Source organism: Streptomyces sp. SID12488 (assembly GCF_010548275.1).
In the GTDB taxonomy this organism is placed as follows: Bacteria; Actinomycetota; Actinomycetes; order Streptomycetales; family Streptomycetaceae; genus Streptomyces.
Genome location: NZ_JAAGLT010000018.1, coordinates 1 through 56,314, shown reverse-complemented (window position 1 = coordinate 56,314; position 56,314 = coordinate 1). Strand labels below are relative to the sequence as shown.

The following is a 56,314-nucleotide window of genomic DNA, read 5'->3' as shown; positions in this document are numbered from 1 at the left end:
ACTTCAGTGAGCGGATCGCGTCCAGCTCGGGCGACTCCCCGGAGACGGGCGCGCTCCAGGTGCGGACGAACGACGCCAACAACTACATCGTCGGGCAGATCTCCCGGACGGTGTTCGGCGAGGTGCGTACGGCCGCCTCCACCAAGGCGTCGCGGTCGTTCCTGGACCGGATCTTCGTCTCGTTCTCCGACATCCACGGGCAGACCGTGAAGGCCGCCAAGGGCGCCGACACCCTCACGGGCGGTATCGGGAAGGCCGAGCAGGGCTCCAAGGACCTCGCCGACGGGCTGAAGGACGCCAAGGCGGGCAGCGGCAAGCTGGTCAGGGGGCTGAAGAAGCTCGACACGGGCGCGGGCGATCTGGCGGACGGCTCACGGCAGGTCGCGGCGGGCACGCAGACGCTCGCCGACCGGGTCAACGGCGTCTCGGACCGGCTGGGGCCCTTCCTCAAGGACAACGAGAAGACCATCGGGGACGCCGCCCAGCTCGTCGCCGACTCGGCCGGTACGGTCCGGCGCAACCTCGGCACCCTGGTGAAGGCCGCCCCGGTCGCCGCCAAGGGTGCCCACACGGCCTCCGACACCCTGAACGGGGTCTACCGGGCGCGCTGCGAGACCGCGGTACTGCCGGACGCCGCGTGCGCCGACCTGAAGAAAGCCAGGAAGGCGGCGGCGGACGTGGCGACGGTCGCCGACGACGTCAACACGCTGATCGCCGACCAGAACGGCGACCTGGACCGGCTCGACCAGCACCTCGCCACGCTCCAGAAGCAGGCCCAGGCCCTCGCCGACCGCGCCCCGCGCCTCTCCGAGGACCTCGACGACGCCGTCCGGAAGGTCGACAAGCTCAACGCGGGGGCCGCACAGGTCGCCGCGGGAGCGCGGAAGCTGCACACCGGGCTCTCCACCGCCAGGACCGGCGCGACCACCCTGCACACGGGCGTGGGCGACCTCAAGACGGGCGCGGACGACCTCTCCGGAGGCATGTTCAAGCTCGCCGACGGCTCCGGGAAACTCGCCGGCGGGCTGCACGACGGCGCCGGGCAGATTCCCGACTACGACCGGCAGGACCGCGACGCGCGTACCGAGGTGATGTCCGACCCGGTCCAACTCGCCTCCAGGGACCTGCACAAGGCACCCAACTACGGCACCGGATTCGCCCCGTACTTCATCCCGCTGTCCCTGTGGGTGGGCGCGATGGTCGCCTACATGCTGATCCCGCCGCTCAACCGGCGGGCGCTCGCTGCGGGCGCCCCGGCGTGGCGCATCGCACTGGCCGGCTGGCTCCCGGTGGCCGCCCTGGGCGTGCTGCAGACCGTGGCCCTGATGTCCGTACTGCACTGGGCGATCGGCCTGGAGATGGTACGGGCGGCCGGAACGGTGAGCTTCCTTTTCCTGGTCACGGCGTGCTTCGCGGCGATCGTCCAGTGGCTGAACGCGCGCTTCGGAGCGGCGGGCCGGATTCTCGTACTCGCCTTCCTGATGCTCCAGTTGACGTCTGCGGGCGGCACCTATCCCGTGCAGACCAGTCCCGGCTTCTTCAACGCGATCCACCCCTTCATGCCGATGAGTTACGTCGTCGAGGCCCTGCGCAGGCTCATCACGGGCGGTGGGCTCGGCCCGGTGTGGCAGGCGTGTGCCGTGCTGGCGGCGTTCACAGCCGGCGCCCTGGCGCTGACCGCCGTGTCGGCCCGCCGCGGGCAGGTCTGGACCCTGGACCGACTGCACCCGGAGCTGAGCCTGTGACGTCCCGTCAGCGTGGGCCTCGTGTTCCTGTGAGAATCAGGGCCATGGAACGCAGCAGCACCCCGCCGGGCGGCAGTCCGCGCCGCGAGGCAACCCGGCAGAAGCTCTACGAGGCCGCCGTCACGCTCATCGCCGAACAGGGATTCTCCGCCACCACGGTGGACGAGATCGCCGAGCGGGCCGGCGTCGCCAAGGGCACGGTCTACTACAACTTCGCGAGCAAGTCGGTTCTCTTCGAGGAGTTGCTGCGACACGGCGTGGAACTCCTCACCGCCTCCCTCAGGGAGGCGGCCGAGCGGACCGACCGGGACGGCGGCACCAAGGTCGACGCCCTGGACGCGATGATCCGGGCCGGGCTCGTCTTCATCAGCCGCTATCCGGCCTTCACCCAGCTCTACGTGGCCGAACTGTGGCGCACCAACCGGACCTGGCAGTCCACCCTGATGGTGGTCAGACAGCAGGCGGTCGCGGTCATCGAGGACGTCTTGCGCGAGGCGGTGGCGGGCGGCGAGCTCAGCGACGAGATCGACATCCCGCTGACCGCGGCGGCCCTGGTCGGCATGGTCCTGGTCGCCGCCCTGGACTGGCAGTCCTTCCAGCCGGAACGCTCCCTGGACGACGTCCACTCGGCGCTGTCCCGGCTCCTCCAGGGACGGGTGAGCGGCAACCGCTGAGCGGGCGGGGCCGGGCGCACAGGAAAGCGCCGGTTCGATGTGGCCGCGTCCCCCGCGGGCCACCTCGAACCGGCGCTTCCTTCCTGCTCCCCCGTTCCCTCCCCCGTTTTTCCCGTCCCCCGTTTCCCCCGTGCGGTCGTTCCCCCGGGTCCCCCAGTGCCTCGCTCCCGCCGACGGATCGGCGGAAGGAGCGGTCCAGGGCACCGGCACCGTTCCGCCGCCCCGTGTCGGCGGTACCGGAGCCGTGCCCCTTTCCGTGGCACCACTCTCTCGTTCCCGCAGGTCGCAGCCCATCCGTGCGGCTACTCATCTCTCGCCCTAGGTACGCGTACTCAGCCCTGCGCACTCAACCCCAGGACGCGCCGTTGCCGACTGGTTACCATCGCGTCCGTGTCGGTACTCCCTTTGGTCTTCACCAGCGGCTGGGCCAGCGGCATCAACGCCTACGCGGTGGTGCTGCTCCTCGGCGTCTTCGGCGCGACCGGACTGAGCGACGAGGTGCCCGAGTCGTTGCAGCGCCCCGAGGTGCTCATCGTGGCGGGCGTGCTCTTCCTGTGCGAGGCGGTCGCCGACAAGATCCCGTACGTGGACTCGGCGTGGGACGCGGTGCACACCGTGATCCGGCCGGTCTCCGGGGCCGTCGTCGGGGCGCTGCTGGCCGGTCAGAGCGGTTCGCTCCCCGACCTGGCGGCGGGCGCGATCGGCGGTTCGACGGCGCTGGCCAGCCATGCGGTCAAGGCCGGGACGCGGATGGCGGTCAACACCTCGCCGGAGCCGTTCAGCAACGTGATCCTGAGCTTCGCCGAGGATCTCGGGGTCGGCGGCATCGTGACGTTCGCGATGTTCCACCCCGAGGCAGCGGCGATCATCGCGGGCGCACTGCTGCTCACCGGCCTGGTCGTGCTGTACTTCCTGGTCTCCCGGATCAGACGGTTCCTGCGGCGCCGGGCCCAACGGCGCGAGGAGAAACGGCTCGTGGCCTGGGCAGGTAAGCCGCCAGGGTGACCGCCAGCTTGTCCCGGCCCTAAGGGCCGGGACCGTCCTGCTGATGCCGGGGACCGATAAAGTCCCTCGCGTGACTCCGCTCCCCCACCTGAGGTGGGGGGCTTCCAGCCCGAAGGCTGCGGTCCAGCCCGAACCGGCCCCTTTCGGGACACAGCGAAAATACCATCCCGTAGGAGACTGATGGCACGGATTGCGGTGATCGGCGCAGGCATGGGCGCGATGGCGGCCGCTGCCCGGCTGGCCGTCGCGGGCCACCGGGTGGCGGTGTACGAGCGTGGGGAGACGTACGGCGGAGCGGTGCGCCGCTTCGAGCGCGACGGCTTCTCGTTCGACACGGGCCCCGGGCTGCTCACCCTGCCCGCGGTCTACCGCGACCTGTTCGTCAAGACGGGCAAGCAGCCCCTTGAGGAGTGCGTCGAGCTGGTCCAGGTCGACCCGTCCTCACGGCACGTCTTCCCGGACGGTACGGAGGTCGCCCTGCCGAACGCGTCCCGCGCGGGCGTCGTCCAGGCCCTGGAGGCGGCTCTGGGAGCCGGGGCGGGTGACCGCTGGGGCGACTTCCTGGTCAGGGCTCGGGAGGCCTGGGACCGGACCCGCAGACCGCTCCTGGAGGAGCCCCTGTGGACCGACTGGCGGGTGCTGGCCGAGCGGGAGCCCTATCCGGCGGTCCCCCACAGGCGGCTGCTGCGCACCCGCCGGGCCGGCACACTCGCCGAGGTCGCCGCCTGGGAGCTGCGCGACCCGCGCCTGACCGCCCTCCTGGACAGCCACGCCCTGGCGTACGGCCACGACCCACGGGAACTTCCGGCGAGCGCGGCCGTACTGCCGTACATGGAGCACGCCTTCGGCACCTGGTACGTCCGGGGCGGCATCCGGGAGTTGGCGCGTGCGGTGTACGAGCGGTGTCTGGAGCGGCGGGTCGAGTTCGTCTTCGGCGCCGAGGTCACGGCGATCGTCGAGAAGGACGGCCGGGCGGCGGGGATCGAGCTGGCCGACGGGACCGTCACGGAGGCCGACCATGTCGTCGCGGGCGTGGATCCCAAACGGCTGAAGCAGCTGACCGGGCACGTTCTCGACGCGGACGGTGACGTGTTCGGCGATGCGTCGGCGCCGTCGCCGGGCCCGTTCACCGTGCTGCTGGCCCTGCGCGGGGCCCGGGAGGCGGGCGCCGCGCATCGCACGGTCGTGCACGCGCCGGACCGCGTGGCCGAGCTGGACTGGCTGACCAATGAGGGGCCCGGCCCGGCGCGGCCCACGGTGACCGTGCTGCGGCCCGACGACCCCGCGCTGTGGCCCGACGAGGAGCACGAGTCCGTCGTCCTGACGGCGGTGGCACCGCCCCATGGCAACTGGGCAGCGACGAACTCGGTGCAACCGTTCGTGAGTCTGATGGTCGGCGCGGCCGAGACAGCCGTCCCCGGGCTGCGTGAGCGGGTCCTGTGGCAGGAGATCCGGACCCCCAGTCACAGCGAGGAGGAGACGGGTGCCTTCTGCGGAGGCGTGTCGGCTCCCTCACTCGCGGGCGCCGAAGGGTACTTCCTGCATCCCGCCAACACCACCCGCCTGCCGGGGCTGTATCGCGTGGGCGGCTGGTCGCACCCCGGGGGCGGGCTTCCGCACGCGGGGATGTCGGGCGCGCTGGTGGCGGGGCTGATCGTGGAGGGACCGGACTTCCGGGGCTCGCAGTGAACCCCGAGCCCGGGTGCCCGGGGGGCGGTCCTCGGAAACAGCGCCGCTAGAAGCGGTACTGCTGCTCGTCGTACCCGTGCCCGTTCGTCTGACCGTTGCCGTTGCCGTTGCTGTGCCCGTTGTCCTGGCTGTGACCGTTGCCCTGGCCGTTGCCGTTGTCCTGGTAGGGATACTGCTGCTCCGGCGGGAGTTCGCCGCCGAAGAACGGGTCCTCGGTGTTGCGCTGCTGCGGCACCCAGACACCGCTCGCCGGGGTCTCGTTGTAGTTGCCGGTGCCGTACTGGTCCTGGGCATAACCCTGCTGACCGTACTGCTGCTGGTCGTAACCGGCGTCGTACGAGTTGCCGCCGTAGCCCTGGCCGATGTACGGGTCGGAGTAGGCGGCGTACTGCTGCTGGCCCGAGTCGTCGTAGCCGTACTGCTGCTGGTCGTAGCCGGTGTAGCCGTCGTACCCGTAGGTCTGGTCGCCGCTCTGGGCCGCCGCCGCGTACGACTGGTCCTGGCCCGCGCCGGCGTACGACTGGTCCTGGCCGGTCGCCGCCGCGTACGCGGCATCGCTGTACACGCCGTACGAGCCGGTGTCGTCGGGGAGGGGCTGTGGTTCGTAGACGGCCGCGGGCCGGGCGGGGGTGAAGACGTCGTCCCGGTCGTAGTCGCGGTCGAAGTCGTCGCCCTGCTGGTACGTTCCGGCACCGGTGTCGTAGGCGTCGTTCCCGGCTCCGTCGGCGGCATCGTTTCCGAAGCCGTTGCCCGGTGCGTACGCGCCCTCGGGCGCCTCCAGGCCGGAGACCTCCAGCGTGGGGTCCTTGTGCTCCCCCTCGCCACGGCCTTTGCCGAACCGCCCGAGGAAGCCCGTACGGCCCGCGACGGCCCAACCGGCCGAGAAGCCGCTGCGGAACGACAGGGTGACGTACGTCTGCCCGACCGCGAAGGCCGCGGCGCCCAGGCCGATGACCAGCACATTCGGGATGAGCACGCCGAGGACCACGCCGAGGAAGCCGACGAATGCCAGCAGCCGCCAGCGCAGCCGCGCCTTGTACTGCAGCAGAACCTCTCCGAGTAGCCACAACGCGACGATGCCAAACGCGATGTAGAGGACCGTCCAGCCCATGTACGCCCCTCTCCCAGTGGCCGCTACGCAGTGTGTCGTACGCCGGTGCGGCCGGTCTAGGCCCGCTGTGGGTGGTGCAGACCCAGGTTTTCGTAGATTTCCAGCGATGCCGTGGAGTTGTTCAGCGTAATGAAGTGCAGTCCGGGGATTCCCTCGGCCAGCAGTCGCGCGCAGAACTCCGTGGCGAACTCGATGCCAATGGAGCGTACAGCCGCCGCGTCGTCTTTGGCTGTGAGGATCCGCTCTTTCAGGGTAGACGGGATGGCCGCGTTGCTGAGCTGCGGCAGCCGCTCCAGCATCCGCACGCTGGTCACGGGCATGACCTCGGGGATGACCGGGGTCGGGCAGCCCGCCGCCGCGACGGCGTCCCGCAGCCGCAGATACGACTCCGGGTGGAAGAACATCTGGGTGATCGCGTAGTCCGCGCCGGCCCGGCACTTGTCGACGAAGTGCGTGACGTCCGTGTCCCGGTCGGGAGAGCGCGGGTGCGTCTCGGGGAAGGCGGCGACGCCTACGCAGAAGTCGCCCGACTCCTTGATGAGACGCACGAGTTCGGCCGCGTACGTCAGACCGCTCGGGTGCGGTACCCACTCGGCCATCGGATCGCCGGGCGGGTCTCCGCGCACGGCCAGGATGTTACGGATGCCCGCGTCGGCGTACTGGCCGATGATGTTGCGCAGTTCGGCGACGGAGTGGTTGACCGCGGTGAGGTGGGCGACCGGGGTGAGCGTCGTGTCGGAGACGATCTGCTGGGTCTCCTTGACGGTGCCCGCGCGCGTCGATCCGCCGGCGCCGTACGTCACGGACACGAAGTCCGGCGCGACCGCCTCGACCCTCCTGAGCGCGTTCCAGAGGTTCCGCTCGCCCTTGGGAGTCTTCGGCGCCGAGAACTCGAAGGAATACGTGGTCTTGCCGGACGCGAGCATGTCACGCACCGTGCGCGCGTGGTCAGTCCTGGTGGACGCGGTTCCTAGGGCCATACCCGCAGGTTAGTCAGGGGACGGCGGTACCCCAACCTGATGGCGGGAATTTGCCCGGATTGTCGATTTGTTGCCCACGCCTCGGACGCCCTGACTCCGACACCTGGACCTCAGGGACCTCCGACGGCCCAGCTACAGGGCTCTCAGCCTCTTGGTGAACTCCGCAGCCGCCGCGCCCGGGTCGTCGGCCTCCGTTATCGCCCGCACGACGACGACCCGGCGGGCGCCCGCCGCCAGCACCTCGTCCAGGTTGCCCAGGTCGACGCCGCCGATGGCGAACCAGGGGCGCCCGGTGGCGAGCCCGGCCGTGTACCGGACCAGGTCGAGGCCGGGCGCGTGGCGGCCCGGCTTGGTGGGGGTCGGCCAGCAGGGGCCGGTGCAGAAGTAGTCGACGCCCTCCTGGACGGCGGCTGCCGCGGCCTCGGACTCGGCATGCGTGGAACGGCCGACGAGCACGTCCGGGCCGAGGATCGCGCGGGCCGCCGGGACGGGCAGGTCGCCCTGGCCGAGGTGGAGTACGTCGGCACGGGCCGCGTGCGCGACGTCCGCGCGGTCGTTGACCGCGAGGAGCCTGCCGTGCCGGGCGCAGGCGTCCGCGAAGACCTGGAGGTGATCCAGCTCCTCTGCCGCTTCCATGCCCTTGTCGCGCAGCTGCACGATGTCGACCCCGCCGGCCAGGACGGCGTCCAGGAACTCGGCGAGGTCGCCCTGCCGCCTGCGGGCGTCGGTGCAGAGGTAGACCCGGGCGTCGGCGAGCCGCGCGCGGGTCGTGCGGGCGTCGGCGGTCGTCCCGGGCACGGTGTCGGTCGTCTCGGGCATACGGGTGTCCCCCCATGGGCGCGCCCATGGGGGTTCTCCCCCGGACGCGCCCCTGTGTGGTGTGGAGGTGTGCGGACCGCGGCCCGCACACCGGAACGGCCGGGCGGATCAGACGGCGAGCGCCTGGGCGCGACGCTTCACCTCCGTGCCGCGATTCTCACTGAGGGCCTGCGCGGGGGTGCCGGGCAGGCTCGGGTCTGGAGTGAAGAGCCACTCCAGCATCTCGTCGTCGGAGTAGCCGTCGTCCCGCAGGAGCGTCAAGGTGCCGGTGAGGCCCTTGACGACCTTCTTCTCGACCCCGTCGATGAAGGCGGCGGGGACGTGCAGCGCGCGGTTCTCGCCACGGCGTACGGCGATCACTTGGCCCTCCCTGACCAGCTGCCGAACGCGTGTCACCTCGATATCGAGGATTTCCGCGATGTCGGGCAGCGTGAGCCAGGCGGGGACGAGAGCATCGATCTTTGCGTCAATCTCGGTCACGGGACAAGCGTGCCATCCCGCACTGACACTCGGAAGCCAGGCCCCTCCGAGCTGGGCCGATCCGGTGGCGTCGGGCGGCCTCGGGCTACACCGTGGCCGCCTTCAGGGGCCGGGACGGGTCAGTCAGCGCCTCGGCGTCCATCAGGGCGCCCGCCTCGACCAGACGGCGCCCCTGGGCCAGGTCCCGGGGGCGGCCCACGGCCAGCAGGGCGACCAGGCGGCCGTCCCGCAGCCAGCAGACCGTCCAGGCGGGGCCGGACGGGTCGCCGCGCCACAGGGTGGTGTCGGCGGTCTGGTGGTGGCCGACGTACTGGACGAAGCGGCCGAACTGCTCCGACCAGAAGTACGGGACCGGGTCGTAGACCGCCGGGGACTCCCCGATGATGTTCGCGGCGACCACGCGGGGTCCCTGGAGGGCGTTGTCCCAGTGGTGCACCAGAAGGCGCCGGCCATACCTTCGCGAAGGGAAGGAGGCGCAGTCGCCGACCGCGTAGACGTCCGCCGCCGAGGTGCGCAGGTGGTCGTCGGCGACGACCTCACGATGGTCGCCCAGGGCGATACCCGAGTCCGCGAGCCAGGCTGTCGCCGGGCGGGCGCCGATGCCGACGACGACGGCGCCCGCGGGCAGCCTCGAGCCGTCGTCGAGCACCACCACGCCGGGCTCGACGCGGGCCACGCGCGCGTGGGTGCGCAACGAGGCGCCACTGTCGGCGTACCAGGCGGCCATCGGCGCGGCCACCTCGGCGGGCAGGGCGCCCGCGAGCGGCCGGTCGGCGGCCTCGACGACGGTCACGGCGCAGCCTGCCTCACGCGCGGCCGTGGCGAACTCGGCACCGATCCAGCCTGCCCCGACGACCACGATGTCGTGCTGGCGCGCGAGTACGGGCCGCAGCCGCTCGGCGTCGTCGAGGGTACGCAGCAGATGCACACCGGGTACGCCCTCTGTGCCCGGCAGCCGGATCGGTTCGGCGCCGGTCGCGAGGACCAGGACGTCGTAGGGCACGGGTCCCTCGGGGGTGTCCAGCTCGTGTTCGCCGGTGCGGACACCCAATACCTCGCGCCCGAGCAGCAGTTCGATGCCGAGGGCCTCGAAGTCGACATCGAAGGCGGAGCCCTCCGCCTTGCCGAGCAGGACGGCCTTGGACAGCGGCGGCCGGTCGTACGGCTGATGGGGTTCGGCACCGAACAGCGTGACGGTGCCGGTGAACCCCTGCTCGCGCAGGGCGACCGCGGTCTGCACACCGGCCATGCCCGCGCCCACGACGACCACGCGTCGCGGCGGCGACCCGCCCGGTGTGCCCTGTGCCTGCGTCTGCTCACTCACCCGATCACCATAGACAACTGACAAATTGTCAGTCAGTGGGCGCGGGAAGTGACCTACTGCACACCCGCGCGCTCGACGTCCTGGACCTGCGCGACCTGCTCGACCAGGCTCGTCCCGCTGCCCGGCTGCGACTCCCACTCCCAGGTCTCCGTCAACCGCAGCCGCCCGTCCGGCAGTTCGGACACCTCGGACGCACAGTGGCCCGAGGACGTCGTCCCGTCGTGCTTCAGCTGCACGTACCGGAAGTCGAGGCGGTCACCTTCCCGTGTACCCACGAGACGGCCGCGTACGACATCGCCGCCCGCGTACTCGGCCCAGATCTCGCCGTCCTGCTCGTGATAGGTGAACCGGGTGCGCGTTCCCACCTGGCCCGGCGCCTGGTCCACGACCGGGGCGAGGACGAGACCGTCGAGCGAGCGGGGCATGGGCGAAGGCTCCCTTACGTGGGTGTCGGACCGCGGGCTAGGGTGGCCAGCGTAAGCACGCGGGAGCCCGGACGCACCGGGCTGAGAGGGAGGCTGGACGGCCTCCGACCGTACGAACCTGATCCGGGTCATGCCGGCGAAGGGAGGGGCTGGACGCCCATGTCGCGTACACACACCTCGGACGTCGTTGTCGTCGGAGGAGGGATCATCGGGCTGGTGACGGCCTGGCGGGCCGCGCAGCGCGGGTTCGCCACGACCGTCGTGGACCCCGTGCCGGGCGGTGGGGCCGCTCAGGTGGCGGCCGGGATGCTGGCCGCCGTCACGGAGCTGCACCACGGCGAGCAGACCCTGCTGGGGCTGAACCTGGAGTCGGCCCGCCGCTACCCGGACTTCGTGGCCGAGCTCACCGAACTGACCGGCCACGACCTCGGCTACCGCCGCTGCGGCACGCTCGCCGTCGCACTCGACTCCGACGACCGCGCCGAGCTGCGCGAACTGCACGCCCTGCAACAGCGGTCCGGCCTGGACTCGGAGTGGCTCTCGGGGCGCGAATGCCGGCGCCTGGAGCCGATGCTCGCGCCGGGCGTGCGCGGGGGGCTGCGAGTGGACGGCGACCACCAGATCGATCCGCGGCGGCTGGCCGGGGCCCTGGTGGACGCGTGCGAGCGGGCCGGGGTGGTACTGCGCCGGACGTGGGCCGAGCGGCTCGACGTACGGCGGGGTCGGGCCGTGTCGGTCACGGATTCGGACGGCGACGAACTGGCCGCCGGTTCGATCGTGCTGGCCGGGGGCAGCCTCAGCGGGCGGCTCGCGGGCGTCCCCGAGGCCGTCCTGCCGCCCGTACGGCCCGTGAAGGGGCAGGTGTTGCGGGTGACCGTGCCGAAGCGGTACGCGCCGTTCCTGAGCCGGACCGTGCGGGCCGTGGTGCGCGGCAGCCAGGTCTATCTGGTGCCGCGCGAGAACGGTGAGCTGGTCGTCGGGGCGACCAGCGAGGAGCTGGGCTGGGACACGACGGTCACGGCGGGCGGTGTGTACGAGTTGCTGCGTGACGCCCACGAACTCGTCCCCGGGATCACCGAGTTGCCGTTGACGGAGACACGGGCCGGTCTGCGCCCCGCGTCCCCCGACAACGCGCCGCTGCTCGGCCCGACCGCCCTGGACGGGCTGCTGCTGGCCACGGGCCACTATCGCAACGGTGTGCTGCTGACTCCGGTCACGGGAGATGCCATGGCCACTGTTCTGGCCACCGGTGAACTGCCCGACGAGGCCCGGGCCTTCACGCCCCGCCGGTTCGACACCGCACGCATGGAGCAGCTGGTATGAGCCATCACTTGAGCATCCTGGTGAACGGTCGGCGGCGCGAGGTCTCCCCGGGTACCGCGCTCGACGCGCTGGTGGAGTCCCTCACCCCGGCGCCCTCCGGTGTGGCCGCCGCGCTCAACGAAACCGTCGTCCCACGCGCGCGGTGGTCGTCGACCTCCCTCGCCGAGGGTGACCGCGTCGAGGTCCTCACCGCCGTCCAGGGGGGCTGAGCCATGGCCGACGATCCCTTTGTCCTCGGCGGTACGACCTTCACGTCCCGGCTGATCATGGGTACGGGGGGTGCGCCCAGCCTCGACGTACTGGAGCGGGCGCTGGTGGCCTCCGGCACGGAGCTGACGACGGTCGCGATGCGGCGCGTCGATCCCTCGGTGCACGGGTCGGTGCTGTCGGTGCTGGAGCGGCTGGGCATCCAGGTGCTGCCCAACACCGCGGGGTGCTTCACCGCCGGGGAGGCCGTGCTGACGGCCCGGCTGGCCCGGGAGGCGCTCGGTACGGACATGGTGAAGCTCGAGGTCATCGCCGACGAGCGGACACTGCTGCCGGATCCCATCGAGCTGCTGGACGCGGCGGAGGTGCTGGTGGAGGACGGGTTCACGGTGTTGCCGTACACGAACGACGACCCGGTGCTGGCGCGCAAGCTGGAGGACGTGGGCTGCGCGGCGATCATGCCGCTCGGGTCGCCGATCGGGTCGGGGCTGGGGATTCGCAACCCGCACAACTTCCAGCTGATCGTGGAGCACGCGCGTGTGCCGGTGATTCTGGACGCGGGGGCGGGGACGGCGTCGGACGTGGCGTTGGCGATGGAGTTGGGGTGTGCGGGAGTGATGCTGGCGTCGGCCGTCACCCGGGCGCGGGAGCCGGTGTTGATGGCGGAGGGGATGCGGTACGGGGTGTTGGCGGGGCGGTCGGCCTACCGGGCCGGGCGGATTCCCCGGCGGCACTTCGCTTCGGCATCGTCGCCAGTGACCGGGCTCGCCGAGCTGGATCCCGAACGGCCTGCTTTCTAGGCACCCGGCGCTCCCCTCCCGTTTGATCTCGCACCCGCGCACCAGCCGTTTCGAGCCCGTTTGCACGTGCAGCTCTCCTGTAGGGGTTCCTCTCCATCGGCGGCTTCCCGTGCGATCTGCGTCACAGGTCAGCTGCAGTCCCGCTGCTTTCCTGTGCTTTCCTGGCCGAAACTGCGGGCTTGTCAGCGGCGGCTCGTACACTCACCTGCGTGGATACGACCCTTCAGGACCCTCTCGTCGGGCAGGTGCTCGACGGCCGCTATCGCGTGGACGCGCGGATCGCGGTCGGCGGGATGGCCACGGTCTATCGAGCCGTGGACACCCGCCTCGACCGTGTGCTCGCCCTCAAGGTGATGCATCCGACGCTCGCGGCGGACGTGTCCTTCGTCGAGCGCTTCATCCGGGAAGCGAAGTCCGTGGCCCGGCTCGCGCACCCCAACGTCGTGCAGGTCTTCGACCAGGGCACCGACGGGCCGTATGTCTATCTCGCCATGGAGTACGTCGCCGGCTGCACCCTGCGTGACGTGCTGCGCGAGCGCGGCGCGCTCCAGCCGAGGGCCGCGCTCGACATCCTGGAGCCGGTGCTCGCCGCCCTCGGCGCCGCGCACCGGGCCGGGTTCGTGCACCGCGACATGAAGCCCGAGAACGTGTTGATAGGGGACGACGGGCGGGTCAAGGTCGCCGACTTCGGACTCGTGCGGGTCGTGGACACGGTCACCAACACGACCGGGTCCCTCCTCGGCACCGTCTCCTACCTGGCGCCCGAGCAGATCGAGAGCGGCACCGCCGATCCCCGGGTCGACGTGTACGCCTGCGGAATCGTCCTCTACGAGATGCTGACAGGCGACCAGCCGCACTACGGCGACTCCCCCGCGCTGGTGCTCTACAAGCACCTGCACGAGGACGTGCCGCCGCCCTCGGCTCTCGTGCCGGGGCTGGCCTTCGAGCTGGACGCGCTGGTCGCCTCGGCCACCGCGCGCAACGCCGGCATCCGCCCGTACGACGCCGTGGCGCTGCTCTCGCAGGTCCTGGAGACGCGCGGGTCGCTCGACACCGACCAGCTGGACGCCGTACCGCCGCAGGCCATCACCTCGGTACACGGAAACGCCGAGAACCTGACGAGTGTCATCCCGCGCGCGCTGTCCGTGCCGCGGCCCCTGCCCGTCAACGAGGACGAACCCCCGGTCGACGAGCGGCACTTCAACCGAGCCGACCGGACCAACCGGACCAGTCGGCTGGGGTCCGTCGCCGCCCCGGAGACCGCCCCGCCCTCCCGGCGGGCCGCGCGGAGTCCGAGACGGCGTGCGCCGGTCGCCATCCTCATCGCCGCCGTACTGCTCGTCCTCGGTGTGGGTGCTGGCGTCTGGTACATCAACTCCGGGCAGTTCACGCATGTCCCGGCGGTGCTGTCGCAGACCCGGGCGCAGGCCGAGAACCGGCTGGAGAAAGCCGGGCTCGAGGCAAAGATCAACGAGTCCTACAGCGACACGGTGAAGCGCGGCACCGTCATCAGTACCGACCCGGGGGTCAGTGAGCGCATCCGGGTCAACGACACCGTGACCCTGACCATCTCCATGGGACCGGAGACCGTACCCGTGCCCCAGGTCACGGGCCTCCGTCTCGACAAGGCCAGAGCGCTGCTGAAGCGGAACGGACTGGAGCCGGGGAGGGTCACCCGGGAGTTCAGCGAGGAGGTGCCCCGCGGCTCCGTGATCAGCACCAGCCCTGATGCCGGCACCGAGCGGCGCGCGGGCTCCGCGGTCGCCCTCGTCGTCAGCAAGGGCAGCCCGGTGGAGATCTCCGACGTCACCGGCGCCAGCCTCGCCGACGCGCAGGCCGAGCTGGAGGAGGCGGGGCTGAAGGTCAAGGTCGCCACGGGGACCGTCAACTCGGACGAGTTCGAGCAGGGAGAGGTCGCCGTCCAGTCACCGGAGGGCGGCAGCGAGGCCGAGCAGGGCGACACGGTCACGCTGACGATCTCCAAGGGCCCCGAGATGATCGAGGTCCCGGATGTCGTGGGCGACAGCGTCGACGACGCGAAGGAGGCTCTGGAGGGGGCCGGGTTCACGGTCGACGAGGACCGGGGGCTGCTCGGACTCTTCGGAGACACCGTGAAGAAGCAGTCCGTGGACGGCGGCGACACCGCCGCCAAGGGGTCGACGATCACCATCACGATCCGCTGACGGGAGTCGCGGCGCCGCGTGACACCCTGAACGGGTGACCAGCAAGCAGCTCCGCAACCCCGTCGGCGGCCATGTTCCCGTGGCCGGCGGTCTCCACTCCGTCGGCCTGTCCTACGCCCGTGACCTCCTGGCCGAGACCGTGCAGGTGTTCGTAGCCAACCCGCGCGGCTGGGCGACACCGGTCGGAAATCCCCGGCAGGACGAGGCGTTCCGGACGGCGTGCGCCGACGGCTCGATCCCGGCGTACGTCCATGCCCCATACCTGATCAACTTCGGCTCGCACACCGAGGCGACCGTCGAGCGGTCGGTGGAGTCGCTGCGGCACTCGCTGCGGCGCGGGCGGGAGATCGGCGCGCTGGGCGTGGTGGTACACACCGGGAGCGCGACCGGCGGACGGGACCGGCCCGTGGCCCTCAAGCAGGTACGGGAGTATCTGCTGCCGCTCCTCGACGAGCTCACCCACGACGACGACCCGTTTCTGCTTCTCGAGTCGACCGCCGGGCAGGGCTCCTCACTCTGTTCGCGCACCTGGGACTTCGGGCCGTACTTCGAGGCGCTCGACGCCCATCCCAGGCTCGGCGTCTGTCTCGACACCTGCCACATCTTCGCCGCCGGGCACGATCTGACCGGGCCCAGCGGGATGCACCAGACCCTCGATCTGCTCGTGGACACGGTCGGCGAGGGGCGGCTGAAGCTGATCCACGCCAACGACTCCAAGGACGTGGTCGGCGCACACAAGGACCGGCACGAGAACATCGGCGCGGGCCATATCGGCGAGGACCCGTTCCGCGCACTGATGACGCACCCCGCGACCGAGGGCGTACCGCTGATCATCGAGACGCCCGGCGGGAAGGAAGGGCACGCGGCGGATGTGGAGCGGCTGAAGAAACTCCGGGACGGGGAGTAGCTTCGGGAATACCCCTGGGGGGTATGTTGCTGGCGAGTGCAGTCAGCCGAACCTCACCGGGAGTACTCATGGAGCACGAGGCACACGCACACCAGCACGAGCACACACACCAGCAGCCCCCGGCCGCCACCTGGGCCGTGGCCGTCCAGGCCACCCTCCACTGCCTCACCGGCTGCGCCATCGGCGAGGTGCTCGGCATGGTCATCGGCACGGCATTGGGCTGGGGAAACCTGCCCACCACCGTCCTGGCGATCATCCTGGCGTTCTTCTTCGGCTACTCACTCACCCTGCGCGGCGTCCTGCGAGCCGGCGTCGACCTCCGTACGGCCGTCCGGATCGCGCTGGCCGCGGACACCCTGTCGATCGCCGTGATGGAGCTGGTCGACAACGGCGTGATCGTGCTGTGGCCCGGAGCGATGGACGCCCAGCTCGACGATCTGCTCTTCTGGGGCGCGCTGGCGATCTCGCTGGCCATCGCGTTCGTCGTCACCACGCCGGTCAACAAGTGGACGATCGGCCGCGGCAAGGGCCACGCGGTGGTGCACCAGTACCACCACTGACCTCAGGACCTCAGGACCTCAGAGCTCGGGGCCGTCCCCGGGCTCCTCCTGGTACGAGTAGCGCTGCTCGCGCCACGGGTCGCCGACATTGTGATAGCCGCGCTCCTCCCAGAAGCCGCGGCGGTCGGCGGTCATGTACTCCACCCCGCGCACCCACTTGGGACCCTTCCAGGCGTACAGGTGGGGCACCACCAGCCGGAGCGGGAAGCCGTGTTCGGCGGTGAGGAGTTCGCCGTCCTTGTGGGTGGCGAAGATCGTGCCGTCGGAGGCGAAATCGGCCAGCCGGAGATTCGAGCTGAAGCCGTATTCCGCCCAGACCATGACGTGTGTGACCTCGGGCGCCGGCGGAGCCGCCGTGAGGATCGTCCGCGCCGGAATTCCGCCCCACTCGGCGCCGAGCATGCTGAACTTCGTGACGCAGTGCAGGTCTGCCAGAACGGAGGAGTACGGCAGGGCCGTGAACTCCTCATGGCTCCAGCAGTGCTTCTCACCGTCGGCGGTGGCGCCGAAAACCCTGAACTCCCAGCGTTCGGCGCGGAATTTGGGGACCGGGCCGTAATGAGTGACCGGCCAGCCTCGCTGTACTCGCTGCCCCGGCGGCAATTCGGGCTGCGCCGCACCACCTGAATCGCGCTCTCCCGATTCGCTTTCCACCGGCTGACCCATGTCTCCATCCTGACAGACCAGGGAGAGTGCGCATGACCAGGCCAGTCCAGATTCCAACAAGTCCGGATAACTTGGACTAAGCATGCCCTTACTTACTAAGTGCGCACTTACTGGACGATCTTCGGCAGCGATGCGATCATTCGGCGGCAACCCAGCAAGTCCCCGTTTGGAAGGAGCCTCTGCGATGCAGGGCGACCCCGAGGTCCTCGAATTCCTCAACGAGCAGCTGACCGCCGAACTCACGGCGATCAACCAGTACTTCCTGCACGCGAAGATGCAGGAGAACTTCGGCTGGACGAAGCTCGCGAAGTACACGCGGCACGAGTCCATCGACGAGATGAAGCACGCGGAGATCCTCACCGACCGCATCCTGTTCCTGGAGGGTCTGCCGAACTACCAGCGGCTCTTCCATGTGCGGGTGGGCCAGACCCTCACGGAGATGTTCCAGGCGGACCGGCAGGTCGAGGTCGAGGCGATCGACCGCCTCAAGCGCGGTATCGAGGTCATGCGCGGCAAGGGCGACATCACGTCCGCGAACATCTTCGAGTCGATCCTCGCGGACGAGGAGCACCACATCGACTATCTGGACACCCAGCTGGAACTGGTGGAGAAGCTCGGCGAGCCGCTCTACATCGCGCAGCTCATCGAGCAGCCGGAGAGCTAGGCAGCCTCGTCCAGTTGTTCGGCCAGGTGTTCGGCCAGGACTTGCCGGCCCTCGTCCACGAGCCCGCGGGACGGGCAGGCGCCCCTGCCCAGCAGGGCCTGGATGCGTCGTACGCACGAGCCGCAGTCCGTGCCCGCCTTGCAGGCCGAAGCTATCTGCCGGGGGGTGCTGGCACCTTCCGCCGCGTGCTTCTTCACCTGCGTCTCGGTCACTCCGAAGCAGTTGCAGACGTACACGCGGGTCACCTCCCGACGGGGCCAAAGGTCGTGCCGCACCAAGACCAAGGATGTCCATCTGGCCGGTGAGGCAAACCTAACCTTACCCGGCTCGCAGGTGCCCGAAAAGTGGTGTGGGGCGCGGATCGTATGTGATCCGCGCCCCATGGCACGCGCCGGTAAGAGGCGCAACTACTGGTGATCTGCTACTGGTCCCGGTACATCTCCGCGACCAGGAACGCCAGGTCGAGCGACTGGCTGCGGTTCAGCCGGGGGTCGCAGGCCGTCTCGTAGCGGTGGTGCAGGTCGTCGACGAAGATCTCGTCGCCGCCGCCCACGCACTCGGTGACGTCGTCACCCGTCAGCTCCACATGGATACCGCCGGGGTGCGTACCCAGCTCCTTGTGGACCTCGAAGAAGCCCTTGACCTCGTCGAGCACATCGTCGAAGCGGCGGGTCTTGTGACCGGAGGCCGCCTCGTACGTGTTGCCGTGCATCGGGTCGGTGATCCAGGCCACCGTCGAACCCGACGCCGTGACCTTCTCGACCAGCTCGGGCAGCTTGTCACGGACCTTGTCGGCGCCCATCCGGACGATGAAGGTCAGCCGGCCCGGCTCACGGTCCGGGTCGAGACGCTCGATGTACTGCAGCGCCTCCTCGGCCGTCGTCGTCGGGCCGAGCTTGATGCCGATCGGGTTGCGGACCTGGGAGGCGAACTCGATGTGCGCGCCGTCCAGTTGCCGGGTGCGCTCACCGATCCACACCATGTGCGCCGAGACGTCGTACAGCCGTCCGGTGCGGGAGTCGACACGGGTCAGCGCCGACTCGTAGTCCAGCAGCAGCGCCTCGTGGGAGGAGTAGAACTCGACCGTCTGGAACTCGGCCGGGTCCGTGCCGCAGGCGCGCATGAAGTTCAGCGCGTTGTCGATCTCGCGGGCCAGCTGCTCGTACCGCTGGCCGGACGGGGACGACTTCACGAAGTCCTGGTTCCAGGCGTGCACCTGGCGCAGGTCGGCGTAGCCGCCGGTGGTGAAGGCGCGGACCAGGTTGAGCGTGGAGGCGGACGCGTTGTACATCCGCTTCAGCCGCTCGGGGTCCGGGATGCGGGACTTCTCGTCGAAGTCGAAGCCGTTGACCGAGTCACCGCGGTACGTCGGCAGGGTCACACCGTCGCGGGTCTCGGTGCCCTTGGAGCGCGGCTTCGAGTACTGGCCGGCGATCCGGCCGACCTTCACGACCGGCACGGAGGCCGCGTAGGTGAGGACGGCGCCCATCTGGAGGAGGGTCTTCAGCTTGGCGCGGATCTGCTCGGCGCCGACGCCGTCGAAGGACTCGGCGCAGTCGCCGCCCTGGAGGAGGAACGCCTCTCCCTTGGCGACGGCCGCCATCCGGGCGCGCAGCTGGTCGCACTCGCCCGCGAAGACGAGCGGCGGATACGACTCGAGCTCCGCAACGACTGCGCGCAGAGCCTCGGTGTCGGGGTACTCGGGCTGCTGCGCCGCGGGCAGGTCTCGCCAGGTGTTGCCAGCGCTGGCGCTGGTCTTAGCGTTCACGGTCACGGACCCAACATTACGGGGTCGTGTCGGGCGTCCATCCGCCTGCTCATCAAGTGAGACGCGGTTCGCTCGTTCGGGTCCGGTGAGCGGAATCGCTGGTCCGTGCGCCGGTTCACGATCTGCCCGCGACCCTTGGTGTATGGTCCGTCGCATGTTCGCGCACTCGACCCAGAACCAGAACTGGTGGTGGCCCGCTCACTCGGCGGCCCACTGACTTGCGCGTACGCAAGACTTCGCGAAGGCCGCCCGAGGGGCGGCCTTCGGTGTTTTCGCGGACTTCCGCGGACTTCCGCGCCGGGCCGTTCCTCCCGATCACTGATCCAGTCATCGATCGATGGAAGAGGAACGATGCGACTCGACCGGCTCCTGCACGACAACCGCCCGTTCGCGCTGCTCCACCGCCGCGCCCCCGGTCACGACCACTCCGTGGTCGAACTGCTGGTCGGCCCGGTGAGCACGTACGACCGGCTCGCCGACATCCCCGACGAGGGTCTCGCTCTCATCCCCTTCCGCCAGATCCGCGAGCGCGGCTTCGACGTCCGCGACGACGGCACTCCGCTCACGGTGCTCACACCCGAGGAGACGTACGAACTCCCTCTGGAGGAGGCGCTGGACCGGCTCCCCGCTCATGACGTGCGGGTCGAGAGCGGTGGCTTCGACGTCGGCGACGAGGAGTACGCGGACATCGTCGGGCGGGTGCTGCGGGAGGAGATCGGGCGGGGCGAGGGGGCGAACTTCGTCATCCGGCGGACGTACGAGGGCGAGATCCCCGGGTTCGGACGCGCCGACGCGCTCGCCCTGTTCCGGCGGCTGCTGGTCGGGGAGCGAGGCGCCTACTGGACGTTCGTCGTACACACCGGTGAGCGGACTCTCGTGGGCGCCAGTCCCGAGGTGCACGTCCGGATGTCCGGCGGCACCGTGGTCATGAACCCGATCAGCGGCACGTACCGCTATCCGGCCGAGGGGCCCACCCCCGAACACCTGCTCTCCTTCCTCGCCGACGGCAAGGAGATCGAGGAGCTGTCGATGGTCGTCGACGAGGAGCTCAAGATGATGTGCACCGTCGGCGACATGGGCGGGGTCGTGGTGGGGCCCCGGCTGAAGGAGATGGCCCATCTCGCGCACACGGAGTACGAGTTGCGGGGGCGGTCCTCGCTGGATGTGCGGGAGGTGCTGAAGGAGACCATGTTCGCGGCGACCGTCACGGGGTCGCCCGTCCAGAACGCCTGCCGGGTGATCGAGCGGCACGAGGTCGGTGGGCGCGGCTATTACGCGGGGGCGCTGGCGCTCGTCGGGCGGGATGCGGGCGGGGCGCAGACCCTCGACTCACCGATCCTCATCAGGACCGCCGACATCGCGCCGGACGGGCGGCTGCGGGTGCCGGTCGGCGCCACGCTCGTCCGTGGCTCGGACCCGGCGGGCGAGGTCGCCGAGACCCACGCCAAGGCGGCCGGGGTGCTGGCCGCGCTGGGTGTCGTACCGGGACGCCCCCGGGAGACGGGCGTACGGCCGCGGCTCATGGACGATCCACGGGTGCGGGCGGCGCTGGACGGGCGGCGGGCCTCGCTGGCGCCGTTCTGGCTGCGGATGCAGGAAGCGCCCGAAAAGGGAGCGGAACTCTCCGGGCACGCGCTGGTCGTCGACGCCGAGGACACCTTCACGGCGATGCTCGCGCACGTCCTGCGGTCGTCGGGCCTGGAGGTGACCGTCCGGCGCTACGACGAGCCGGGGCTGCGGGAGGCCGTCGCAGGGCACGAGGGGCCGCTGGTTCTCGGGCCCGGCCCCGGTGACCCGGGCGACCTGGCCGACCCGAGGATGCGGTTCCTGCGCGAACTGACCGCCGAGGTCGTCCGGGACCACCGGCACGGGGTCCTCGGTGTCTGTCTCGGGCACGAGCTGATCGCGGCGGAGCTGGGGCTGGGGATCGTACGGAAGGATGTGCCGTACCAGGGCGCCCAGACGGAGATCGATCTGTTCGGGCGGACGGAGACCGTCGGTTTCTACAACAGCTTCGTGGCGCACTGCGACGACGAGGCCTCCAGGGAGCTGGCGGCGCACCGGATCGAGGTCAGCCGGAGTGCGAGCGGCGAGGTGCATGCGCTGCGGGGCCCCGGTTTCGCGGGTGTGCAGTTCCACCCGGAGTCGGTGCTGACGCTCAACGGGGCTGCTGTCGTACGGGAGTTGATGGGGCGGCTGCGGGGCGCGGGCACCCTCGGTTGAGGCGGACGGGCGCCCGGGGTCGTACCCGGGCGCCCCTGCGCGCCCTCAGCCGAAGAAGACGCTGACCTCCTCGTACAGCTTCGGGTCGACCGTCTTGAGTTTCGCCGTGGCCTCCGCGATGGGGACGCGGACGATGTCCGTGCCGCGCAGGGCGACCATCTTGCCGAAGTCGCCGTCGCGGACCGCCTCGATGGCGTGCAGGCCGAAGCGGGTGGCGAGCCAGCGGTCGAAGGCGCTGGGGGTGCCGCCTCGCTGGACATGGCCCAGCACCGTGGTGCGCGCCTCCTTGCCGGTCCGCTTCTCGATCTCCTTGGCCAGCCACTCGCCGACGCCGGACAGCCGCACATGACCGAAGGAGTCGAGGGTCTGGTCCTTCAGCACCATGTCGCCGTCCTTGGGCATGGCGCCCTCCGCGACGACCACTATCGGCGCGTACGAGGCACTGAAGCGCGAGGTCACCCAGGCACACACCTGTTCGGTGTCGAAGCGCTGTTCGGGGATGAGGATGACGTTGGCGCCGCCGGCGAGGCCGGAGTGGAGGGCGATCCAGCCTGCGTGGCGGCCCATCACCTCGCAGACGAGGACGCGCATGTGCGACTCGGCGGTGGTGTGCAGCCGGTCGATCGCCTCCGTCGCGATGCCGACCGCGGTGTCGAAGCCGAAGGTGTAGTCGGTGGCGGACAGGTCGTTGTCGATCGTCTTCGGTACGGCGACGACCGGCACCCCGTACTCGTCGGTAAGGCGGGCCGCGACGCCGAGGGTGTCCTCGCCGCCGATCGCGATGAGCGCGTCCACCTCCAGCGCGGCGAGGTTCTCCCGAATGCGGGCTATGCCGTTCTCCTGCTTGAGGGGGTTGGTCCGCGAGGAGCCGAGGATGGTGCCGCCGCGCGGGAGGATGCCACGCACGGCCGGGATGTCGAGGCGCACACTCGCGCCCTCCAGCGGACCTCGCCAGCCGTCCCGGAAGCCGACGAAGTCATACTCGTACTCCTGTACGCCCTTGCGGACGATGGCCCGGATGACGGCGTTGAGCCCGGGGCAGTCGCCGCCTCCGGTCAGTACTCCGACGCGCATGGAAATGTCCCTTCGCCGCGGGTTCCTGACGAAGGATCAGTGTGACGTGCGCCTCACTCGGCGTCGAGACTTCTCACTCGTCGTCCAGGCCACGCTGTATCGCGTACCGCACCAGTTCCACCCGGTTGTGCAGTTGCAGCTTGCCCAGGGTGTTCTGGACGTGGTTCTGGACCGTGCGGTGGGAGATGACCAGGCGTTCGGCGATCTGCTTGTAGCTGAGGCCCTTGGCCACCAGCCGCAGCACCTCCGTCTCGCGGTCGGTGAGCTCCGGGGCCCTGGGCTCGTCGGCGCCCGCGGCCGGGGCCGGCTCGGAGGCCAGCCGGCGGTACTCGCCGAGGACCAGACCGGCCAGACCCGGGGTGAACACCGGGTCGCCGACCGCCGTACGGCGCACCGCGTCCACCAGTTCCTCCGTCGAGGCCGACTTCAGCAGGTAGCCGGTCGCGCCCGACTTCACCGCCTCCAGTACGTCGGCGTGCTCGCCGCTCGCCGAGAGGACCAGGACACGCAGGGCGGGGTGGGACCCGACCAGTTCCTTGCAGACCTGGACGCCGGGTTTGGCCGGCAGGTTCAGGTCGAGGACGAGGACGTCCGGTGTGACAGCGCGGGCCCGGCGTACGGCCTGCTCGCCGTCGCCCGCCGTGGCGACCACGTCGAACCCGGACTCGGCCAGGTCGCGGGCGACCGCGTCGCGCCACATGGGATGGTCGTCCACCACCATCACCCGTAGCGGGCTCTGGCGTCCTTCCCCTTCCCCGTCCCCGCTCATGCCCTTGTTCTCGTTCCCGGTGGCCGTCATCGCCGCTCCGCCTTCCCCCGTGCCGCTCTGGTGTCCTTCGGTACCTTCAGTTCGACCTCGGTGCCCTGCCCCGGCACCGAGATCAGTTCGGCGTCGCCGCCGAGGTCACGCAGCCGGCCGCGGATCGACTGGGCCACCCCTAGCCGCCCCTCGCCCTCGGCCTGCGCGAGCCGCCCCTCCGGGATGCCCGGCCCGTCGTCGCGCACGGTCACGACAACGGAGTCCGGCTCGTCCTCGACCAGGATCCAGGCCCGGGCCCCCTCCCCGGCATGTTTCCGTACGTTGTCCAGGGCGGCGCCGACCGCGGCGGCCAGCTCCTTCGCCGCGGCCCGGGCCAGCGGCACGGGAGCGCCGGGCTCCGAGAGGGTGATCGTCGAGGTGGCGTACGGGACGAGCAGGGTGCGCAGGTCCACCGGGTCCGGCGCGTCCAGTGCGTCCGGCGCGGACTCTCCCGCCGCGTGCACGGCGGTGCCCGGCGCCCCGGGCTCCGCGTACCGCTGCTCCCGTGACTCCGGTACGAGGCCGGCGGAGACGAGGGCGCGCAGCGCGACCTCCTGCTCGCCGGCCATCCGGCCCAGTTCCCCGGCCTCGCCGCCGAGCACGGCGCCGCGCCGCTGCACCATCGCCAGTACCTGGAGGACGCTGTCGTGGATGTCCCGGGCGAGGCGCTCCCGTTCGCGGGTCGCGGCCTCGATCTCCAGGGCGCGGGCGAGGGTGCGCTCGGAGGCGCGGGCGACCTCGACGACGTACCCGATGGCGATGGAGGCGACCCACACCAGGATCACGTTGTGGACGGTGTCACGGGCCGGGGTGCCGCGCTCGACCAGGTTCACCACGGCGACCAGCGTCGACGCGAAGGCCGCCCAGCGCCAGCCGCCCTTGATCGCGAAGGCCAGGACGGCGCCCGCGGTCCATATCGACGGCAGGGTCGGGCCGCCCGACTGGACGCGTTCGTGGGTGTCGGCGAGGGGCGTGATGAGGATGCCGACGAGGGCGACCGTGAGGTCGGCGGCGAGGAAGCGCTTGGTGCAGCTGGCCGCGTTCGCCACCCAGGGCAGGGTGAGCAGGGTCCAGAGGAACAGGACACAGTAGTAGGCGACGGCGACCCAGGGACGCCGGAACCCGTCGTAGGCGGTGGCGAAGAACCCCACCGCGTACAGCATGGTGAGCACCCGGTACCCGGCCAGCGCACGCCACAGCGGCTGCTCGACCGACATCCGCATGCTCTTCGGACGCCCGGCTTTCTCACGTACGGCTTTCTCACGTACGGCTCTCTCGCGTACGGCTCTCTCGCGTACGGCCATGTCCCCGCCCATCCCCGAACCCGCCCCCAGGTACTGCTACTTGGTGCCCGACCGTTCCTTCTCCAGGGCCTTCTGCGCCTGCTTCTCCGCCAGTTTCTCCGCCTTCACCGCTTCCGCGATCTGGCGCTTGGCGGCCGACGCGTAGATGTCGACGTACTCCTGGCCGGAGAGCTTCATGATTTCGTACATGACCTCGTCGGTCACGGCGCGGAGTACGAAACGGTCGTGTTCCATGCCCTGGTACCGGCTGAAGTCGAGCGGCTTGCCGATGCGGATGCCCGGGCGCATCAGCTTGGGCATCACCTTGCCCGGCGGCTGGATCTTCTCGGTGTCGATCATCGCCACCGGGACGACCGGCGCCCCGGTGGCCAGCGCCACGCGCGCGAGGCCGCCGGGCTTGCCCCGGTAGAGGCGGCCGTCGGGCGAGCGCGTGCCCTCCGGATAAATACCGAACAACTCACCGCGCTCGATGACCTCGACACCGCTCCTGATCGCGGCCTCGCCCGCGCCGCGCGCCCCCGAGCGGTCCACCGGGAGCTGGCCGACGCCCTTGAAGAAGGCGGCGGTCATCCGGCCCTTGAGACCGGGCGTCGTGAAGTACTCGGCCTTCGCGATGAAGGTGACCTTGCGGTCGAGGACCGCGGGGAGGAAGAACGAGTCGGAGAAGGACAGGTGATTGCTCGCCAGGATCGCCGGGCCGTCGGCCGGAACGTTCTCCAGGCCTTCCACCCAGGGCCTGAAGGCGACCTTCAGCGGGACCCCGACGGAAAGCTTCATCGCGCCGTACAACAACCGACTGCCTCCTGTGTATGTAGATCAGACCTTAACCCGCAGCGCTGCCAAAGAGCCCGACGGCCCTGGTCGGTGTCAGTGCGGTCGCGTACGGTGAAGTACGCCTCGAAGCCTCGTGGCTTCCATGCGTGATCACCCACCCCAGTCACCCACCCCATGAACAGGAGACCGATGGTGCCGGTCCTTCCTGGAGCCGAGCCGTACCGCCATGAGGGCGGGGAGGTCGGAGTCCTCCTCTGCCACGGTTTCACCGGTTCCCCGCAGTCGTTGCGCCCCTGGGCGGAGTACCTCGCCGAGCGGGGCCTGACCGTCTCGCTGCCGCTGCTGCCCGGGCACGGCACACGCTGGGAGGACATGCAGCTCACCGGCTGGCAGGACTGGTACGCGGAGGTGGACCGTGAGCTGCGCGCCCTGCTGGAGCGCTGCACCCAGGTGTTCGTCTTCGGCCTGTCGATGGGCGGCGCGCTCACCCTGCGGCTCGCCGCGCGGTACGGCGACCGGATCAGCGGCATCGTGGTCGTCAACCCGGCGAACAAGGTGCACGGTCTTGCCGCGTACGCCCTTCCGGTGGTGCGTCATCTGGTGCCCTCGGTGCCCGGCATCGTGAGCGACATAAAGAAGGAGGGCGTCGCGGAGGTCGGATACCCCAGGGTTCCGCTGCACGCGGCGCACTCGATGCGGAGGTTCTACCGCCTGGTCGACGCCGAGCTGCCGCAGGTCACCCAGCCGATGTTGCTGCTGCACAGCCGCGCCGACCATGTGGTGCCGCCGGCCGACTCGGCCCGGGTGCTCAGCCGGGTGTCGTCGACGGACGTGACGGAGATCGTGCTGGAACAGAGCTACCACGTCGCGACGTTGGACCATGATGCGGACCGGATCTTCGAGGAGAGCCACGCGTTCGTCCTCCGGCTCGCATCCGCGGCCGGCAAGGGGTCCGAGGAGTCGAAGGACTCGGCGGGGCTGGGAGACCAAGTGGGGCAGCAGGAAGGGACGGCCACGGGTGGCTGAGCACGACTCCGACCGCGAGCCGGAGGAGAAGGGTGTGCCCTTCGACGAGGCGGCCGCGTTTGCCGCGATCGTGGAGGCGTACGGGGACGAGCCACCGGACCCGCCCGGCGCCAAGCCGTTCAAGTCCATCGAGGATCTGGCGCTGCTCGAACCGGACACGAACGAGGACACCGACGACACCGTCGACCCCGACCCCAAGGGCAACGCCGACAAGGTGGCCAAGGGCGACGGGCAGCCCGCGAAGCCGCTGGGCAGTTCCGTCGCCTTCGCCCCGGGCGTCGGCGGCCCACGCGACTACACGTCCCCCGACGCGTCGGAGGACGACTTCGACGATGACGACGAGGGCCACTTCGTACCGCCGGAGCCGCCTGCGCTGCCGTCCTCCGACACGACCGCACGGTTCGCCTGGCTGGCGGTGCTCGGCGGTCCGGTCCTGCTGATGCTCGCCGTACTGCTGGGCTGGGACATGACCTGGTGGCTGACGACACTGAGCATCGGCGGGTTCCTCGGCGGGTTCGCGACGCTGGTGACGCGGATGAAGGGCGAGGAGGACGAGGAGGATCCGGGGCGGGGGGCTGTGGTCTGACGACCACTGTCCGGCTCCGGGGATGTTCTATGGCATCGGGGATGTCCGGGACGCGGGGATTCTGAGGGCGGCCAGCACCGGAAGGTGGTCCGTGGCCGCCCTCAGGCAACTCCTCTCGACGCCGCACTCCGCCGGGCGGGCTGGGCTGGTCTGGTCTGGTCTGGGCTGGGCTCAGGATGCCGGTACACGCAGTGCCGCCAGGACCGGAAGGTGGTCCGTGGCCGCCCTCAGGTCTGTCTCCGTCACGCCCGGAAGGCCGGTCGGCACCCCGCAGCCGAGGACCTCGATGCCGGGCGTGGCCAGGATCGCGTCGATCCGCTGGTGCGGGTCGGTGGGCGTCGAGGTGTACTCCGTACCCCAGGGGGCCGTGGTCCAGCAGTCCTGGAGGCCGGTGGCCAGGCGCCGGAAACTGCGGCCGGCTGGGCGTTCGTTGAGGTCGCCGCCCGCGACCGCGTGCGGTACGTCCAGTGCGGCGAGGCGGTCGAGGAGCAGTCCGGACTGCTCGTACCGCTCGTCCTTCTGCAGGCTGAGGTGACAGCTCAGTACGCCGAGCCGGGCGCCCCCGAAGCGCACGACCGCCGTCGCGAAGCCGCGGCGGTGCTGACCGGGGGTGAGCGGGAGAAGGACGTCCTCGGTGCGTTCGACGGTGGCGCGCAGCGAACAGAGGAGGGCGGGGCCTGCGGCGGTGGCGCCGCCGGAAAGGAGCACCTGGCCGGAGGCCGCTGCGAGGCGGGAGAGTTTCTTGCGCCAGCGGAAGAAGCGGGGGGCTTCCTGGATGAGGACGAGGTCGGGGGCGCAGGCGGTGATGACTCGGGCGAGGGCGGTGGTGTCGTCGCGCATCGAGCGGATGTTGTAGCTGAGGACTCGGACGACGGCGGAACCGTCGGGGTGTGTAGCGGGGTTGGGGAGCGGAGGGTTCGTCGCCATGTGGTCAAGATACGGAGGTGGGGTGAGGGGGATGTCGGGAACTCGCCGTGGGAGGTGCGGTAGTTGGCCGTCTGGCGGCCCATTGTGGCTTGTCGCGCCCACGCGGCGGAGCCGCACGATGACACAGCCCCGCGCCCCTAAAAAGCAGCTCGCCGTCCCCCTGCGAAGGGAACGGCGAGCAGCTGCACGTATGGGGGTGTTTACATGATCGGGTCTGGTTCTCTCGCCAGGTCCGCCGCGCCCACCATGCCTGCCTTGTTGCCCAGTTGGGCGGCGATGACGTCGGCCACCGGGCGCCAGTTGCCGCCCACCAGCCAGCGCTTGTAGGACCTGCGGATGGGGTCGAGGACCAGTTCGCCCTCGTCCGAGAGGCCGCCGCCGACGATGAAGGCGGAGGGGTCGAAGAGGGAGGCCAGGTCGGCGAGGCCAGAGCCGGCCCAGCGGGCCAGTTCGCGGTACGAGTCGACGGCGACCGCGTCGCCCTGCCTCGCGGCCATCGAGATGTGCTTGCCCTCGATGCCCTCGGGCGTGCCGTCGCCGAGGGAGAGGAGCAGCTCGGCGTTCTCCGGGGTCGCGTTGGCGCGCTGCTTCGCGTACCGGACGAGGGCACGCCCGGACGCGTACTGTTCCCAGCAGCCCTGGCTGCCGCAGCCGCACAGCAGGCCGTCCGGGACCACGCGGATGTGGCCGAACTCGGCGGCCACGCCGAAGTGACCGCGGCGCAGCTTGTTGCCGATGATGATGCCGCCGCCGAGGCCGGTGCCCAGGGTGATGCAGATGACGTTGCGGTGGCCCTTGCCCGCGCCGAACTTGTACTCGCCCCACGCCGCCGCGTTCGCGTCGTTCTCGACGACGACCGGCAGGCCCACGCGGGCCTCGACCTTGTCCTTCAGCGGTTCCTCGCGCCAGTCGATGTTGGGCGCGAAGTAGACCGTGGACCGCTGGCGGTTCACGTATCCGGCGGCGCCGATGCCGACGCCCACGATCTCGTGCCCGGCGCGTGCGCCCTCGACGGCGGCGGCGATGGCGTCCACGATGCCCTCGGGCGTGCCCGGGGTCGGCACCTGGTGGGTCGAGAGGATGTTGCCTTCCTCGTCGACCACGCCGGCCGCGATCTTCGTGCCGCCGATATCGACGCCGATGGTGAGTCCCATGAATCCCTCAGTTTCGGTGGAGCCCCGCTACGGTCAACCGTACCCGAGGCCCTGTCGCCGGATGCCCTTCGTCCGTGCGGTGGGCGGGCCCGGCGTGAGGTGATTCGGGGGGTGTCAGTCCAGGTCGATGCGCTCGCCGGAGCCGGTGCCCTCGCCCCGGTCGTCTCCCCTGCCCTCTCCCCGGTTCTTTCCGCGGTCGGCCTCCCGGGACGTCCAGCGGCGTTCCTGGGACACGACGGCCGAGCGGTAGGCGGCGAGCAGTTCGTTGCCCGCGGCTGCCAGGTGGTCGAAGACATCCGGGTTGCGTTCGATCACCGGTTCGACGGCCGCCTTCGCCTGCTGGACGACCTGCTGCACCACCTGCTGGGCGGTGCCCTGGGCGACCGCGCCGAGCAGCGGTGACTGCAGGGACGACAGCTTCTCCGAGACGGCGTCGACCAGCTTGCGCAGTTCCTCGACGGCGGAGGCCGGCGGCTGGCCGTACCGGGCCCGGCGGCGCGCCTTCTCCGCTTCGAGGTCCTCGGCGCAGGCCTTCGCCCAGGCGTCGGCGTCGGAGACGGGCGTCTCGTACGGTGCCTCGTCGGCCGCGTCCCCCCGAGCGGTTTCGGATGTGGGGCGCTCTTCGCTCATGGCGGGCTCCTGACTACGGTTCGTCTCTCCGACGGTACCCGAATGGACGTACGCCGTTCATCGGGTCTGCGGCCACAGATCCGGGTCCGGCGCGAAACGGACCCTCAGCTCGCCGTCGCGCAGGGCCGCGCCGGCCACCGTGCAGCGGCGCAGTGCCGAGGGCAGCGGCACGATACGGCGGAACGGGCCGACGGTGACGACGAGTTCGTCGCCGCGCCGGACCAGGTCGAGCTCGTCGCGTATCGCGCCGGGCAGCGGGATGTGCCAGACGAGCACACCGTCGTCGGCGAGGTGGTCGGTGACGGGCCACTCGACGGTGACGGGGGTCCGGTTGACGGCGGGCGTGCGGAGGGCGGCCAGGTCGTCGGTGCCGCGCGGGTCGTGTCCGAGGTGCGGGACCTGGTGGAGGGCGTACGCCTCCTGCCAGTCATCCAGCGACTTGCGCTGCTGGGCGGTGACGGAGGCGAGCCAGGGGTCGGTCGAGGGCTCCGGCAGGACACGGTTGGCGAGCAGCACGTCCGCGCGCAGGCCGCGCAGGGCGAGCCCGGTGGTGGCGGCGCGTACGGCGTCGGTGCCGGCCGGGCCGGGTTCGGCGACCAGTCGTACGACGGTGTCCTGGTCCTCGACGACCGCGGTGACGGCGGCCAGTTCCACGTCCCAGCGGGCGGCGGCCTCGTACAGCCACTCCGTGGGCATCGGGACGCCGGCGAGGCGGCCGAGTACGGGGCGCAGGGCGCGGGCGGCCTGGCGTTCGGCCGGGAGGAGGCGGCGCAGATAGCGGCGGAGTTCCTCGGGGAGGGCGAGGAGGGCGAGCGCCTGCGCGGTGGGCGGGAGGTCGACCACCAGGAGGTCGTACGCCTCCGAGAGCGCGGCGTCGCGCAGGGCGCGCAGCAGGGCCAGTTCCTCGGCGCCGGGGAGGGGCGTGGGTTCCTCGGGGTCGAGCCGGGAGGCGCCGAGGAAGTCGAGGACGTTCGCGGCGCGGTCCTGGAAGGCGGTGAGGTCGGCGCGGAAGCGTTCGGCGGCGTCGGGACGCCAGGCCGTGAGGTGGGGCGTGCCCGGTACGGGTACGGGGGTGGGGCCGGTGGGGGTGCCGAGGGCGGCGCCGAGGGTGTCGGTGCGGTCGGTGCTGAGGACGAGGGTGGGGGTGCCGTCGCGCGCCGCGGTCAGTGCGGTGGCCGCGGCGAGGGTGGTACGGCCCGAGCCGCCGGGGCCGGTAAGGAGGAGGGTGCGCATGTGGGTGAACGGTACCGGTGCCTGCGCCGCGCCCCTGGGGGCTGCGCCCCCAGACCCCCCTTTCGCGCTGAACGCGCTCGTCCTCAAACGCCGGACGGGCTGGGTATTTCAGCCCCTCCGGCGTTTGAGGAGCGGGGTCTGGGGCGGAGCCCCAGAAGGATGGGACGGGTAGGGGCGGCGGGGGCGAGAAACTACTTGGGTTCCTCCACGCGCTTCTTCAGCCCCGCCAGCGCGCGGTCGATGATGACCTTCTCCGCCTTGCGCTTGATCATGCCCAGCATCGGGATCTTGACGTCGACCGTCAGCTGGTAGGTGACCTCGGTCGCTCCGGCGCCCGCCGCCTTCAGGATGTACGAGCCGTCCAGGGCACGCAGCATCTGCGACTTGACCAGGGTCCACGAGACCTCGTGTTCACCGGTCCAGGTGTAGCCGAGGGTCTGGTCGTCCTTGATCGCGCCGGCGTCCATGACGAGGCGGACCTGCTCGGCGCGGCCCTGGGCGTCGGTCTTCAGGACCTGAGCCTCCTTCACCTCGCCGGTCCAGTCCGGGTAGCGGGCGAAGTCGGCGATCACCGCCATCACCTCGTTCGGTGCAGCCTCGATCGTGATGCTCGAACTGGTGAATTCCGCCATCGAAGTGGCTCCTCCAGATGCGGTCCGGTGAGGGAGGGACGGTGCGCACGTATGTGCAGCGTGAAGGCTACCCCGCGCAGGGGAGGCCGTTGCCACCAGGACCCGGTGGCAGCGCGGGCAACGGGGTCGCCGAAGTCACCATTCGAGCACCCACGGCTGCCCGCTCCCCGCGAAGTGCCCCACGTTCACGCACTCCGTGGCGCCGATCCGCATCCGCCGGGCCAGCGGCTGGTGGACATGGCCGAAGAGCGCGTACCGGGGGCGCGTGCGCCGGATCGCGTCCAGGAGGGCACGGCTGCCGCGTTCGAAACGGCGCGCGACCGTGTCGTACACCAATTCCGGGATCTCCGGCGGGATGTGTGTGCACAGCACGTCGACCTCGCCGACCGCCTCGATCTTCGCCGCGTACTCCTCGTCGCTGATCTCGTACGGCGTGTGCATGGGTGTCCTCAACCCCCCGCCGACGAAGCCGAAGGTGCGGCCCCCGATCTCCACCCGCTCCCCGTCCAGGACATGGGTGCCCGGGCCGGCGTACTCCGACCACAGCGTCGGCATGTCGACGTTGCCGTAGGTGGCGTACGTCGGTGTCGGGAACGCGGCGAACAGTTCGGCGTACTGCTTGCGTACCGCCTTCTCGATGGCCGTCGCCCGGTCCATGCCGATGCCCGCCCACAGCCGGGCCCCGAGCTCGCGCGCCTCCTCGAAGCGGCGGGCGGTGCGAAGGGCCACGAGACGGCTCGCGTTCTCGGCGCCGAACAGGTCGGGGAAGATGCCGCGCGAGTGGTCGGCGTAGTCGAGGAAGAGGACCAGGTCGCCCAGACAGATCAGGGCGTCCGCGCCCGCACCGGCCACGGCCAGGTCACGCACGTTGCCGTGCACGTCGCTGACCACATGAACGCGCGTCCTCTTCTCCTGTGGGTTGCCCCGCGGTGTGGGTGCCATGGCGATCAAGAGTAGGCGTGTGTGGCATGGGTGAACAGGACAGGGGGGTCGCTCACGGTTACTGGGCAGTCAAGAAAACCGTGCACTACTGTGCGTAAAAGACACCAACCCGTGTGACGCCGCGAACATCTCGGCGGACCCCCCTGTCGTAGGAGCCATACCGGCGGGTAACGTCCGGGCAGTCCAGTCGTGCTCAGGATTCAACTACAGGATCCGTGAGTACTTGCCCGAGCCATGGACCGCACCGTCGCATCGCACAACGTCGTGGCGCCGGCGCCCTATGAGGAGCAGCAGTCTTGCGCGAGTTCAGCCTTCCGGCTTTGTACGAGGTCCCCGCGGACGGAAATCTGACCGACATCGTGCGCCGAAACGCCGCGCAGCATCCGGATGTCGCCGTCATCGCCCGCAAGGTGGGCGGCGCCTGGCAGGACGTGACGGCAACGGCCTTCCTGGCCGAGGTGCACGCCGCCGCGAAGGGCCTCATCGCCTCCGGGGTCGCGCAGGGCGACCGGGTCGCCCTGATGTCCCGTACGCGGTACGAGTGGACCCTGTTCGACTTCGCGATCTGGTGCGCGGGCGCGGTGACAGTACCCGTGTACGAGACCAGCTCCGCCGAGCAGGTGCAGTGGATCCTCAGTGACTCGGGGGCCACCGCGATCATCGTGGAGCTGGACGGCCACGCGGCCTCCGTGGCGTCGGTGCGCGACCGGCTGCCCGAGCTGAAGCACGTCTGGCAGATCGACGCCGGCGCGGTGGAGGAGCTGGGGCGGGCCGGCCAGGACGTCAGCGACGCGACCGTCGAGGAACGCGGAGCGCGGACGAAGGCCGACGACCCGGCGACCATCGTGTACACGAGCGGTACGACCGGCCGGCCCAAGGGCTGTGTGCTCACGCACCGCAGCTTCTTCGCCGAGTGCGGGAACGTCGTCGAGCGGCTGCGGCCCCTGTTCCGGACCGGCGAGTGCTCGGTCCTCCTCTTCCTGCCGCTCGCGCACGTCTTCGGGCGGCTTGTGCAGATCGCGCCGATGATGGCGCCGATCAAGCTGGGCACCGTCCCGGACATCAAGAACCTCACCGACGAACTGGCCGCGTTCCGGCCGACGTTGATCCTCGGTGTGCCGCGGGTCTTCGAGAAGGTCTACAACTCGGCCCGGGCCAAGGCGCAGGCGGACGGCAAGGGCAAGATCTTCGACAAGGCCGCCGACACGGCCATCGCGTACAGCCGTGCCCTGGACGAGCCGTCCGGTCCGTCGGTCGGCCTGAAGTTCAAGCACAAGGTCTTCGACCGGTTGGTCTACAGCAAGCTGCGGAACGTCCTCGGCGGCAAGGGCGAGTACGCCATCTCCGGCGGCGCCCCGCTCGGTGAGCGGCTCGGGCACTTCTTCCGCGGGATCGGCTTCACGGTGCTGGAGGGCTACGGCCTCACCGAGTCCTGTGCCGCCACCACGTTCAACCCCTGGGACCGGCAGAAGATCGGCTCGGTCGGCCAGCCGCTGCCCGGCTCGGTGGTGCGCATCGCCGACGACGGCGAGGTGCTGCTGCACGGCGAGCACCTGTTCAAGGAGTACTGGAACAACCCGGGCGCGACCGAGGAGGCGCTGGCCGACGGCTGGTTCCACACCGGCGACATCGGCACGCTCGACGAGGACGGCTACCTGAGCATCACCGGCCGCAAGAAGGAGATCATCGTCACGGCGGGCGGCAAGAACGTCGCCCCGGCCGTGATCGAGGACCGTATCCGCGCGCACGCGCTGGTCGGGGAGTGCATGGTGGTGGGCGACGGGCGGCCGTTCGTGGGCGCGCTGGTCACCATCGACGAGGAGTTCCTGGGCCGTTGGGCCGACGAGCACGGCAAGCCGGCCGGGTCCACCGCGGTGTCGCTCGCCCACGACCCGGATCTCCTCGCGGCGATCCAGGGCGCGGTCGACGACGGCAACGCCGCGGTGTCGAAAGCGGAATCGGTGCGGAAGTTCCGCATTCTGGCCTCCCAGTTCACCGAGGAGTCGGGCCACCTGACGCCGTCCCTGAAGCTCAAGCGCAATGTGGTGGCGAAGGACTACGCGGACGAGATCGAGGCTATCTACCAGAGTTAGTACAGGAGTTGGTACCGGAGTCGGGTCATGGCGCGGTGTCCTCGGCGAGGACCCGCGCCATCGTCCGTTCCGCGAGCGCGGTGATCGTCACGAACGGGTTCACCCCGATCGAGCCGGGCACCAGCGAGCCGTCGGTGATGTACAGCTTCGAATACCCCTTCACTCGGCCGTAGTTGTCGGTCGCCTTGCCCAACACGCAGCCACCCAGCGGGTGGTAGGTGAAGTCGTCGGCGAACACCTTGTTGCCGGTGCCGAACAGGTCGTACCGGTAGATGGTGTTGTTGGCCGCGTTGATCCGGTCGAACAGCTTCTTGGCCATGGCGACGGACACCGCGCTCTGGGCGGCGCTCCAGCCGAGCCGCGCCGAGTCGGTCGCCGCGTCGTAGGTGAACGACGCCCGCTGCGGGTTCTTGGTGATCGCCAGATAGAGACTCACCCAGTGCTCCAACCCCGTCGGCAGCGGGGCGATCTCGGCGAACACGGGGTTGTCGGTGTTGGCCCAGTCGTCGATGCCCATGACCGGCATCGTCGACTGGTTCGCCCCGACCGTGTCCCACAGGTGGTTGGCACGCCCGAGCATCACGTTGCCGTTGGTGCCCCAGCCGGTCCCGACACTGGCGTCGAGCGCGGGCAGCGCGCCCGTCTCCCGGGCCCGGACGAGGAGTTCGGTGGTTCCGACGCTGCCGCCGCCGAGGAACAGATAGGTGCACCCGTACTGCTTGGTCTGGACGACCGCGCCGGTGTCGTCGATCCGGTCGGCGGTCAGGACGTAGGTCCCGTCGGCGGCCCGGGTGATCGCCCTGACCCGCTCCATGGTGGTGATGGTGACGTTGCCGGTGCCGAGCGCCGAGGCGAGATACGTCTTGTCGAGGCTGCGCTTGCCGTAGTTGTTGCCGTAGATGACCTCCTGGCCGAGCGCGGACTTGGTCGCCGTGCCGGCCGCCTCGCGCTGCATGTAGTCGAAGTCGTAGACGCTCGGTACGAAGGTGGTCTTCAGGCCGGTGTTCTGGGCGTGCTTGCGGGAGATCCGGGTGAAGCGGTACCACTCCGTGGACTCGAACCAGGCGGGGTCGACACTGTTGACGCCGAGCATGGCGCGGGCCCGCGGGAAGTAGGTCCCGTACATCTCGGAGGCGTTGACGTTGGGGAACTGCTCGGCGAAGTACGACTGGAGCGGGGTGACCGCCATGCTGCCGTTGACCAGCGAACCGCCGCCGACCCCGCGGCCGAGGAACACGGACATGTCGTTGTAGTGCACGCGGTCCAGGGCGCCGGGGTAGAGGGAGATGTCCCTGTTGACGACGTCCAGCCACAGGAAGCTGGCCAGCGGCGCCTCGGTGCGGGTCTTGAACCACATGGAGCGCTTGTCGGGGGCGGCGGTGGAGCAGAAGATCTTGCCGTCGGGGCCCGCCGTGTTCCAGAGGCGGCCCATCTCGATGACGAGGGTGCGGATGCCGGCCTGGCCGAGGCGGAGGGCGGCGACCGCGCCGCCGTATCCGGAGCCGATGACGATGGCGGGGGCGGACTCGACGGCGGCGGGTTCGACGGCCTGGGCGGACTGGAGGCCGACGCGGGTGAATCCGAGGGCGGCGGCCGTCTGGAAGGCGGCCATGCCCAGTATTTGACGTCTCGTCAGCTGATGCTGCATCAACTGACGGTGTATCAGCTTTTCTGTCATGGGCGCAGCATCGGCGGAATATTGGGTTCCGCCTAGTAGGTGCGTACCTGCACATGTTCAAAAGCAGGGAACGTTTGCCGTCACAGCAGCGCCTTCAGCTCCTCCGCCAGCAGGTCCCAGCGCCACTTCTCCTCGACCCAGGCCCGTCCCCGTTCGCCCATCCGGGCGCGCAGTTCGGCGTCGCCCAGCAGGACGGTGATCCGGTCGGCGGCCTCCTCCACGGAGGTGCCGCGCACCACCCAGCCGGTCTCGCCGTCCAGGACCGCGTCCGGCGCGCCCCCCGAGTCACCGGCGACCACCGGCAGCCCCGTCGCGGACGCCTCCAGGTACACGATCCCGAGCCCCTCGACGTCGAGGCCGCCCCGGCGCGTCCGGCACGGCATCGCGAAGACGTCACCGGCGCCGTAGTGGGCGGGCAGCTCGGCCCAGGGCACCGGCCCGGTGAAGCGGACCGAGTCGGCGACGCCGGTCTCGTGCGCCAGCTTGCGCAGCTCCCGCCCGTAGGGCCCGCCGCCGACGATCAGCAGGACCGTCTCCGGCTCGACCGCGAGGATGCGGGGCATCGCCAGGATCAGCGTGTCCTGCCCCTTGCGCGGGACCAGCCGCGAGACGCACACGACCACGGGCCGGTCGGTGAGCCCGAGCCGGGCGCGGACCGCGGCGCCCCCCGACTCCGGGTGGAAGGTCTTCTCGTCGACCCCGGGCGGCAGTTGGACCATCCGCCGGGCCGCCCGGGGAGTCAGCGCGGAGGCGATCCGCGACCGCGTGTACTCGCCCAGATAGGTGATCGTGTCCGTCGACTCGCCGATCCTGCGCAGCAGTTGACGCGCCGCAGGCAGCTGCGCCCACCCGGCCTCGTGACCGTGGGTCGTCGCCACCAGCCGCTCGGCACCCGCCTTCCGCAGGGCCGGCGCCATCAGCCCGAGCGGCGCCGCCGCCCCGAACCACACCGACGTACAGCCGTGTTCACGCAGCAGCAGGGCGGCCCGCCCGGTGACCGCGGGCGTCGGCAGCAGCATCCTCGTCCGGTCCCGTACGACGGTGAAGGGCTGCTCGGCGTCGAAGGCGGCCGTGGCCCGGGCGCCCTCCGGGCCGCGCTTCCAGGTGGAGGCGTAGACGACGACCCGGTCGGGGTCGAGCCGCAACGCCATGTTGTGCAGGAAGGCCTGGATACCCCCCGGACGGGGCGGGAAGTCGTTCGTCACGATCAGGGTCTTGTGCACGCCGCCGACCCTACCGAACCGTCTCCCAGACCCTCCCAGAACCCTCACAGGTGTCCGGCCCCGCTTGATGGCGTTCGCACAGTCGAGCGGGAGATCATGGCCGCCCACCGGTTGACGCACCATGAATCAGCCACAAGGAACCAGAAGAACCAGCCACGAGGAACGGACAGGGATTCACGTGGACATCGCGGGCGGAGGGCGGCTGCGGCCCCCCGTGGCACTGCTGGGCGTCTGGGGCCTGACCCGGCTGCTTCTGCTGCTGTTCGTGTTCAAGGTGTTCGTCTTCCCGGGCCCGGACGTCACGAGCGACGTCTCGGTGATCTACCACGGCTGGTACGAGGTGCTGCGCGACGGCAGCTTCCCGCTGGCCGACGTCACCTGGCAGTACCCGCCCGCCGCCGCCCTCGCGATCCTCTCCCCCGGCGCCCTGCCGTTCCTGGACTACGCGTCGGCGTTCTTCGTGCTGGCCCTCCTCGCCGACTTCGCCACCCTGTCCCTCCTCCTCCACGCGGGCCTGCGCCCCGGCCGGACGCCGCGCGGCGCCTGGGTGTGGGTGGTGGGCGTACCGCTGCTGGGCCCGACCGTGTACGCCCGTTACGACGTGATGGTGACCGCCGTGGCGGTGGCCGCGCTGCTCGCCGGAGCCCGGCATCCGCGCCTCATGGGGGCACTGGCGGGCTTCGGGGCGCTGCTGAAGGTCTGGCCCGCCCTGCTGCTGGTGGGGGCCGTACAGCGGCGTGCGTGGGCCTCGGCGGCCGTGACAGTGGCCGCGCTGGCGTCGCTGTTCGCGGTGGCCATGCCCGGCGCCTTCGCCTTCCTGACCTTCCAGGGCGGCCGGGGCACCGAGGTGGAGTCGCTGGGCGCCCTCGTCTTCCATGCCGGCCGGCACTTCGGCTGGGCGGGACAAGTCGCGCTGAACTACGGCTCGATCGAGTTCCTCGGCCCGTACGTGCGGACGGTGAGCACGGTGGCGCTGCTGCTGACCGTCGCCGCCTTCGGCTGGCTCCTGCTGTGGCGGCTGCGTGCCACCCGCTTCCTGCCGCACACCCTCGCGGACGCCGCCTTCGTGGCGGTGCTGCTGTTCAGCGTGACCAGCCGGGTGATCAGCCCGCAGTACATGGTGTGGCTGGTCGGCCTCGCCGCCGTCTGTCTCTGCTTCCGGGCCAGCCCGATGACCCTGCCCGCCGCCCTGGTCGTCGTCGCCTGCCTGGTGACGGTCCTGGAGTTCCCGATCGGCTTCGGACACGTGGTCGCCAGCGACGCCTACGGCATGGCCCTCCTGTTCACCCGCAACGGCCTCCTGGTCGTCGCGGCCCTCACGGCGGCCCTGGAGCTGTGGCGCACGACGGCCCCGCCCCGGGCCCAGCTCCCTCCGCTGCCCGATCAGGCCACCCGCGCCAGGCAGAATCAGCCGAGCTGATCGCGGAGATACTCCCGCCACAACCCCGTGAACTCGGCGGGCGTCGTCGCCAGCACCTTCCCCAGGGCCCCCTCGACGGCCCCCGCCCGCTCCCCGTGCGCCCCCACGGCCCGGTAGAACTCACCGAGCCGCACCTCGCCCCACCGGTCGGCGATCATCCGGCACGCCAGCCAGCCGCCCTCGTACGCCTGGGCCAGCTTCGCCGCGTCCCCGCCGAAGCCGAAGTCCGCGTCCTCGGGCAGCGCTTCCGGCACCTCGCCCGAGGCCACCGCGCGGGCCAGTTCGGGCGCCGCCTGGACGGCCGTACGGCCCGTGGACCGGTAGCCGACCCAGTCCGCGTACCCCTCGGAGAGCCACAGGGGCGTGGCGGCCGTGGTGGCGGTACGGGTCGCCACGTGTGTGGTCTCGTGGGTGAGCACGACCTGCTTGCCGAAGTCACCGAGCACGCCGTACGCCTCGGGGTTGACGATGATCCGGTCCGCCGGCGCCTTGGCCGACCCTCCGACCTCCCCGGTCGTGACGGCCGCGATCCCCCGGTAGGCGGAGGCCGGAGACCCGAGCAGCCCCGCCATCCCGTCCAGCGACTTCGGTACGAGGACCACTACCCGCTTCGTCCACGCCCCGCCCCACGCATCCGTCACGGCGGGCACGGCACGGTCGGCGAGGGCCGCGTAGCGGCGCAGGGACTCCGGTGACTGCCCGACCCCCAGGACCAGGCTGTGCGCCCCGCTCACGGCCCGTACGGTCCCCTGGTCCCACAACTGCTGGCCGGTCTTCCGCGCGGGCTCGTCGTCGTCGACGTACCACTGCCCGCCGTCCCGCTCGGTGAGGCTCAGCGTGCGCCCGACCCGCACGGGCGCCTTGTCGACGCCCTCGACGCGGTAGCTCAGCTCCACGTCGGCGGTGGCCCCGTCGCCGTCGGTGCGGTGCAGGGCGGTCAGACGGTACGACCAGGCCGCCAGCGGGAGCGCGCCCAGCCGGTGGAACTCCGCCGGCACACCGGTCCGCGCGTACGCCGGTTCGTCCCCGGCCAGGACGGCCTCGGCCCGCCGGTCCAGCAGCCGTCGTACGTCGGCGGAGGCGGTGTCGGCCGCCGACCGGCCACCGCCGCACGCGACGAGGGAGACGAGCGCGCCGAGCAGCAGCCAGAGCGCCGCTCCCCACCACACACCCCGCCCACGCCTTCGACCAGCCACGCCGACGATCGTACGGGCCGATTGTCAGAAAGTTCAGGGAAGGTGACGCCCCGGACGTTCGGACCCCCGATCAGACTCCGCTCAGACCCTGGTGACCGACGAGACGGGCATCATGCCCACCGGGTCGTACCGCACCGGCGCGCCCGGATAGGGCGCGTGGATCACCTGCCCGTTGCCCACGTACATCCCGACATGGCTGGCATCGGACCGGTAGGTGACCAGGTCGCCGGGCTGGGCCTGGGAGAGCGGGACCTGCTGCCCGGCGTACCGCTGGGCCTGCGAGGTGCGCGGCAGGGCGACCCCGGCCTTCGCGTACGACCACTGCATCAGGCCCGAACAGTCGAAGCCGGAGGGCCCGTTGGAGCCCCAGACGTACGGACTGCCCAGCGCCGCCCGGGCCGCGGCGACGGCGGCTGCCGCACGGCCGCTCGGCGCGGGGGCGTTGCCGGGGTCGGGCAGGTCGGTGCGGTCGGACCGGGAGGCCCTGTCGTAGGCGGCCCGGTCGGCGGACGGCAGCGAGTTGAGCAGGGCCCGCGCCTTCGCCAGCTTCTGTTCGACGGTCCGCTTGTGCACGGCGACCGCCTTGCGGCTGCGGTCGAGCTCGGCCAGCTTGCCGGTGGCCTCCGTGCGCTCCTGGGCGAGTTCCCGCATGGCCGCCTCGAGTTCCCTGAGCTCACCGGCCTGGTGGACGTTGATCCGGTCGAGCGCGGCGGCCTTCTCCAGGTACTCGTCCGGGTTGTCGGAGAACAGCAGCGCGAGCGAGGGGTCCAGGCCCCCGGCCCGGTACTGGGCGCCCGCGAGCGAACCGAGCGTCTCCCGCATGGTGTTGATGCGCAGCTGCTGCCGGGCGATCCGGTCCTGCGCCAGGGTCACCTGCTCGCGCAGCGCGTCGGCACGCTCGTCGGCCCGGTTGTAGGACTCGGTGGCCTTCTCCGCCGCCGCGTAGAGCCGGTCCACCTCGGCCCGGGTGTGGTCGGTCGGCGCGGCGCTGGCCGACGGCACGGCGGCGCCGAGAGCCGCGGCTGCGGCGGACAACACGGTGAGGGCGGCGCCTGCGGCGCTGGCTCCCCGGTCGAACCCGGACGGTGCAAGGCGGCGATGGAACCCCACGAGAAGCCGCACTCCTTCCGCTGGCGGACGCATGTGCTCCCCCGGTGTTGGGGGCGCGCCAGACAGTAGCCGTGCGACTACACGTGGGCCAAGGACCTCAATGGCCACACACGGTGACGCCCCGCCTATGACGCAGGTCATCGGCGGGGCGCGGGGTCAGCGGACGGTGTCGGGATTCGCCCGTTCGGGCGTCAACGTGTCCCGATCTTGAACAGACCCGGAAGGAGTACGACGATCCGATCCGTCGACGAGCAGATCAGATCCGTACGCCGAACTGGAACGGCATGTTGTCGATCGACTCGTACCGCACGACCGTGCCGCTGCGCGGCGCGTGCAGGACCTGGCCGTTGCCGGCGTAGAAGCCGACGTGGTGCATGTCGCCGTAGAAGATGACCAGGTCACCGACCTGGAGATCGCTCTGCGAGTAGATGCGCGTACCGGCGTTGGCCTGCGCCTGCGAGGTCCGGGGTATGGAGATGCCGGCCTGGGCGAACGCCCACGAGGTGAGGCCCGAGCAGTCGAAGGAGCCGGGGCCGGAGGCACCGTAGACGTACGGCGAGCCGATCTTGCTCTGGGCGGCGGCGTACGCGGAACCGGCGCGGCCCGTGACGGCCGAGCCCGAATCGCCGGTGCTCGAACTGCTGAGGGCGGAGCGCTCGCTGGCCCGGCTGGCGCGGGCGTCGGCGGCGGCGATGGCCGCCTTCTCCGCTGCCGTCATCGAGTTGAGGAGCTTCTGGGCCTCGGCGAGCCTGCTCTGGACTTCCTTCTTCTTCTTGGCCAGCTCGGTGCGGGTGTCCGCGAGGTCCTCGAGCTTCTCGCCGGCCTCGGAGCGCTGCTGGGCGAGCGCGCGCTGCTTCTCCTGGACCTTCTTGAGCGACTCGACCTGCTGAGCGCTCAGCTGGTCCATCGTCGACGCCTTGTCGAGGTAGTCGTCCGGGTCGGCGGAGAGGAAGAGCTGCACGGAGGGGTCGATGCTGCCGGTGCGGTACTGGGCGGCGGCGGCGAGTCCGAGGCCGTCGCGCAGCTCGTTGAGCTCTTCCTGGCCGCGGGCGACGTTGTCCTGGAGGGTGGAGATCTCCTTCTCCAGCCGGTCCTGCTTCTCCTCGGCCCCGTTGAGCTTCTCGGTGGCCTGCTCCGCCTGCTCGTAGAGCTTGTCGACCTTGGCCTTGACCTCGTCCTTGCTCGGCTTCTCGCTCGGCGCTGCGTTGGCGGCGTTGGCGCTGAGGGCCACGGCGGCAGCCGCGGCGGTGGTGAGCACGGTCACGCGGGTGCGGCTCGGCTGCTTCGGTCGACGATGGGACGCCACGGAGGCGAACTCCTTCTTCTCCCGCTGTCACTCCCTTTGAGCGATCACCCGAGCGGAGGTTCGAGGCCTGACCCTAGTGACCTTCTTGTGATCAGTTCAAATCCTGACGCGAAAAATGTTTGTCACTCATCGCATTTTTTACACACAACACACATACAGCAATGCTCGATTGACGCTACGTTGCGTGACACTTCCGCCAATTCGGTCATTGCGCCCGTATGTTGCCGAAGGTCGGCGGCTGCTGTCAGCCGCGCGAGAACCGCTTCAGCAGCACCACCGAAGCCACCGGCCGGGCACCCGCCTTGGCGATCCCGTCGGCCACCTCCCGGTCCGTCGACACGACGATGACCGGCCGACCGGGCGGCTCCGCGCGCACCAGTTGACGGATCAGCTCGTCGGCGCTGATACCGGCTTTGGAGAACAGCACCCGCACCCCGCGCGGCGGCGCCAGCAGCACCGGAGCGGCCAGCTCGGCCCCGTCGAAGACACAGGTGACCTCGGCCCCGGTCTGCGCGGCGAGCTGCGACAGCTGCCCCAGCAGGCGCAGCCGCTGCTTCTCCAACGGCATCTGCGGGTAGCCGGTCTTCGTCACGTTGTAGCCGTCGACGACCAGATGCGCCTGCGGCAGCGCGAGCAACTGGTCGAGAATCGCCGGATCGTTCTCGGACAGCGCACGGGCTGCGATGTCCTTCGGTGTCATCCGCCCCGGCTCGACCGCGTCCACGGTCTCGGCCGGCCGCACCGACACCGGCGGCAGCGCCAGCTCCCGCCGCAGTCCCTGGGCCGCCTCCAGCACGGTGTCCAGCAACAGCCGTACCCGCATGTCCTCGACGCTGCGCCCCTCCCGGGCGGCGCGTCTGCTGGCCTCCAGGGCGGCCTCGACCTCGGTCAGCCGCCCCTTGAGCCGCCGGGCCTCGCTCTCGGCCCCGGAGACCTGCGTGTGCCCCTCGGTGCGCAGGGTCTCCATCTCGGCGTGCACCTTGCGCAGGGCCGCCTCGCCGCGTTTGACGTCGCTGAGGGCGGCGCGCAGCTTGCGGTGAAGCGATTCGGCTTCCTTCTTCGCCGACTCCAGCTCCGTACGCAGCCGCTCGGTCTCGGTACGGGTGTGATCCCGGGCCGCGGTCAACTCCTCGCGCAGCCGGTCCAGTTCGGCCCGGCTCTCCTCGTCGGCACGCTCGGCGTCGGCGCGCTGCGCCTCCTCACCGGCCGCGGTGACGAGCTTCACCCAGCCCGTGGGGCGCAGCACATAGGCCGCGGCGGCCACGTCCAGCGGATCGGCGGCCGGGGGCGGCGAACCGGCGTCGAGTGCCCCGGCCAGCTCCGGCTGGGCCTCCCTGAGCTTCTCGCCGATGCGCTGCCGGAACAGCGTGTCGGCCTCCAGCGCGGACGCCATCGCGTTGCCGGCGAACTTTGCCCGCCGGTTCGGCGCGAACCGCGCGTACTGCCTGAGCTGGGCGGGAAGCTCGGCCACGGTGAGCCCGCCGAACCCGTCCGAGACGATCTGTACGACGCGCCTGCGCACGCCGTCGGGCAGCGGGCGGTCGAGCACCTCGGCGGCGCCGTCGCCCGGCTCCCCGCCTGTGGTCTCCACCATCCGTCACCCCAACCGATTCCGGTGCGGGGCCTGCTCCTGTCAGGAGCCGGCGCCCGGCCTGTCCACGAGTTCCACCTGATCCACGGCGTTGCACCAACGGCAGCGCACCGACTCGATGGTCTCACTGACCACCTCGCGCTCCTCCACCTTCGGGTCTCCGGCGAGGTCGAGGTGCACGTACTCCACGACCTTGGAGGAGCGGGTCACGTCGAAACGCGTGAGGTTGCCGCAGAGAGCACAGCGCCACCGGGTCGAGTCGGTAGGCAGAGGAACCGTCATCGTGGATATGTTCGCTTTCCTTCTAGTATCCGTGCTGCGCAAGTTTCCCTGGCGCGTGTGGCTCGTAACCCTAAGGCCTGGCGGGTACCCGCCGCCCGTCCGTCCACAGCGGCGAGGCGGTCTGCACTGTTCGGTCCCGTTACGTCATGCTCTGTGTCCATGATCGGCGAGTTCGAAAAGTGGCGTACTGCGGTCCGCAGATCGGTCCGCGCCCAGTCGGCGCCGGTGACGTACGGGCTGATCGCCGTCTGCTGCCTGCTCTTCGTCATCGGCCCCGCCTCGGGCCTGAACCCCGGGTACGGCACCGGGGACGCCCTGCTGGCCGCCCAGCGGGCCTACTTCCGCCGCTGGGGCGTGGTCCCGGCCGACCTCTTCACCGGCGCCCCGAGGGCCACGCTCACTCCTGCCACGGCACTGTTCGTGCACGGCAGCTGGGTCCACCTGCTGGGCAACATGCTCTTCCTCTACGTCTTCGGCGCGATGACGGAGGAACGCCTCGGCCACCTGGAGTTCGCCCTCTTCTACGTCGGCTGCGGTTACCTCGCCCTGCTGGGGTACGCCGCGGCCAACGCCGGCTCGCAGCAGACACTGGTGGGGGCGTCCGGCGCGATCTCGGCGATCCTGGGCGCGTTCCTGTACCTGTTCCCCGGCGCCCGCGTCACGAGCCTCTTCCCGTTCCTCTTCTTCCTCCCGCTGCGCTTCCCGGCCTGGCTGACCCTGCCCTTCTGGGCGGCCCTCCAGTGGGTGGCGGCGGGCCGGGCGTCCTCCGGCCCCGGGGTGGCCTATCTGGCGCACGTGGTGGGGTTCGGGCTGGGCTTCGCCTACGCGTGGGTGCGATATCGCCGTACGACTAGAGTGAGGCCCGCCCCAGCGACGGCCACCGAGGGAGAGAACCAGCCGTGATCACCGCGATCGTGCTCATCAAGACCAGCGTGGACCGGATTCCGGAGATCGCGGAGTCGATCGCCGCGCTGGACAGCGTGAGCGAGGTCTTCTCCGTCACCGGCACCTACGACCTGATCGCGATGGTCCGCGTCAAGGCCCACGAGGACCTGGCGGAAATCATCCCCGGCAGCATCAGCAAGATCCCGGGCGTGGAGGCGACGGACACCCACGTGGCGTTCCGTACGTACTCCCAGCACGACCTGGAAGCGGCGTTCGCGATCGGCCTGGACAGCTGACGCTCAGCCCGGAAATCCAGCCCCTCCGGCGTTTGAGGAGCGGGGGTCCGGGGGCAGAGCCCCCGGGATGGGGCGGGTAGGGGCAGCGGGGGCGAGGAAAACCCTGCACCTCAGACCGCCGGCACGCAGCGCCCGTCCTCGGTCCGGTACTGCCACCGAGCCCCGTCCCGCACAAGCTCCTTCACGGCACCCACGAACCGCTCGACGTGCTCGTCGGGCGTCCCCGCACCAAAGCTCACCCGAATCGCGTTGAGCGACTTCTCACCGGGAGCGGCCTCGGGGGCCCCGCACTCCCCCTGGGTCTGCGGGTCACTGCCCAGCAGCGTCCGGACCAGCGGGTGCGCGCAGAACAGCCCGTCCCGCACCCCGATCCCGTACTCGGCGGACAGCGCCGCGGCGAAGTGCGAGCTGTTCCAGCCCTCGACGACGAACGAGATGACGCCGACGCGCGGAGCGTCGTCACCGAACAGCGAGAGAACCCTGACCTCGGGCACCTCGGCCAGTCCCGCCCGCACGGTGTCGATCAGATGCTGCTCCCGGGCCACGAGGGTGTCGAAGCCGGCCTCGGTGAGAGCGTTACAGGCCGCGGCGATCGAGTAGGCGCCGATGACGTTCGGCGAGCCGGCCTCGTGCCGGGCGGCGGTGTCGTGCCACTCCACGTCCACTCCCCCGTCCGTGCGCCGCGTGACCTTGCGGCTGGCGCCGCCACCGGCGAGGTACGGGTCGGCGGCGCGCAGCCAGTCGGCGCGGCCGGCCAGGACACCGGAGCCGAAGGGCGCGTACAGCTTGTGGCCGGAGAAGGCGACCCAGTCGACGTCCAGGTCCTGGACGGAGACGGGGTGGTGCGGGGCGAGCTGGGCGGCGTCGAGGACGATGCGGGCGCCATGCGCGTGGGCGGCGGCGGCCAGCTCCCGTACGGGCCACAGCTCGCCGGTGACATTCGAGGCGCCGGTGACGCAGACGAGGGCCGGACCCTGAGGGTCGCGGGCGGCGAGGGCCTCCTGAAGGGTGGCCACGGCCTGCTGCGGGGTGCGCGGGGCGTTGAGGTAGGTGACCTGGGAATCCCGCCAGGGCAGCAGGGAGGCGTGGTGCTCGGTCTCGAAGACGAAGACCTGACAACCGGCGGGGAGGGCCGCGGCGAGGAGATTGAGGGAGTCGGTGGTGGACCGGGTGAAGATCAGCTGGTCGCCGGCGCGGCAGTCCAGGAACTCGGTGACCGTCCTGCGGGCGTTCTCGAAGAGGTCCGTCGACAGCTGGGAGAGGTAGCCGGCCCCCCGGTGCACGCTGCCGTAGTAGGGCGCGTAGGCGGCCACGTCGTCCCAGACCCGCTGGAGCGCGGGGGCGCTGGCGGCGTAGTCGAGCGCGGCGTAGGTGACCTCGCCACCGGTGACGAGCGGGACGGTGACATCTCGTCCCAGAACGGGCAGTGGCCCCGAAATGTCACAGCAAACAGTCCGGTCAGCGGCAACGGTGGAGACAGACATGGCGAACTCCCGTGAGAGGCAGATGAAATCGCTGTGCGAGCAGAGAGGGCTCAGCACAGGACGAAGGTGAAAAGGGTGCGTGGAGGCGGGGCTCGACAGCCCTATCGCATTCGCTTGCTCACGGAAGACTCCCTCGAACGACCAGGACCCCTGGTGTCGAGAGGGGCCCGCGCTTGCCGTAAGCCTTGCTGCCTACGGCCTGGTCTTCATCCCGGGGCACCCCGCCACGGACGGAGGGTTGCCGGACAGTCGGCCGGGGCCTCATGACTGTCACTCATGACCTGGCACAGAACGTAACCGAAGTGATCGACGCCCCGCAACCCGTGTCCGGATCGCGGGACGCCCATCAGGGAACAGGCGGGAACCGGCTACGCGTTGGTGGCCGCCGCCCAACGCTCCAGCGTCCGCTTCGCCGCCCCGGAGTCGACGGATTCCGCCGCCTTCACCATTCCGGCGCCGATCTGCTCGGCCAGCGAGCCCGGCCCCGGGTCCAGCGCCACCAGCGCCGCCGCCGAGTTGAGCAGCACGGCATCCCGTACCGGCCCGGTCTCGCCGTCCAGCAGCCGCCGGGCGACCGCCGCGTTGTAGGCGGCGTCCCCACCGCGCAGGGCCTCGACCGGGACCAGTTCGATGCCGACGTCGCGCGGGTCGAAGGCCTCCTCCGTCACCTTGCCGTCCCGGACGACCCACACCCGGGACGTGGCGGTGATCGTCAGCTCGTCGAGGCCGTCGTCGCCCCGGAACACCAGGGACGAGTTGCCGCGCTCGGCGAAGACACCGGCGACGATGGGGGCCATCCGGGGATCGGCGACCCCGACCGCCTGCGCCATGACCTTGGCCGGGTTGGTCAGCGGGCCCAGGATGTTGAAGACCGTCCTGATGCCCAACTGGCCGCGTGCGGCGCCCACATGACGCATCGCCGGATGAAACTTGGCCGCGAAGCAGAAGGTGATCCCGGCTTCCTCCGCCACCTCGGCCACCCGCTTGGGCGTCAGCTCCAGATTGACCCCGAGCTGCCCCAGCACGTCCGATGCCCCGGAGGCCGAGGAGGCCGCCCGGTTGCCGTGCTTGACGACCTTGGCACCGGTACCGGCGATGACGATCGCCGACATGGTGGAGATGTTCACCGTGTTGGCGCCGTCGCCACCGGTGCCGACGATGTCGACGGTCGGCCCCGGCACCTCGATCACGTTGGCGTGCTCGTACATCGCCTGGACGAACCCGGAGATCTCCTCGACGGTCTCGCCCTTGGCCCGCAGCGCCACCACGAACCCGGCGATCTGTGCGTCGGTCGCCTCGCCACCCATGATCAGGTTCATCGCCCAGGCGGTGTCGGCGGCGCTCAGGTCATGGCCGTCGAGCAGGCCGTTCAGCACGCGGGGCCAGGAACGGACCGCCGCGGTATCGCCTCCGGCGGGGTTCACAGCGCTCATCTGCCGCTCCTGGATCGGTCCCGGCGGTACTCCGCGGGGACTTCTGGTGGGAATGGGAACACCCTATCCAGCCCGGCGGCATGGCGAAGGGCCCCGTCCGATGTACGGACGGGGCCCTTCTGCCGTTCTACCGTGTGTGGCGAAGCGAGGTGATCAGTGGTGGCCGTGGCCGCTCGTGATCTCCTTGTACTCCTCGGTTGTCGGCTTGGCGATCTGGCTGTCCTCGCCGTAGTACGACTTGCTGAGCTTGGCGCGCAGCTTCTCCGCGCCCTTCACCTTGCGCTCGACACCGTTCTCGTCGACCGTCGCGCCGATCATGGCCGGCTCGTACTGCTCGTGCGCGGTGAGCGTGTGCAGTGCCTCCTGGCTGAGCGGCTCGTGCACCTCGATGAACTCACCGTGCGGCAGGCGCTTGATGATGCCCGACTCGCGGCCGTGCAGCACCTTGTCCCTGTCGCGGCGCTGGAGGCCGAGGCAGATCCGCTTGGTGGCGATGAACGCGAGGACCGGGGCGACGAAGAACGCCACCCGTACGAACCAGGTGATCGCGTTGATCGACAGATGGAAGTGCGTGGCCCAGAGGTCGTTTCCACCGCCGATCAGCAGCACCATGTACCAGGTGATCCACGCGACGCCGAAAGCCGTACGAGTCGGCGCGTTGCGCGGGCGGTCCAGGATGTGGTGCTCGCTCTTGTCGCCGGTGACCCAGGACTCGACGAACGGGTAGACCGCGATCGCGACCAGGACCAGCGGGAAGATGATCAGCGGGATGAACACGCCCAGGACGAGCGTGTGACCCCAGAAGTTGATCTCCCAGCCGGGCATGACACGGATCAGACCCTCGGAGAAGCCCATGTACCAGTCGGGCTGGGCACCGGTCGACACCTGATCCGGACGGTAGGGGCCCATCGCCCAGATCGGGTTGATCGAGGCGATGGCCGCGATGAACGCGATGACACCGAAGACCAGGAAGAAGAAGCCTCCGGCCTTGGCCATGTAGACCGGCAGCAGCGGCATGCCGACGACGTTGTTGTTCGTCTTTCCGGGGCCCGCGAACTGCGTGTGCTTGTGGTAGAAGACCAGGATCAGGTGCGCCACCATCAGGCCGAGCATGATGCCCGGCAGCAGCAGTACGTGGATCGAGTAGAACCGGGCCACGAAGTCGCCGCCGGGGAACTCTCCGCCGAACAGGAAGAACGACAGGTACGTGCCCACGACCGGCACGGACAGGACCGCGCCCTCCATGAAGCGCACACCGGTGCCGGAGAGCAGGTCGTCAGGGAGCGAGTAGCCGGTGAACCCGGTGAACATGCCCAGGACGAACAGCAGGAACCCGAACAGCCAGTTGACCTCACGGGGCTTGCGGAACGCACCCGTGAAGAACACGCGCATCATGTGCACGAACATGCCGGCGAGGAAGATCAGCGCCGCCCAGTGGTGGATCTGCCGGATCAGCAGACCACCGCGCACATCGAAGGAGATGTGCATGGTCGAGTTGAACGCCTCGGACATCAGCTGGCCCTGCAGCGGGATGTAGCTGCCGTGGTACTCCACCTCGTTCATCGACGGGTGGAAGAACAGCGTCAGGTACACACCCGTGAGGATGATGATGATGAAGCTGTACATGCAGACTTCGCCGAGCATGAACGACCAGTGGTCGGGGAAGATCTTGCGCATGTTGGCCTTGGCCAGGCCGTAGATCCCCAGCCGGCCGTCGGCCCAGTCGGCGACCCGCTCACCGGCGGGCGCCTTCTCGCGCGACGAACGCGTGTCCGTTTTTGCCGTAGTACTCATCCGCGCTCCCAGAAGGCAGGACCGACGGGCTCGGAGAAGTCGCCGAGCGCCTCAAGGTAGCCCTCGTCGTTCACGCCGATGCGCAGCTGCGGCAGGGCGTGACCGGCGGGGCCGAAGATCACCCGGGCGCCGTCGGAGAGGTCGAAGGTGGACTGGTGACAGGGGCAGAGCACGTGGTGCGTCTGCTGCTCGTACAGGGAGATCGGGCAACCGACGTGGGTGCAGATCTTCGAGTACGCCACGATGCCCTCGTGGGACCACTCGAGCTCGCGCTTGTCCTTGATGTTGTCCGGCTGGATACGGACGATCATCAGGGCGGCCTTGGCGATCTCGGTCTGGAACTCGTGGTCGTCCTCCTCCAGGCCCTCGGGCTTGGCGAAGGTGAGCGAACCGACCGCGATGTCCGAGGCGCGGAGCGGCTCGTTCGTGTTCATGTTGACGAGCAGCAGGCCCTTGCGCCACATCGTGTGGCGGAGGCTCGTCCCCGGCAGCGTGCCGAGGTCGCGCAGCAGCATGACGCCGGACAGCGGGAACAGGGCCAGCGCGCCGAACATCGTGTTGCGGACCAGCTTGCGCCGGCCGATCGCCGACTCCTTGGCGCCCTGCTTGAAGTCGGCCAGGACCTGAGCCTTGACCTCGGGCGGCGCCGCGATCTCGTGGCGCTCGGCGATGAGCTCCTCGTCGGACATCAGGGTGCGGGCCCAGTGGACCGCGCCCGCGCCGATCGCGAAGAGCGCCACCCCGAGGGACACGCCCAGCGCGAAGTTCAGCGCGTTGATGTGCCCGATCGGGAAGACGAAGATCGCCTTGTCGTGCGGGATCGCCACGTACGAGGCGATGAAGGCGACGGTGGCCGCCATCGACAGCGTGAACATGAAGGCGACCGCACGCTCGGACCGCTTGGCGGCCCGCTCGTCGATGTCCTGGACGCGGTGTTCGTGGGGCGGCAGCCCCGGGTCCGCGAACGGGTTCTTCTCGTCCGCGACGCCCGCTACGCCGTGCTCGGACTCCTGCTCAGCGGGCAGGTTCTCTTCTGGAATGTCTTGGCTACTCATGACTTCTTGGCCTTTGCGGTCCGAGCGGCGACCCAAACGGCGACCGCGATGAGCGCTCCGAGGCCGAAGATCCAGGCGAACAGGCCTTCACTGACCGGTCCGAGACCGCCCAGGCCGAGGCCGCCGGGCTCCACGGTGTCCTCGCCGTTGACCGCGTCGAGGTACGCGATGATGTCCTTCTTGTTCTTCTCCGACAGCGTCGTGTCGGGGAAGGACGGCATGTTCTGCGGGCCGGTCTGCATGGCCTCGTAGATGTGCTTCGGGTCGACACCCTCAAGGTCCGGGGCGAACTTGCCGTGCGTGAGCGCACCGCCCTTGCCGGTGAAGTTGTGGCACTGGGCGCAGTTGGTGCGGAAGAGCTCGCCGCCCTTGGCGATGTCCGCGCCGTCGGGGCCGTATTGCTCCTCGGTCGGCACGGACGGACCGGCGCCCAGCGACGCGATGTACGTCGCGAGCTGGTCGATCTGGGCCTGCGAGTAGATGTTCTTCTTCTTCGGGATCTGCGCGCCCTGCGAGGTCGCGGCCGGCATGCGGCCGGTCGCCACCTGGAAGTCGACCGCCGCGGCGCCCACGCCCACCAGGCTCGGGCCGTCGGAGGACCCCTTGCCGCCGGTGCCGTGGCAACTGGCGCAGCCCACGGAGTACAGCCGCTGCCCCTCCGTGATGGTGAGGGACTGGGCGGTTTCATCGGCCTTCGCCTGGCCCGTAGGCGCGACAGCGGAGTACAGCCCCCCGATGGCCGCCAGCGCGATGAGTAGGACGACGACCGCCGCCATCGGATGGCGTCGTCGTGCGGAGAGCTTTTTCACGGATTACCCCGGTGTGAGGATCTTCAGCGTCGAGTCTTCTGGAGGTGTCGGGCAGGACCCGATGTGAGGATCGGGCGGGCCCGGCTACTTGATCATGTAGATCGTGGCGAAGAGCCCGATCCAGACGACGTCGACGAAGTGCCAGTAGTAGGACACGACGATCGCGGCGGTCGCCTGCTCATGGGTGAACCTTTTCGCCGCGTACGTCCTGCCGAGGACGAACAGGAAGGCGATGAGACCGCCCGTCACGTGCATCCCGTGGAAGCCGGTGGTCAGGTAGAACACCGAGCCGTACGGGTCGGAGGAGAGCGAGAGCCCGTCCTTCTTGACCAGCTCGGTGTACTCGAAGACCTGACCGCCGATGAAGATCGCACCCATGACAAAGGTGACGATGAACCACATCCGGAGCTTCTTCACGTCACCGCGCTCGGCGGCGAACACGCCGAGCTGGCAGGTGAGGGAAGAGAGCACCAGGATCGTGGTGTTGGCCGCGGAGAACGGGAAGTTCAGGCTTGACGCCATCTCCTTCCAGTGAGTCGGACCTGTCACCGATCGCAGGGTGAAGTACATCGCGAAGAGGGCCGCGAAGAACATCAGCTCGGAACTCAGCCAGATGATGGTTCCGACGCTGGTGAGGTTCGGCCGGTTGACCGACGGGTGCGCGTGCCCGGTTTCTACTGTCGTTGCTGTCGCCACGACCGACATTATGTCGGTCGCTTATCCCGCCCTCACGCCGGGGGGTGCCGTTCGGGGTGTCTGTGGGGTGTGTCCAGCCCGTATGGCCCATCGGACGGCTGTCCGAGCGGGGTTCTGACAGGGGGTCCGAAGGAGTAGCATCCGGCCCAACGGACCCGGTCCGTCTGTCCGTACGACGCTGATGTCTCGGAGGAACAATGCAGCCGACCGCCACGGTGCTGGTCTACAGCGACGACTCCAACACCCGCGAGCAGGTGCGGTTGGCGACGGGGCGGCGACCCGCTCCGGACGCTCCCGTCGTCGAGTTCCTCGAGTGCGCGACGCCCGCAGCTGTCCTCAAGGAACTGGACAAGGGCGGGATCGACGTCTGTGTGCTGGACGGGGAGGCCGTGCCCATGGGGGGCATGGGGATGTGCCGGCAGATCAAGGACGAGGTCTTCGAGTGTCCGCCGGTGCTGTTGCTGATCGGGCGACCGCAGGACGCGTGGCTGGCGACGTGGAGTCGGGCCGACGCGGCGGTCACCTTGCCGGTGGATCCGGTGGAGTTCGCGTCGGCGTTGGCTTCTTTGCTGCGGGTCAAGAAGGCCTTGAGCGCCTAGGAGCTCGGTTCAACTGGTCTGTTCGGCGGGTGCGGGGCGCTGTGGTTGTCGCGCAGTTCCCCGCGCCCCTAGGTGGGACCCGCGCCCCTCGTTAGATGCTCTGCGGGGTCAGGCGTACCTGCTTGGCTGGATTTGAGCCCTCTGGAGAAGTGGTCGTGAGGGCGCTGCCGGTCTGCCACTTCTTCCAGTTCAGGTTCCAGTCGCCGAAGCCGTTGCCGAAGGATTCCATGGTGTCGCCGTAGGAGTTGACTACCTTGACGACATCGCCTTCCCGAACGTTGTCGTAGAACCACTCGGCGTTGGCAGTGCTCATGCCGGTGCAGCCGTGGCTGACGTTGGCGGAACCCTGGGAGCCCACGGACCAGGGGGCGGCGTGGACGTACTCGCCGCTCCAGGTCACCCGGGTGGCGTAGTAGACCGGCAGGTCGTACGAGTCGGCGCTGCCCTCGGCTATGCCGATGCTGGTGCCGCGCATCTGTACGAAGTACTCCTTGCCGAGTACGACCTTGACGCCGTTGCGGGTCTCGAAGCCGGGCTTGCCCGTGGTGACCGGGATGGTGTTGATCACCTTGTCGTTCTTGTAGACGGTCATCTCGTGGGACGACGCGTCCGTGACGGCGATGACCCGGTCGCCTGTGGTGAACGTCAGGGGCTTGGCCTTGCCGCCCCAGAGGCGGTCGGCGATCTTGATGCCGGGCAGGTTGCTGCGCACCTGGACGGTGGCCCGGGCGGGCCAGTACTCCTTGGGCCGGTAGTGGAGTTCCTTGTCGTCCACCCAGTGCCACGCGCCCTCGGTGGTGGGAGTCGAGTCCACCTTGAGGGCGCGCTCGACTATCGCGCGCTGCGCCTTTCCCCGTACGGGTTCGCTGAGTGCGGCCGTCACCGGCTGACCTACGCCGTAGGTGCCCTTCTTCGGGCCGAAGGTGACGTTCAGGCGCTTCTTGGTGGTCGGCCTGCTGGTGTCGAAGGTGCGGGTCTCGCGGCCGGGGGCACCGTCCTCGTCCTCCGTGCTCACCCGGACCGTGTAGCGGGCGCCTGCGGCCAGGGGGGAGGTGCTGTGCCAGCGGCTGCCGTCGGCGGAGAGTTCGCCGGCCACGTAGCGTCCGGACGCGTCGACGGCCGTGACGTCCGTGATGCGGTCGTCGGAGTCGTCGGAGGTGACCTCCAGGGGCTTGTCCGGGTCGGCCTTCTTGCCGTCGCCGACAGAGCCGCCGAAGGAGATCCGCTCAGCCGCGTCGTACGGCTTCGCCGAGAGGGGGTGGCCGTCGGAGCCGCAGGCGCTGGCGGACGCGCCCAGGGCGGCCACCAGGAGGGTGCAGCTGACGACCGTGCGGTTACGCGGTGAGTGCCTCATGCCCTCACGCTAAGAACGTGCGTCGGCCTCGGCGCGGCGGGTGATCCGTGCGAGGGAACGAGGGTGTGGCAAAAGAGGGAGCCCGGACTCTCCTGACGGAGTGTCCGGGCTCCCCTGAGCACTGAGCGTGTTACTGGGTGCGGTTCTCACCGCGGTAGTACTCGAAGACCCAGCCCCACAGGCCGAGCAGCAGCACCGGGGCCGCGAAGTACGCCAGCCACCAGCCGATCGCGACGCTCAGGAACAGGAGCGCGCCACCGATGCCCAGCGCGAGCGGCTGCCAGCTGTGCGGGCTGAAGAACCCGACCTCGCCGGCGTCGTCCGCGACGTCCGCCTCCTTGTTGTCCTGGGCGCCCACGTCGACCCGCCGGGCCGTGAAGGCCAGGTAGTAGCCGACCATGATGCACAGGCCGAAGGCCAGGAAGAGCGCCGTGGTGCCCGCCGGCTCCTTCGACCACACGCCGTAGACGATCGCCATGACGAGCACGAAGACGGCGAGCCAGATGAACATCTTGCCCTGGACCTTCACTTGCCCGCCTCCTTGCCGCCGACGAGAGCCTTCTCGCCGTGTCCGGCGTTCTCCAGCTGGTCGAGCGCAGCGATCTCAGGGTGGTGCAGGTCGAAGGCCGGGGATTCGCTGCGGATCCGCGGCAGGGTGAGGAAGTTGTGGCGCGGGGGCGGGCAGGACGTGGCCCACTCCAGCGAACGGCCGTAGCCCCACGGGTCGTCGACCTCGACCTTCTTGCCGTACTTCGCGGTCTTCCACACGTTGTAGAGGAACGGGAGCACGGACAGACCGAGCAGGAACGAGCTGATCGTCGAGATCGTGTTCAGCGCGGTGAAGCCGTCCGCCGCGAGGTAGTCCGCGTACCGGCGCGGCATGCCCTCGGCGCCCAGCCAGTGCTGGACGAGGAAGGTGCCGTGGAAGCCGATGAACAGGGTCCAGAACGTGATCTTGCCGAGGCGTTCGTCGAGCATCTTCCCGGTCATCTTCGGCCACCAGAAGTGGAAGCCGGAGAACATCGCGAACACGACCGTCCCGAACACCACGTAGTGGAAGTGCGCCACCACGAAGTAGGAGTCCGAGACGTGGAAGTCCATCGGCGGCGAGGCCAGGATGACACCGGTCAGACCGCCGAAGGTGAAGGTGATCAGGAAGCCGGTGGCCCAGAGCATCGGGGTCTCGAACGACAAGGACCCCTTCCACATCGTTCCGATCCAGTTGAAGAACTTCACGCCTGTCGGTACAGCGATGAGGAACGTCATGAAGGAGAAGAACGGCAGGAGGACTCCGCCGGTGACGTACATGTGGTGGGCCCACACGGTCACGGACAGGCCGGCGATGGCGATGGTCGCGCCGATCAGGCCCATGTAGC

Annotated in this window: 54 protein-coding genes and 2 riboswitches (1 of these 56 cut by a window edge); of the genes, 19 read left to right on the top strand and 35 right to left on the bottom strand. The window is 70.1% G+C overall.

What is annotated here, in order from left to right:
* The 4 genes from G3I56_RS25425 to G3I56_RS25410 all read left to right on the top strand — a co-directional run.
* Positions 1-1,745 carry the 3' portion of a YhgE/Pip domain-containing protein gene (locus G3I56_RS25425; protein WP_164412733.1) on the top strand. It extends 340 nt beyond the left edge of the window, so 1,745 of the gene's 2,085 nt are visible here — the last part of the coding sequence; its start codon lies off the left edge, out of view; it ends in the stop codon at positions 1,743-1,745.
* A gap of 44 nt (positions 1,746-1,789) precedes the next feature.
* On the top strand, positions 1,790-2,419 hold the full coding sequence (locus tag G3I56_RS25420; protein ID WP_164412731.1) for a TetR/AcrR family transcriptional regulator: 630 nt from the start codon (positions 1,790-1,792) through the stop codon (positions 2,417-2,419).
* 390 nt (positions 2,420-2,809) lie between these two features.
* A complete protein-coding gene (locus G3I56_RS25415) occupies positions 2,810-3,424 on the top strand; it encodes a DUF4126 domain-containing protein (protein ID WP_164412729.1) in 615 nt (204 codons plus the stop codon).
* Positions 3,425-3,604: 180 nt separating this feature from the next.
* Positions 3,605-5,113, top strand: coding sequence for an NAD(P)/FAD-dependent oxidoreductase (locus G3I56_RS25410; RefSeq protein ID WP_203690629.1), 1,509 nt, complete (start codon positions 3,605-3,607; stop codon positions 5,111-5,113).
* Positions 5,114-5,159: 46 nt separating this feature from the next.
* Here G3I56_RS25410 and G3I56_RS25405 read toward each other — a convergent pair whose 3' ends face one another.
* From G3I56_RS25405 to G3I56_RS25380, 6 genes are all read right to left on the bottom strand, one after another.
* A complete protein-coding gene (locus G3I56_RS25405; RefSeq protein ID WP_164412728.1) occupies positions 5,160-6,224 on the bottom strand; it encodes a hypothetical protein in 1,065 nt (354 codons plus the stop codon).
* 56 nt (positions 6,225-6,280) lie between these two features.
* Complete coding sequence (metF, locus tag G3I56_RS25400; RefSeq protein WP_164314545.1) at positions 6,281-7,204, bottom strand: methylenetetrahydrofolate reductase [NAD(P)H]; 924 nt, start codon at positions 7,202-7,204, stop codon at positions 6,281-6,283.
* A 132-nt stretch (positions 7,205-7,336) separates the two neighbouring features.
* The gene (gene thiE / locus G3I56_RS25395) at positions 7,337-8,023 is read right to left on the bottom strand and encodes a thiamine phosphate synthase (protein WP_164412726.1); all 687 of its coding nucleotides are present in this window, start codon (positions 8,021-8,023) and stop codon (positions 7,337-7,339) included.
* 108 nt (positions 8,024-8,131) lie between these two features.
* Positions 8,132-8,503, bottom strand: coding sequence for an Rv2175c family DNA-binding protein (locus tag G3I56_RS25390; protein ID WP_164412724.1), 372 nt, complete (start codon positions 8,501-8,503; stop codon positions 8,132-8,134).
* Positions 8,504-8,588: 85 nt separating this feature from the next.
* A complete protein-coding gene (locus G3I56_RS25385; RefSeq protein WP_343240049.1) occupies positions 8,589-9,827 on the bottom strand; it encodes an FAD-dependent oxidoreductase in 1,239 nt (412 codons plus the stop codon).
* A gap of 53 nt (positions 9,828-9,880) precedes the next feature.
* Positions 9,881-10,252, bottom strand: a complete 372-nt coding sequence (locus G3I56_RS25380) for a hypothetical protein (protein WP_164412722.1) — start codon at positions 10,250-10,252, stop codon at positions 9,881-9,883.
* A gap of 49 nt (positions 10,253-10,301) precedes the next feature.
* Positions 10,302-10,415: riboswitch (TPP riboswitch) on the top strand.
* Between G3I56_RS25380 and thiO the strand changes: the two genes are divergently transcribed.
* The 6 genes from thiO (at position 10,412) to G3I56_RS25350 (ending at position 16,232) form a co-directional block, all read left to right on the top strand.
* Positions 10,412-11,575 carry a glycine oxidase ThiO gene (gene thiO / locus G3I56_RS25375; protein ID WP_164412720.1) on the top strand — a complete coding sequence of 388 codons (1,164 nt, stop codon included), beginning with the start codon at positions 10,412-10,414 and terminating at the stop codon, positions 11,573-11,575. Its footprint overlaps the riboswitch before it by 4 nt.
* 8 nt (positions 11,576-11,583) lie before the next feature.
* Positions 11,584-11,784 (top strand): sulfur carrier protein ThiS, encoded by a 201-nt coding sequence (thiS, locus tag G3I56_RS25370; RefSeq protein ID WP_164412928.1) that lies wholly within the window; start codon positions 11,584-11,586, stop codon positions 11,782-11,784.
* Positions 11,785-11,787: 3 nt separating this feature from the next.
* The gene (locus tag G3I56_RS25365; RefSeq protein ID WP_164412719.1) at positions 11,788-12,582 is read left to right on the top strand and encodes a thiazole synthase; all 795 of its coding nucleotides are present in this window, start codon (positions 11,788-11,790) and stop codon (positions 12,580-12,582) included.
* A gap of 209 nt (positions 12,583-12,791) precedes the next feature.
* Entirely contained in the window at positions 12,792-14,765 is a 1,974-nt protein-coding gene (gene pknB / locus G3I56_RS25360; protein WP_164412718.1) for a Stk1 family PASTA domain-containing Ser/Thr kinase, read from the top strand.
* Between the two features lie 34 nt (positions 14,766-14,799).
* Positions 14,800-15,672, top strand: a complete 873-nt coding sequence (locus G3I56_RS25355; protein ID WP_164412717.1) for a deoxyribonuclease IV — start codon at positions 14,800-14,802, stop codon at positions 15,670-15,672.
* A gap of 68 nt (positions 15,673-15,740) precedes the next feature.
* Positions 15,741-16,232: a DUF4396 domain-containing protein gene (locus G3I56_RS25350; protein ID WP_164412716.1), complete on the top strand. Its 492-nt coding sequence runs from the start codon at positions 15,741-15,743 to the stop codon at positions 16,230-16,232.
* Between the two features lie 18 nt (positions 16,233-16,250).
* On the opposite strand, the gene G3I56_RS25345 is transcribed toward G3I56_RS25350, so the two are convergent.
* Positions 16,251-16,898, bottom strand: a complete 648-nt coding sequence (locus tag G3I56_RS25345) for a sulfite oxidase-like oxidoreductase (protein WP_164412715.1) — start codon at positions 16,896-16,898, stop codon at positions 16,251-16,253.
* 184 nt (positions 16,899-17,082) lie between these two features.
* Between G3I56_RS25345 and bfr the strand changes: the two genes are divergently transcribed.
* Positions 17,083-17,562 (top strand): bacterioferritin, encoded by a 480-nt coding sequence (bfr, locus tag G3I56_RS25340; RefSeq protein WP_164314527.1) that lies wholly within the window; start codon positions 17,083-17,085, stop codon positions 17,560-17,562.
* On the opposite strand, the gene G3I56_RS43295 is transcribed toward bfr, so the two are convergent.
* Positions 17,559-17,807 (bottom strand): (2Fe-2S)-binding protein, encoded by a 249-nt coding sequence (locus G3I56_RS43295; RefSeq protein ID WP_164412714.1) that lies wholly within the window; start codon positions 17,805-17,807, stop codon positions 17,559-17,561. The two genes, bfr and G3I56_RS43295, sit on opposite strands and share 4 nt — an antisense overlap.
* 176 nt (positions 17,808-17,983) lie before the next feature.
* Complete coding sequence (locus G3I56_RS25330; RefSeq protein ID WP_164412713.1) at positions 17,984-19,336, bottom strand: 3-deoxy-7-phosphoheptulonate synthase class II; 1,353 nt, start codon at positions 19,334-19,336, stop codon at positions 17,984-17,986.
* A gap of 345 nt (positions 19,337-19,681) precedes the next feature.
* On the opposite strand from G3I56_RS25330, the gene G3I56_RS25325 reads away from it, so the two are divergent.
* A complete protein-coding gene (locus G3I56_RS25325) occupies positions 19,682-21,553 on the top strand; it encodes an anthranilate synthase family protein (RefSeq protein WP_164412712.1) in 1,872 nt (623 codons plus the stop codon).
* A 45-nt stretch (positions 21,554-21,598) separates the two neighbouring features.
* On the opposite strand, the gene G3I56_RS25320 is transcribed toward G3I56_RS25325, so the two are convergent.
* From G3I56_RS25320 to G3I56_RS25305, 4 genes are all read right to left on the bottom strand, one after another.
* Entirely contained in the window at positions 21,599-22,627 is a 1,029-nt protein-coding gene (locus G3I56_RS25320; protein WP_164314520.1) for a 6-phosphofructokinase, read from the bottom strand.
* Between the two features lie 73 nt (positions 22,628-22,700).
* Positions 22,701-23,396, bottom strand: a complete 696-nt coding sequence (locus tag G3I56_RS25315; RefSeq protein WP_239135099.1) for a response regulator transcription factor — start codon at positions 23,394-23,396, stop codon at positions 22,701-22,703.
* A 26-nt stretch (positions 23,397-23,422) separates the two neighbouring features.
* Positions 23,423-24,643 (bottom strand): DUF5931 domain-containing protein, encoded by a 1,221-nt coding sequence (locus G3I56_RS25310; RefSeq protein WP_203690648.1) that lies wholly within the window; start codon positions 24,641-24,643, stop codon positions 23,423-23,425.
* A 123-nt stretch (positions 24,644-24,766) separates the two neighbouring features.
* Positions 24,767-25,522 carry a lysophospholipid acyltransferase family protein gene (locus G3I56_RS25305; protein WP_164412710.1) on the bottom strand — a complete coding sequence of 252 codons (756 nt, stop codon included), beginning with the start codon at positions 25,520-25,522 and terminating at the stop codon, positions 24,767-24,769.
* Positions 25,523-25,696: 174 nt separating this feature from the next.
* Between G3I56_RS25305 and G3I56_RS25300 the strand changes: the two genes are divergently transcribed.
* Together G3I56_RS25300 and G3I56_RS25295 are read left to right on the top strand one after the other, a co-directional pair.
* Positions 25,697-26,530 carry an alpha/beta fold hydrolase gene (locus G3I56_RS25300; RefSeq protein ID WP_164412922.1) on the top strand — a complete coding sequence of 278 codons (834 nt, stop codon included), beginning with the start codon at positions 25,697-25,699 and terminating at the stop codon, positions 26,528-26,530.
* Positions 26,523-27,116, top strand: a complete 594-nt coding sequence (locus G3I56_RS25295; protein WP_164412708.1) for a hypothetical protein — start codon at positions 26,523-26,525, stop codon at positions 27,114-27,116. The genes G3I56_RS25300 and G3I56_RS25295 overlap by 8 nt, the downstream gene beginning before the upstream one ends.
* A 171-nt stretch (positions 27,117-27,287) precedes the next feature.
* Here the strand turns inward: G3I56_RS25295 and G3I56_RS25290 are convergent, their stop codons facing one another.
* From G3I56_RS25290 to G3I56_RS25265, 6 genes are all read right to left on the bottom strand, one after another.
* Entirely contained in the window at positions 27,288-28,043 is a 756-nt protein-coding gene (locus tag G3I56_RS25290; RefSeq protein ID WP_164412707.1) for an endonuclease/exonuclease/phosphatase family protein, read from the bottom strand.
* A gap of 200 nt (positions 28,044-28,243) precedes the next feature.
* Complete coding sequence (locus G3I56_RS25285; protein WP_164412705.1) at positions 28,244-29,197, bottom strand: ROK family glucokinase; 954 nt, start codon at positions 29,195-29,197, stop codon at positions 28,244-28,246.
* A gap of 114 nt (positions 29,198-29,311) precedes the next feature.
* Positions 29,312-29,827: a DUF5304 domain-containing protein gene (locus tag G3I56_RS25280; protein ID WP_164412703.1), complete on the bottom strand. Its 516-nt coding sequence runs from the start codon at positions 29,825-29,827 to the stop codon at positions 29,312-29,314.
* A gap of 57 nt (positions 29,828-29,884) precedes the next feature.
* Positions 29,885-31,060, bottom strand: coding sequence for an ArsA-related P-loop ATPase (locus G3I56_RS25275; protein WP_164412701.1), 1,176 nt, complete (start codon positions 31,058-31,060; stop codon positions 29,885-29,887).
* Between the two features lie 191 nt (positions 31,061-31,251).
* Entirely contained in the window at positions 31,252-31,692 is a 441-nt protein-coding gene (locus tag G3I56_RS25270; RefSeq protein ID WP_164314504.1) for an SRPBCC family protein, read from the bottom strand.
* 135 nt (positions 31,693-31,827) lie between these two features.
* Positions 31,828-32,634, bottom strand: coding sequence for a metallophosphoesterase (locus G3I56_RS25265; RefSeq protein WP_164412699.1), 807 nt, complete (start codon positions 32,632-32,634; stop codon positions 31,828-31,830).
* A gap of 296 nt (positions 32,635-32,930) precedes the next feature.
* Between G3I56_RS25265 and G3I56_RS25260 the strand changes: the two genes are divergently transcribed.
* A complete protein-coding gene (locus G3I56_RS25260; RefSeq protein WP_164412697.1) occupies positions 32,931-34,727 on the top strand; it encodes an AMP-dependent synthetase/ligase in 1,797 nt (598 codons plus the stop codon).
* A gap of 25 nt (positions 34,728-34,752) precedes the next feature.
* Here G3I56_RS25260 and G3I56_RS25255 read toward each other — a convergent pair whose 3' ends face one another.
* A complete protein-coding gene (locus G3I56_RS25255; protein WP_164412695.1) occupies positions 34,753-36,339 on the bottom strand; it encodes a GMC oxidoreductase in 1,587 nt (528 codons plus the stop codon).
* Positions 36,340-36,485: 146 nt separating this feature from the next.
* Positions 36,486-37,628, bottom strand: a complete 1,143-nt coding sequence (locus G3I56_RS25250) for a glycosyltransferase family 4 protein (protein ID WP_164412693.1) — start codon at positions 37,626-37,628, stop codon at positions 36,486-36,488.
* Between the two features lie 178 nt (positions 37,629-37,806).
* Between G3I56_RS25250 and G3I56_RS25245 the strand changes: the two genes are divergently transcribed.
* Positions 37,807-39,048, top strand: coding sequence for a glycosyltransferase family 87 protein (locus G3I56_RS25245; RefSeq protein ID WP_343240048.1), 1,242 nt, complete (start codon positions 37,807-37,809; stop codon positions 39,046-39,048).
* Here the strand turns inward: G3I56_RS25245 and G3I56_RS25240 are convergent.
* The 5 genes from G3I56_RS25240 to G3I56_RS25220 form a co-directional block, all read right to left on the bottom strand.
* A complete protein-coding gene (locus G3I56_RS25240) occupies positions 39,036-40,244 on the bottom strand; it encodes a hypothetical protein (RefSeq protein WP_343240047.1) in 1,209 nt (402 codons plus the stop codon). The genes G3I56_RS25245 and G3I56_RS25240 overlap by 13 nt on opposite strands.
* Before the next feature lie 81 nt (positions 40,245-40,325).
* A complete protein-coding gene (locus G3I56_RS25235) occupies positions 40,326-41,354 on the bottom strand; it encodes a C40 family peptidase (protein ID WP_164412689.1) in 1,029 nt (342 codons plus the stop codon).
* A 256-nt stretch (positions 41,355-41,610) separates the two neighbouring features.
* Entirely contained in the window at positions 41,611-42,660 is a 1,050-nt protein-coding gene (locus G3I56_RS25230; protein WP_164412687.1) for an NlpC/P60 family protein, read from the bottom strand.
* Positions 42,661-42,904: 244 nt separating this feature from the next.
* Complete coding sequence (locus G3I56_RS25225) at positions 42,905-44,254, bottom strand: NYN domain-containing protein (RefSeq protein WP_164412685.1); 1,350 nt, start codon at positions 44,252-44,254, stop codon at positions 42,905-42,907.
* A gap of 39 nt (positions 44,255-44,293) precedes the next feature.
* Positions 44,294-44,533: a hypothetical protein gene (locus G3I56_RS25220; RefSeq protein ID WP_164314491.1), complete on the bottom strand. Its 240-nt coding sequence runs from the start codon at positions 44,531-44,533 to the stop codon at positions 44,294-44,296.
* Between the two features lie 159 nt (positions 44,534-44,692).
* Here G3I56_RS25220 and G3I56_RS25215 point away from each other — a divergent pair, with 159 nt between their 5' ends.
* On the top strand, positions 44,693-45,436 hold the full coding sequence (locus G3I56_RS25215) for a rhomboid family intramembrane serine protease (protein WP_164412683.1): 744 nt from the start codon (positions 44,693-44,695) through the stop codon (positions 45,434-45,436).
* Positions 45,433-45,714 (top strand): Lrp/AsnC ligand binding domain-containing protein, encoded by a 282-nt coding sequence (locus tag G3I56_RS25210; RefSeq protein WP_164314487.1) that lies wholly within the window; start codon positions 45,433-45,435, stop codon positions 45,712-45,714. Before G3I56_RS25215 ends, G3I56_RS25210 begins: the two co-directional genes overlap by 4 nt.
* 110 nt (positions 45,715-45,824) lie before the next feature.
* Here the strand turns inward: G3I56_RS25210 and G3I56_RS25205 are convergent, their stop codons facing one another.
* The 6 genes from G3I56_RS25205 to G3I56_RS25180 all read right to left on the bottom strand — a co-directional run bounded on the left by G3I56_RS25205 (position 45,825) and on the right by G3I56_RS25180 (position 52,994).
* Positions 45,825-47,198 (bottom strand): aminotransferase class V-fold PLP-dependent enzyme, encoded by a 1,374-nt coding sequence (locus tag G3I56_RS25205; RefSeq protein WP_164412681.1) that lies wholly within the window; start codon positions 47,196-47,198, stop codon positions 45,825-45,827.
* A gap of 164 nt (positions 47,199-47,362) precedes the next feature.
* A riboswitch (SAM riboswitch) is annotated at positions 47,363-47,480 on the bottom strand.
* Positions 47,481-47,566: 86 nt separating this feature from the next.
* Positions 47,567-48,631: an anthranilate phosphoribosyltransferase gene (gene trpD, locus G3I56_RS25200; protein WP_164412679.1), complete on the bottom strand. Its 1,065-nt coding sequence runs from the start codon at positions 48,629-48,631 to the stop codon at positions 47,567-47,569.
* 153 nt (positions 48,632-48,784) lie between these two features.
* Positions 48,785-50,425 carry a cytochrome bc complex cytochrome b subunit gene (locus G3I56_RS25195; RefSeq protein ID WP_164412677.1) on the bottom strand — a complete coding sequence of 547 codons (1,641 nt, stop codon included), beginning with the start codon at positions 50,423-50,425 and terminating at the stop codon, positions 48,785-48,787.
* Positions 50,422-51,480 carry a Rieske 2Fe-2S domain-containing protein gene (locus G3I56_RS25190; RefSeq protein WP_164412675.1) on the bottom strand — a complete coding sequence of 353 codons (1,059 nt, stop codon included), beginning with the start codon at positions 51,478-51,480 and terminating at the stop codon, positions 50,422-50,424. The genes G3I56_RS25195 and G3I56_RS25190 overlap by 4 nt, the downstream gene beginning before the upstream one ends.
* A complete protein-coding gene (locus G3I56_RS25185; RefSeq protein WP_164412673.1) occupies positions 51,477-52,289 on the bottom strand; it encodes a c-type cytochrome in 813 nt (270 codons plus the stop codon). Before G3I56_RS25185 ends, G3I56_RS25190 begins: the two co-directional genes overlap by 4 nt.
* Before the next feature lie 84 nt (positions 52,290-52,373).
* The gene (locus G3I56_RS25180) at positions 52,374-52,994 is read right to left on the bottom strand and encodes a heme-copper oxidase subunit III (RefSeq protein WP_164412671.1); all 621 of its coding nucleotides are present in this window, start codon (positions 52,992-52,994) and stop codon (positions 52,374-52,376) included.
* A gap of 188 nt (positions 52,995-53,182) precedes the next feature.
* Between G3I56_RS25180 and G3I56_RS25175 the strand changes: the two genes are divergently transcribed.
* On the top strand, positions 53,183-53,584 hold the full coding sequence (locus tag G3I56_RS25175; protein ID WP_164412669.1) for a hypothetical protein: 402 nt from the start codon (positions 53,183-53,185) through the stop codon (positions 53,582-53,584).
* A 91-nt stretch (positions 53,585-53,675) separates the two neighbouring features.
* Here the strand turns inward: G3I56_RS25175 and G3I56_RS25170 are convergent, their stop codons facing one another.
* From G3I56_RS25170 to G3I56_RS25160, 3 genes are all read right to left on the bottom strand, one after another.
* A complete protein-coding gene (locus tag G3I56_RS25170) occupies positions 53,676-54,938 on the bottom strand; it encodes an Ig-like domain-containing protein (protein ID WP_164412667.1) in 1,263 nt (420 codons plus the stop codon).
* Positions 54,939-55,068: 130 nt separating this feature from the next.
* Positions 55,069-55,467, bottom strand: coding sequence for a cytochrome c oxidase subunit 4 (locus tag G3I56_RS25165; RefSeq protein WP_164412665.1), 399 nt, complete (start codon positions 55,465-55,467; stop codon positions 55,069-55,071).
* Positions 55,464-56,314: cbb3-type cytochrome c oxidase subunit I (locus G3I56_RS25160; protein WP_203690616.1), on the bottom strand; the 851-nt coding region annotated here is incomplete at its 5' end. The genes G3I56_RS25165 and G3I56_RS25160, both read right to left, overlap by 4 nt.

Coding starts and splice junctions, on each gene's coding strand:
- thiO (WP_164412720.1), top strand. CDS start 10,412: ATGTCGCGTACACACACCTCGGACGTCGTTGTCGTCGGAGGAGGGATC.
- G3I56_RS25170 (WP_164412667.1), bottom strand. CDS start 54,938: ATGAGGCACTCACCGCGTAACCGCACGGTCGTCAGCTGCACCCTCCTG.
- G3I56_RS25380 (WP_164412722.1), bottom strand. CDS start 10,252: ATGCCCCGCTCGCTCGACGGTCTCGTCCTCGCCCCGGTCGTGGACCAG.
- G3I56_RS25405 (WP_164412728.1), bottom strand. CDS start 6,224: ATGGGCTGGACGGTCCTCTACATCGCGTTTGGCATCGTCGCGTTGTGG.
- G3I56_RS25270 (WP_164314504.1), bottom strand. CDS start 31,692: ATGGCGGAATTCACCAGTTCGAGCATCACGATCGAGGCTGCACCGAAC.
- G3I56_RS25215 (WP_164412683.1), top strand. CDS start 44,693: ATGATCGGCGAGTTCGAAAAGTGGCGTACTGCGGTCCGCAGATCGGTC.
- G3I56_RS25265 (WP_164412699.1), bottom strand. CDS start 32,634: ATGGCACCCACACCGCGGGGCAACCCACAGGAGAAGAGGACGCGCGTT.
- G3I56_RS25180 (WP_164412671.1), bottom strand. CDS start 52,994: ATGTCGGTCGTGGCGACAGCAACGACAGTAGAAACCGGGCACGCGCAC.
- G3I56_RS25285 (WP_164412705.1), bottom strand. CDS start 29,197: ATGGGACTCACCATCGGCGTCGATATCGGCGGCACGAAGATCGCGGCC.
- G3I56_RS25225 (WP_164412685.1), bottom strand. CDS start 44,254: ATGGTGGAGACCACAGGCGGGGAGCCGGGCGACGGCGCCGCCGAGGTG.
- trpD (WP_164412679.1), bottom strand. CDS start 48,631: ATGAGCGCTGTGAACCCCGCCGGAGGCGATACCGCGGCGGTCCGTTCC.
- G3I56_RS25345 (WP_164412715.1), bottom strand. CDS start 16,898: ATGGGTCAGCCGGTGGAAAGCGAATCGGGAGAGCGCGATTCAGGTGGT.
- G3I56_RS25325 (WP_164412712.1), top strand. CDS start 19,682: ATGCGACTCGACCGGCTCCTGCACGACAACCGCCCGTTCGCGCTGCTC.
- G3I56_RS25275 (WP_164412701.1), bottom strand. CDS start 31,060: ATGCGCACCCTCCTCCTTACCGGCCCCGGCGGCTCGGGCCGTACCACC.
- G3I56_RS25365 (WP_164412719.1), top strand. CDS start 11,788: ATGGCCGACGATCCCTTTGTCCTCGGCGGTACGACCTTCACGTCCCGG.
- G3I56_RS25315 (WP_239135099.1), bottom strand. CDS start 23,396: ATGAGCGGGGACGGGGAAGGGGAAGGACGCCAGAGCCCGCTACGGGTG.
- G3I56_RS25255 (WP_164412695.1), bottom strand. CDS start 36,339: ATGGCCGCCTTCCAGACGGCCGCCGCCCTCGGATTCACCCGCGTCGGC.
- G3I56_RS25190 (WP_164412675.1), bottom strand. CDS start 51,480: ATGAGTAGCCAAGACATTCCAGAAGAGAACCTGCCCGCTGAGCAGGAG.
- G3I56_RS25410 (WP_203690629.1), top strand. CDS start 3,605: ATGGCACGGATTGCGGTGATCGGCGCAGGCATGGGCGCGATGGCGGCC.
- G3I56_RS25420 (WP_164412731.1), top strand. CDS start 1,790: ATGGAACGCAGCAGCACCCCGCCGGGCGGCAGTCCGCGCCGCGAGGCA.
- G3I56_RS25350 (WP_164412716.1), top strand. CDS start 15,741: ATGGAGCACGAGGCACACGCACACCAGCACGAGCACACACACCAGCAG.
- G3I56_RS25195 (WP_164412677.1), bottom strand. CDS start 50,425: ATGAGTACTACGGCAAAAACGGACACGCGTTCGTCGCGCGAGAAGGCG.
- G3I56_RS25175 (WP_164412669.1), top strand. CDS start 53,183: ATGCAGCCGACCGCCACGGTGCTGGTCTACAGCGACGACTCCAACACC.
- thiE (WP_164412726.1), bottom strand. CDS start 8,023: ATGCCCGAGACGACCGACACCGTGCCCGGGACGACCGCCGACGCCCGC.
- G3I56_RS25220 (WP_164314491.1), bottom strand. CDS start 44,533: ATGACGGTTCCTCTGCCTACCGACTCGACCCGGTGGCGCTGTGCTCTC.
- G3I56_RS25280 (WP_164412703.1), bottom strand. CDS start 29,827: ATGAGCGAAGAGCGCCCCACATCCGAAACCGCTCGGGGGGACGCGGCC.
- metF (WP_164314545.1), bottom strand. CDS start 7,204: ATGGCCCTAGGAACCGCGTCCACCAGGACTGACCACGCGCGCACGGTG.
- G3I56_RS25290 (WP_164412707.1), bottom strand. CDS start 28,043: ATGGCGACGAACCCTCCGCTCCCCAACCCCGCTACACACCCCGACGGT.
- bfr (WP_164314527.1), top strand. CDS start 17,083: ATGCAGGGCGACCCCGAGGTCCTCGAATTCCTCAACGAGCAGCTGACC.
- G3I56_RS25320 (WP_164314520.1), bottom strand. CDS start 22,627: ATGCGCGTCGGAGTACTGACCGGAGGCGGCGACTGCCCCGGGCTCAAC.
- G3I56_RS25205 (WP_164412681.1), bottom strand. CDS start 47,198: ATGTCTGTCTCCACCGTTGCCGCTGACCGGACTGTTTGCTGTGACATT.
- G3I56_RS25310 (WP_203690648.1), bottom strand. CDS start 24,643: ATGTCGGTCGAGCAGCCGCTGTGGCGTGCGCTGGCCGGGTACCGGGTG.